Origin of the sequence: Riemerella columbipharyngis, assembly GCF_900101995.1 — a bacterium.
Classification (GTDB): Bacteria; Bacteroidota; Bacteroidia; order Flavobacteriales; family Weeksellaceae; genus Riemerella; species Riemerella columbipharyngis.
This window is the reverse complement of record NZ_FNAS01000008.1, coordinates 1-56,580: the sequence shown is the minus strand read 5'-3', so window position 1 is coordinate 56,580 and position 56,580 is coordinate 1. Positions and strand designations below refer to the sequence as shown.

Annotated in this window: 59 protein-coding genes and 1 pseudogene (1 of these 60 only partly in view); 16 read left to right on the top strand and 44 right to left on the bottom strand. The window is 37.5% G+C overall.

The features are described from left to right. The 6 genes from rmuC to BLS89_RS05735 form a co-directional block, all read right to left on the bottom strand. Positions 1–1,386 carry the 5' portion of a DNA recombination protein RmuC gene (gene rmuC, locus BLS89_RS05760; RefSeq protein WP_092736541.1) on the bottom strand. 90 nt of this gene lie to the left of the window's left edge, so the window shows 1,386 of its 1,476 coding nt (coding positions 1–1,386); the start codon lies at positions 1,384–1,386; the stop codon falls past the left edge of the window. A gap of 9 nt (positions 1,387–1,395) precedes the next feature. Then, positions 1,396–2,571, bottom strand: coding sequence for a nicotinate phosphoribosyltransferase (gene pncB / locus BLS89_RS05755; protein ID WP_092736540.1), 1,176 nt, complete (start codon positions 2,569–2,571; stop codon positions 1,396–1,398). Positions 2,572–2,744: 173 nt separating this feature from the next. Then, positions 2,745–3,344: a DUF417 family protein gene (locus BLS89_RS05750; RefSeq protein WP_092736539.1), complete on the bottom strand. Its 600-nt coding sequence runs from the start codon at positions 3,342–3,344 to the stop codon at positions 2,745–2,747. A 94-nt stretch (positions 3,345–3,438) separates the two neighbouring features. Next, the gene (locus BLS89_RS05745; protein WP_245688896.1) at positions 3,439–4,152 is read right to left on the bottom strand and encodes a helix-turn-helix domain-containing protein; all 714 of its coding nucleotides are present in this window, start codon (positions 4,150–4,152) and stop codon (positions 3,439–3,441) included. A gap of 116 nt (positions 4,153–4,268) precedes the next feature. After that, positions 4,269–5,351, bottom strand: a complete 1,083-nt coding sequence (locus BLS89_RS05740) for a putative type IX sorting system protein PorV2 (protein ID WP_176763256.1) — start codon at positions 5,349–5,351, stop codon at positions 4,269–4,271. Continuing rightward, positions 5,348–6,253 (bottom strand): DMT family transporter, encoded by a 906-nt coding sequence (locus BLS89_RS05735; protein WP_092736537.1) that lies wholly within the window; start codon positions 6,251–6,253, stop codon positions 5,348–5,350. The genes BLS89_RS05740 and BLS89_RS05735 overlap by 4 nt, the downstream gene beginning before the upstream one ends. Positions 6,254–6,524: 271 nt before the next feature. On the opposite strand from BLS89_RS05735, the gene ppk1 reads away from it, so the two are divergent. Continuing rightward, positions 6,525–8,591, top strand: coding sequence for a polyphosphate kinase 1 (ppk1, locus tag BLS89_RS05730; protein ID WP_092736536.1), 2,067 nt, complete (start codon positions 6,525–6,527; stop codon positions 8,589–8,591). After that, positions 8,588–9,469, top strand: a complete 882-nt coding sequence (locus BLS89_RS05725) for a Ppx/GppA phosphatase family protein (protein ID WP_092736535.1) — start codon at positions 8,588–8,590, stop codon at positions 9,467–9,469. Before ppk1 ends, BLS89_RS05725 begins: the two co-directional genes overlap by 4 nt. Here BLS89_RS05725 and BLS89_RS05720 read toward each other — a convergent pair whose 3' ends face one another. The 4 genes from BLS89_RS05720 to BLS89_RS05705 all read right to left on the bottom strand — a co-directional run bounded on the left by BLS89_RS05720 (position 9,470) and on the right by BLS89_RS05705 (position 12,513). Further along, complete coding sequence (locus BLS89_RS05720; protein ID WP_092736534.1) at positions 9,470–10,165, bottom strand: ABC transporter ATP-binding protein; 696 nt, start codon at positions 10,163–10,165, stop codon at positions 9,470–9,472. It lies immediately after the preceding gene. Positions 10,166–10,212: 47 nt separating this feature from the next. After that, complete coding sequence (locus tag BLS89_RS05715; protein WP_092736533.1) at positions 10,213–11,616, bottom strand: MBL fold metallo-hydrolase; 1,404 nt, start codon at positions 11,614–11,616, stop codon at positions 10,213–10,215. 20 nt (positions 11,617–11,636) lie between these two features. Then, positions 11,637–12,005, bottom strand: coding sequence for a DUF3127 domain-containing protein (locus tag BLS89_RS05710; RefSeq protein ID WP_092736532.1), 369 nt, complete (start codon positions 12,003–12,005; stop codon positions 11,637–11,639). Positions 12,006–12,162: 157 nt separating this feature from the next. Further along, positions 12,163–12,513 (bottom strand): 4Fe-4S dicluster domain-containing protein, encoded by a 351-nt coding sequence (locus BLS89_RS05705; protein WP_092736531.1) that lies wholly within the window; start codon positions 12,511–12,513, stop codon positions 12,163–12,165. Between the two features lie 59 nt (positions 12,514–12,572). On the opposite strand from BLS89_RS05705, the gene BLS89_RS05700 reads away from it, so the two are divergent. After that, complete coding sequence (locus BLS89_RS05700) at positions 12,573–13,610, top strand: acyl-CoA reductase (protein WP_092736530.1); 1,038 nt, start codon at positions 12,573–12,575, stop codon at positions 13,608–13,610. Between the two features lie 74 nt (positions 13,611–13,684). Here the strand turns inward: BLS89_RS05700 and BLS89_RS05695 are convergent, their stop codons facing one another. The 5 genes from BLS89_RS05695 to porG are packed head-to-tail and all read right to left on the bottom strand — an operon-like array spanning position 13,685 to position 18,969. Next, a complete protein-coding gene (locus BLS89_RS05695) occupies positions 13,685–14,185 on the bottom strand; it encodes an OmpH/Skp family outer membrane protein (protein WP_092736529.1) in 501 nt (166 codons plus the stop codon). 49 nt (positions 14,186–14,234) lie between these two features. Then, on the bottom strand, positions 14,235–14,759 hold the full coding sequence (locus tag BLS89_RS05690; protein WP_245688894.1) for an OmpH/Skp family outer membrane protein: 525 nt from the start codon (positions 14,757–14,759) through the stop codon (positions 14,235–14,237). Positions 14,760–14,770: 11 nt separating this feature from the next. Next, entirely contained in the window at positions 14,771–17,308 is a 2,538-nt protein-coding gene (locus tag BLS89_RS05685) for a BamA/OMP85 family outer membrane protein (protein ID WP_092736527.1), read from the bottom strand. A gap of 30 nt (positions 17,309–17,338) precedes the next feature. Then, the gene (locus tag BLS89_RS05680) at positions 17,339–18,079 is read right to left on the bottom strand and encodes an isoprenyl transferase (protein WP_092736526.1); all 741 of its coding nucleotides are present in this window, start codon (positions 18,077–18,079) and stop codon (positions 17,339–17,341) included. Further along, positions 18,079–18,969: a type IX secretion system protein PorG gene (gene porG, locus BLS89_RS05675; RefSeq protein ID WP_092736525.1), complete on the bottom strand. Its 891-nt coding sequence runs from the start codon at positions 18,967–18,969 to the stop codon at positions 18,079–18,081. Before porG ends, BLS89_RS05680 begins: the two co-directional genes overlap by 1 nt. 276 nt (positions 18,970–19,245) lie before the next feature. Between porG and BLS89_RS05670 the strand changes: the two genes are divergently transcribed. Continuing rightward, positions 19,246–20,094, top strand: a complete 849-nt coding sequence (locus BLS89_RS05670) for a beta/alpha barrel domain-containing protein (RefSeq protein WP_092736524.1) — start codon at positions 19,246–19,248, stop codon at positions 20,092–20,094. 2 nt (positions 20,095–20,096) lie between these two features. On the opposite strand, the gene BLS89_RS05665 is transcribed toward BLS89_RS05670, so the two are convergent. The 8 genes from BLS89_RS05665 to BLS89_RS05630 form a co-directional block, all read right to left on the bottom strand. After that, positions 20,097–20,423: an SUF system Fe-S cluster assembly protein gene (locus tag BLS89_RS05665; protein WP_092736523.1), complete on the bottom strand. Its 327-nt coding sequence runs from the start codon at positions 20,421–20,423 to the stop codon at positions 20,097–20,099. 229 nt (positions 20,424–20,652) lie between these two features. After that, positions 20,653–21,150, bottom strand: a complete 498-nt coding sequence (gene tpx, locus BLS89_RS05660) for a thiol peroxidase (protein ID WP_092736522.1) — start codon at positions 21,148–21,150, stop codon at positions 20,653–20,655. Positions 21,151–21,204: 54 nt separating this feature from the next. Further along, positions 21,205–22,389, bottom strand: coding sequence for a sigma-54-dependent transcriptional regulator (locus tag BLS89_RS05655; RefSeq protein WP_092736521.1), 1,185 nt, complete (start codon positions 22,387–22,389; stop codon positions 21,205–21,207). 59 nt (positions 22,390–22,448) lie between these two features. Beyond that, positions 22,449–22,652, bottom strand: coding sequence for a hypothetical protein (locus BLS89_RS05650; RefSeq protein ID WP_092736520.1), 204 nt, complete (start codon positions 22,650–22,652; stop codon positions 22,449–22,451). A gap of 28 nt (positions 22,653–22,680) precedes the next feature. Next, positions 22,681–23,052 carry a DUF1634 domain-containing protein gene (locus BLS89_RS05645; RefSeq protein ID WP_092736519.1) on the bottom strand — a complete coding sequence of 124 codons (372 nt, stop codon included), beginning with the start codon at positions 23,050–23,052 and terminating at the stop codon, positions 22,681–22,683. Between the two features lie 2 nt (positions 23,053–23,054). Continuing rightward, entirely contained in the window at positions 23,055–23,885 is an 831-nt protein-coding gene (locus BLS89_RS05640; RefSeq protein ID WP_092736518.1) for a sulfite exporter TauE/SafE family protein, read from the bottom strand. A gap of 54 nt (positions 23,886–23,939) precedes the next feature. Further along, positions 23,940–24,821 carry a mechanosensitive ion channel family protein gene (locus BLS89_RS05635; protein WP_092736517.1) on the bottom strand — a complete coding sequence of 294 codons (882 nt, stop codon included), beginning with the start codon at positions 24,819–24,821 and terminating at the stop codon, positions 23,940–23,942. A 7-nt stretch (positions 24,822–24,828) separates the two neighbouring features. After that, positions 24,829–26,952, bottom strand: a complete 2,124-nt coding sequence (locus tag BLS89_RS05630; protein ID WP_092736516.1) for a carboxy terminal-processing peptidase — start codon at positions 26,950–26,952, stop codon at positions 24,829–24,831. Positions 26,953–27,097: 145 nt separating this feature from the next. On the opposite strand from BLS89_RS05630, the gene surE reads away from it, so the two are divergent. The 3 genes from surE (at position 27,098) to BLS89_RS05615 (ending at position 29,540) form a co-directional block, all read left to right on the top strand. Further along, entirely contained in the window at positions 27,098–27,862 is a 765-nt protein-coding gene (surE, locus tag BLS89_RS05625; protein ID WP_092736515.1) for a 5'/3'-nucleotidase SurE, read from the top strand. A gap of 170 nt (positions 27,863–28,032) precedes the next feature. Then, a complete protein-coding gene (gene prfA / locus BLS89_RS05620) occupies positions 28,033–29,118 on the top strand; it encodes a peptide chain release factor 1 (RefSeq protein WP_092736514.1) in 1,086 nt (361 codons plus the stop codon). An 11-nt stretch (positions 29,119–29,129) separates the two neighbouring features. Next, complete coding sequence (locus BLS89_RS05615; RefSeq protein WP_092736513.1) at positions 29,130–29,540, top strand: RapZ C-terminal domain-containing protein; 411 nt, start codon at positions 29,130–29,132, stop codon at positions 29,538–29,540. Between the two features lie 39 nt (positions 29,541–29,579). On the opposite strand, the gene BLS89_RS05610 is transcribed toward BLS89_RS05615, so the two are convergent. Next, a complete protein-coding gene (locus BLS89_RS05610; protein ID WP_092736512.1) occupies positions 29,580–30,221 on the bottom strand; it encodes a uracil-DNA glycosylase in 642 nt (213 codons plus the stop codon). A gap of 253 nt (positions 30,222–30,474) precedes the next feature. Between BLS89_RS05610 and BLS89_RS05605 the strand changes: the two genes are divergently transcribed. Both BLS89_RS05605 and BLS89_RS05600 read left to right on the top strand, forming a co-directional pair. Then, a complete protein-coding gene (locus tag BLS89_RS05605) occupies positions 30,475–30,804 on the top strand; it encodes a hypothetical protein (protein ID WP_092736511.1) in 330 nt (109 codons plus the stop codon). A gap of 143 nt (positions 30,805–30,947) precedes the next feature. Then, positions 30,948–31,580: a trimeric intracellular cation channel family protein gene (locus BLS89_RS05600; RefSeq protein ID WP_092736510.1), complete on the top strand. Its 633-nt coding sequence runs from the start codon at positions 30,948–30,950 to the stop codon at positions 31,578–31,580. 10 nt (positions 31,581–31,590) lie between these two features. Here BLS89_RS05600 and BLS89_RS05595 read toward each other — a convergent pair whose 3' ends face one another. Genes BLS89_RS05595 through BLS89_RS05585 form a run of 3 tightly spaced genes read right to left on the bottom strand, consistent with a single transcriptional unit; the run spans position 31,591 to position 33,397 of the window. After that, positions 31,591–32,364, bottom strand: a complete 774-nt coding sequence (locus BLS89_RS05595) for a TPM domain-containing protein (protein ID WP_092736509.1) — start codon at positions 32,362–32,364, stop codon at positions 31,591–31,593. Continuing rightward, positions 32,348–32,776: a TPM domain-containing protein gene (locus BLS89_RS05590; protein WP_092736508.1), complete on the bottom strand. Its 429-nt coding sequence runs from the start codon at positions 32,774–32,776 to the stop codon at positions 32,348–32,350. Before BLS89_RS05590 ends, BLS89_RS05595 begins: the two co-directional genes overlap by 17 nt. A 15-nt stretch (positions 32,777–32,791) precedes the next feature. Then, positions 32,792–33,397 carry a LemA family protein gene (locus BLS89_RS05585; protein ID WP_092736507.1) on the bottom strand — a complete coding sequence of 202 codons (606 nt, stop codon included), beginning with the start codon at positions 33,395–33,397 and terminating at the stop codon, positions 32,792–32,794. 65 nt (positions 33,398–33,462) lie between these two features. Here BLS89_RS05585 and BLS89_RS05580 point away from each other — a divergent pair, with 65 nt between their 5' ends. Further along, the gene (locus tag BLS89_RS05580) at positions 33,463–33,951 is read left to right on the top strand and encodes a dihydrofolate reductase (RefSeq protein WP_092736506.1); all 489 of its coding nucleotides are present in this window, start codon (positions 33,463–33,465) and stop codon (positions 33,949–33,951) included. Here the strand turns inward: BLS89_RS05580 and BLS89_RS05575 are convergent. The 6 genes from BLS89_RS05575 to BLS89_RS05550 form a co-directional block, all read right to left on the bottom strand. Further along, the gene (locus tag BLS89_RS05575) at positions 33,948–34,364 is read right to left on the bottom strand and encodes an META domain-containing protein (protein ID WP_092736505.1); all 417 of its coding nucleotides are present in this window, start codon (positions 34,362–34,364) and stop codon (positions 33,948–33,950) included. The two genes, BLS89_RS05580 and BLS89_RS05575, sit on opposite strands and share 4 nt — an antisense overlap. Before the next feature lie 37 nt (positions 34,365–34,401). After that, entirely contained in the window at positions 34,402–36,801 is a 2,400-nt protein-coding gene (gene pheT, locus BLS89_RS05570) for a phenylalanine--tRNA ligase subunit beta (RefSeq protein WP_092736504.1), read from the bottom strand. A 101-nt stretch (positions 36,802–36,902) separates the two neighbouring features. Further along, positions 36,903–38,027: a DNA polymerase III subunit beta gene (gene dnaN / locus BLS89_RS05565; RefSeq protein ID WP_092736503.1), complete on the bottom strand. Its 1,125-nt coding sequence runs from the start codon at positions 38,025–38,027 to the stop codon at positions 36,903–36,905. 161 nt (positions 38,028–38,188) lie between these two features. Beyond that, positions 38,189–38,803 carry a DUF4230 domain-containing protein gene (locus tag BLS89_RS05560; protein WP_092736502.1) on the bottom strand — a complete coding sequence of 205 codons (615 nt, stop codon included), beginning with the start codon at positions 38,801–38,803 and terminating at the stop codon, positions 38,189–38,191. Between the two features lie 29 nt (positions 38,804–38,832). Then, positions 38,833–39,465, bottom strand: a complete 633-nt coding sequence (locus BLS89_RS05555; RefSeq protein WP_092736501.1) for a thioredoxin domain-containing protein — start codon at positions 39,463–39,465, stop codon at positions 38,833–38,835. A 20-nt stretch (positions 39,466–39,485) separates the two neighbouring features. After that, a complete protein-coding gene (locus BLS89_RS05550; protein ID WP_092736500.1) occupies positions 39,486–39,956 on the bottom strand; it encodes a pyrophosphohydrolase domain-containing protein in 471 nt (156 codons plus the stop codon). Between the two features lie 172 nt (positions 39,957–40,128). Between BLS89_RS05550 and BLS89_RS05545 the strand changes: the two genes are divergently transcribed. Together BLS89_RS05545 and BLS89_RS05540 are read left to right on the top strand one after the other, a co-directional pair. Continuing rightward, the gene (locus tag BLS89_RS05545; RefSeq protein ID WP_092736499.1) at positions 40,129–40,989 is read left to right on the top strand and encodes a hypothetical protein; all 861 of its coding nucleotides are present in this window, start codon (positions 40,129–40,131) and stop codon (positions 40,987–40,989) included. Between the two features lie 165 nt (positions 40,990–41,154). Continuing rightward, positions 41,155–42,087 (top strand): pseudouridine synthase, encoded by a 933-nt coding sequence (locus tag BLS89_RS05540; RefSeq protein WP_092736498.1) that lies wholly within the window; start codon positions 41,155–41,157, stop codon positions 42,085–42,087. A 17-nt stretch (positions 42,088–42,104) separates the two neighbouring features. Here the strand turns inward: BLS89_RS05540 and serC are convergent, their stop codons facing one another. From serC to rplU, 10 genes are all read right to left on the bottom strand, one after another. Then, on the bottom strand, positions 42,105–43,166 hold the full coding sequence (serC, locus tag BLS89_RS05535; RefSeq protein ID WP_092736497.1) for a 3-phosphoserine/phosphohydroxythreonine transaminase: 1,062 nt from the start codon (positions 43,164–43,166) through the stop codon (positions 42,105–42,107). Positions 43,167–43,211: 45 nt separating this feature from the next. After that, a complete protein-coding gene (locus tag BLS89_RS05530) occupies positions 43,212–44,189 on the bottom strand; it encodes a deoxyhypusine synthase family protein (protein WP_092736496.1) in 978 nt (325 codons plus the stop codon). Between the two features lie 179 nt (positions 44,190–44,368). Continuing rightward, on the bottom strand, positions 44,369–44,596 hold the full coding sequence (locus BLS89_RS05525) for a DUF3820 family protein (protein ID WP_092736495.1): 228 nt from the start codon (positions 44,594–44,596) through the stop codon (positions 44,369–44,371). A gap of 6 nt (positions 44,597–44,602) precedes the next feature. Beyond that, a complete protein-coding gene (locus BLS89_RS05520; protein ID WP_092736494.1) occupies positions 44,603–45,676 on the bottom strand; it encodes an AI-2E family transporter in 1,074 nt (357 codons plus the stop codon). Positions 45,677–45,692: 16 nt separating this feature from the next. Continuing rightward, positions 45,693–46,913: an aminotransferase class V-fold PLP-dependent enzyme gene (locus BLS89_RS05515; protein ID WP_092736493.1), complete on the bottom strand. Its 1,221-nt coding sequence runs from the start codon at positions 46,911–46,913 to the stop codon at positions 45,693–45,695. 70 nt (positions 46,914–46,983) lie between these two features. Beyond that, positions 46,984–48,525 (bottom strand): glycine--tRNA ligase, encoded by a 1,542-nt coding sequence (locus BLS89_RS05510; protein ID WP_092736492.1) that lies wholly within the window; start codon positions 48,523–48,525, stop codon positions 46,984–46,986. Positions 48,526–48,697: 172 nt separating this feature from the next. Then, positions 48,698–49,438, bottom strand: a complete 741-nt coding sequence (locus tag BLS89_RS05505; protein WP_092736491.1) for a YebC/PmpR family DNA-binding transcriptional regulator — start codon at positions 49,436–49,438, stop codon at positions 48,698–48,700. Between the two features lie 114 nt (positions 49,439–49,552). Beyond that, on the bottom strand, positions 49,553–50,692 hold the full coding sequence (locus BLS89_RS05500) for an acyl-CoA dehydrogenase family protein (protein ID WP_092736490.1): 1,140 nt from the start codon (positions 50,690–50,692) through the stop codon (positions 49,553–49,555). A gap of 162 nt (positions 50,693–50,854) precedes the next feature. After that, positions 50,855–51,112 (bottom strand): 50S ribosomal protein L27, encoded by a 258-nt coding sequence (gene rpmA / locus BLS89_RS05495; protein ID WP_092736489.1) that lies wholly within the window; start codon positions 51,110–51,112, stop codon positions 50,855–50,857. A gap of 38 nt (positions 51,113–51,150) precedes the next feature. Beyond that, positions 51,151–51,777 (bottom strand): 50S ribosomal protein L21, encoded by a 627-nt coding sequence (rplU, locus tag BLS89_RS05490; protein ID WP_092736488.1) that lies wholly within the window; start codon positions 51,775–51,777, stop codon positions 51,151–51,153. A gap of 144 nt (positions 51,778–51,921) precedes the next feature. Between rplU and BLS89_RS05485 the strand changes: the two genes are divergently transcribed. From BLS89_RS05485 to BLS89_RS05475, 3 genes are all read left to right on the top strand, one after another. Further along, positions 51,922–52,836 (top strand): ribonuclease Z, encoded by a 915-nt coding sequence (locus tag BLS89_RS05485; RefSeq protein ID WP_092736487.1) that lies wholly within the window; start codon positions 51,922–51,924, stop codon positions 52,834–52,836. Between the two features lie 2 nt (positions 52,837–52,838). Further along, positions 52,839–53,600 (top strand): TIGR02757 family protein, encoded by a 762-nt coding sequence (locus BLS89_RS05480; RefSeq protein WP_092736486.1) that lies wholly within the window; start codon positions 52,839–52,841, stop codon positions 53,598–53,600. Between the two features lie 777 nt (positions 53,601–54,377). Next, positions 54,378–55,838, top strand: coding sequence for a hypothetical protein (locus BLS89_RS05475; protein WP_092736485.1), 1,461 nt, complete (start codon positions 54,378–54,380; stop codon positions 55,836–55,838). 36 nt (positions 55,839–55,874) lie between these two features. On the opposite strand, the gene BLS89_RS05470 is transcribed toward BLS89_RS05475, so the two are convergent. Next, positions 55,875–56,273, bottom strand: coding sequence for a hypothetical protein (locus BLS89_RS05470; RefSeq protein ID WP_143017729.1), 399 nt, complete (start codon positions 56,271–56,273; stop codon positions 55,875–55,877). A gap of 32 nt (positions 56,274–56,305) precedes the next feature. Between BLS89_RS05470 and BLS89_RS05465 the strand changes: the two are divergent. After that, a pseudogene (locus BLS89_RS05465) lies at positions 56,306–56,533 on the top strand (HU family DNA-binding protein); the annotation flags it as partial. Between the last annotated feature and the right edge of the window lie 47 nt (positions 56,534–56,580).

The following is a 56,580-nucleotide window of genomic DNA, read 5'->3' as shown; positions in this document are numbered from 1 at the left end:
ATTGTCGTTCCCAGAATAGAGCTGTTTGTAGGCTTCTTCGTAGGCATTTTTGGCTTGGTCGATATTCTTGCCTACTTTTTCCAGATTTTCTACGAATCCTACGAATTTGTGGTAGAGCTTGGTTCCTCGGTCTGCTATGGCTGCGGCATTCTGATTTTGGTATTCCCGTTTCCACAGATTTACGATAAGTTTTAGAGAAGTGATGAGATTGCTTGGGTTCATCAGTAAAATCCTTTTTTCGTAAGCGTAGCTCCAAAGGTTTGGATCTGACTGCATAGCGGCAATATAAGCTGGTTCACTGGGGATAAACATCACCACGAAGTCCAGAGATTTATCATAGTCATCGTAAGCCTTCCGAGATAATTCGTCAATATGATTCTTTACCGATAATAGATGTCTGCTAAGTTTAGCGGCATAGATATCAGGATCTGCTTCGTCTATTACTTCGCTAAATGCTTTTAGCGAGACTTTGGAGTCTATGATGACGGTTCTATTTCCTGGATATTTTACGATGGCATCGGGACGCATTTTTCTACCCGAAAATTCTGATAGTAAGGCCGTATTGTCTTCATTTCTAAGTTCATACTCCATAAAGTACTCCCTGTCTTTTTGTAATCCTGATTTTTCTAAAATATTTTCCAAAATCATTTCGCCCCAGTTTCCTTGTGTTTTTGACTGTCCTTTCAGGGCTGTTGCAAGGTTGTTTGCCTCTCGGCTGATTTTGGAGGTCTGCTCCAGCATTATTTTGATAGTATCTCTTAGAGAATGTCTTTCTCTCGCCTCATTTTCATAGACTTCGTTTACTCTTTTTTTAAATTTTTCTAAATCTTCGCCCAGAGGTTTCAGGATTTGCCCTAAATTCTCTTTGTTCAGGGAAGTAAATTTTTCTGTTTTTTCTTCTAAAATTTTATTGGCAATGTTTTCAAATTGCAGCCTTGATTCCTCTTGAATTTTTCCCATTTCCTCTTTTTGCGTATCGAGCAAAATCGTGAGGTTTTCATTTTTTGCTTTAAGCTCACTGATTTGGGCAAAATAATTTTGGCTTTCTTTTGTCAATTGGGCTATGGTAACCTGAAGAGAATTGAGCGTCTCTCTGCTTTCTGCATAACGCTCTGTAATATTTTTATGCTCTGCCGAAATATTTGAAAGTTCCTGCATTAGATTCTGGCATTTTGAGCTTAGGCTATCACATTGTTCTTTGCTCTCTGCCAATATTTTTTCTTTTTCTAAGATAATGTTTTGAGCATTTTTAAGGTCAGCATCTATCTGTATTTTATTTTGCTGTACCTCATCATAGAGCTTTCTGGGAACGCTATTTGCCCTGAAAATAAAAAAGATGATAACCATTCCAGCAACTATACCAATTGATAAAAAGATAATATTCATTTTAATTAACTATGATATTCTTAAAAATTCTTTAGCCAGTTCGATCATTTTAGGCTCTCCTGTGTATTTTTTAGGTTCATCAGACAGTTTTACCGTAGGAATCCAATCTCCATTAGGAGCTTGTACGCCGATAAGTTTCATTACAATATTCATTGGTTTCAGTCCTACATCATTAGTAAGATTTGTTCCTATTCCAAAGGAAATTCCTATAGTTCCGTGTGTAGCTCGTGTAATCTCTTCTACTTTTTCTAGATTTAAACCATCAGAGAAAACGATGTATTTATACATTGGGTTTATACCAAAATTCTCATAATGCTTGATGGTTTTGTGGGCAAATTCTATTGGGTCTCCACTATCGTGGCGAACACCGTCAAAGAGTTTTGCAAATTTTTTGTCAAACTGCCTGAAAAAGACTTCTGTAGTATAAGTATCCGAGAGTGCCACCCCCAAATCTCCTCGATAGACATCTACCCAATGCTCTAATGCCAGCTGGTTTGCCATCTTAAACCCGTATTCTGCCGCGTGGAACATAAACCACTCGTGGGCGTGGGTACCTATCGGTTTTATACCAAATTTCATTGCAAAATGGACATTAGAGGTCCCTATGAATGCTCCCGAGCGGTCTGCCATTAGGGCTTCCATTACCAGCTGATGGACTCTGTAAGAGTGCCTTCTCCTTGTCCCAAATTCTGCGAAAGTAACCCCTAAAGCACTGAGTTTCTTAGATTTTTCAATGGTTTTTTCTAATACCACACGGTTGGAATTCCGCTCCATTTCATTCATCCGGTAGTGCATTTCGGAGATGAGAGCCAGCAGCGGAACTTCCCAAAGAATAGTCCTGTACCAATAGCCTTCCACACTTACTTTAAGCTCGTTTCCTTTTTGAACGATTTTCACTTCCGAAGGGTCGTAATGGTAGCCTTCCAAAAAATCCAAATAAGGTAAATCCAAATAAGGGCAAGTTTCTTTCAAATAGCGTTTTTCATCTTTAGTAAGTTTAAGCTCTGCCATAGCATCTACCGCTTTACGCAGCTCGGAAGCAAAGCCTTCCGGAAACAAGTGGGCTCCTCTATTGATGAACTCATATTTTACTTTTGCTTTTGGAAAAAGTTTCACCACAGCATTTTGCATGGTTATTTTATAGAAATCGTTGTCTAAGATGGAGTTGAGTCGAACCTCGTTCATTTTTTTTATTTTAACAAAAGTAAGTAATTATTTTTAACCGAAAGGTACAATCCTCCTCAAACCTACACTTGTTTAGTAGAAAAATATTTATGTTTTGGTAGGCCAAACTGTATTTATACAAAAAAACAGCCTCTAAATAAGACTGTTTTAAATAAAATTGCAAAACAAAAATACTATTTCAATATTCTTTTAGCACAATCCGAAGCGGCTATCAGCCCTCCTGCCATCATAATGACATCTTTCAGTACAAGCCTTCCTGCTCCTGATAGATAAGGGAAGCCAAAATTAGGTGTCGGCATATCGCCTCCCAGATTAGGGACATATACTTCGGGGGTCGTTATAAGAAATGATAGCGTAACGATAGACATCCCAAAAGTGAGCAGTCCTCCCCAAAGCCCGATTTTGGGATACCATATGCCTAATAGCATTAAAATCCCGATGCTCACGATTACCGTTCCTAAACCGTAAGAAAATGCATAAGTGCCATTTTCTTTGTGCCAAGCAATGTTCTTTGCCACCATTTTTCCCTCAGGGTTTCTATGAAGTTTGTATTGAGGAACTTCTTTTCCTTCTTCATTGATTCCCGTTTTCCCCGAATTATGGTACAAAAAGCTCATAAAAGGGCTGTTGGTCACAAATGGAACGATCCCATCTGCCTCGTATTGAAATGCTTTTAGCCCTCCTATCCAAGCCATTACGATAAAAACAGCTACTCTTATAAAATTGATAAACTGCGATTGGCTCGCGGCTAATGTTGAAAGTAATTTATTCATAACGATATTTTTTTATGTCTGCAAAATTACTACAATGAGATAGAAAGCAAAATGGATAAAAATGTCTTTGTAATGGATTATTTTGAGCAAATTACTATTCTGATACCACAATAGAAATCCCTACTTCTTTTCGGTATTGAGAGGGAGAGCACCCTACACATTTCTTAAAATACCTGCTGAAGTAATATTCGTCGTCAAAATACAGTACAGCTGCGATTTCTTTCACCGATTTTGAAGTGAGATGGAGCATTTTTTTTGCTTCCAAAATAACGCGTTCGCGAATAAGCTCCGTAGGTGTTTTCCCAAAAGATTTTTTAGATTTTCTGCTAAGACTGTGCAGTGATATAGCCAGCTTATCGGCATAGAAAGACGGACTTCTCTCCCTGCTAAAATACCTGTCTATAAGCTCTTGTAGTCTTCTCATCTGAAAGTCTAATGGGGAGAGTTTCTGTATTTTTTCTAATTCATTGGACTTCTCCCTGCTGCACAATGCCAAAACTAACTGAATATAAGTTCGGTTTATCATATCTGCAAAAGGAGAAATGTCACGCGTTTTGGCTTCTATTTTATTGAAAATAGATTTTATTTCAAGGTATTCTTCTTTTGGAATTTCAACATAAGGTTTTAAAAATATATTGTTGAATAATAATCCGTTACAAGCCACTTCCTCTTTATGGTATTCTATACAGTAGAAATCACCGTGAAATAACAATTCACTGACAATAGTATCATCATTCCACACCAGTTTTTGATACGGAGAAAGGAATAATACGGTTTGTTCTTTTGCATCATATTGTATAGAATCCACATAAAATTTACTATTTGACAATAATATAATTGCATATTTGGACGAATAAAAAGAATCTCCTTTTTCGTATTTTTTATTTTGCTCAATTGATATCAGTGCGGACATATCTTGTTTTATCAATTTCTAAATACAGCCATATCTAATTTTAGGGAAAAGAAATTAGAGAAGAAATTACTGCCGTTCACACCGGAATTGGTAAGGGCATAGTCCAATGTAAGCCCTTTGTAGCGTACGCCTACACCTGCACTCGGCTGGAAAGATAGTTTGTCTTTTCTGGTTTCTATATCAGAGATACGCTGAAATCTGTTGATCCCCGCCCTTACAAAAACTACATTTCTAAACGAAAGCTCCGCTCCGGCATAGGGGGTAATGCTTGCAAAGTCCGTAGATACTAATGCTGTTGTTTTTGCAAAATCAATATTAACGCCGGCTTCCGGCAATAGACTTAAATCTCTGGAAAGCTCAAAATTTCTACTTACCCCTGCATTGAGTTTAGGTATGGTAATTTCCATATTGTTCTTAGGGGCAGGGTTGTATTCTTTCCCATTAACCACCGAAGAAAGAGCATTCTGATTGACAGACCAAAAACTTACCGTAGTCGTGGCATCTCTCAGCATAAACCCGTAGTTCCAGCCCATATCCGAGTGGTAGATAGCCCCCAGATCAAAGCCAAAGCCAAAACCGTTTGCAAACTTTCCTACATTCCGATAGAGAACCTTGGCATTTACCCCCATATCCCACATTTGGTTGCCAAAAGGATGGAAAGCATAAGATACCAAAGCCGCATAATCCGATTGTGAAAACTTCGTTATTTTATCATAGTTAATATTCCCTTCACTGTCAATGAGCTGGGTGGTGTTTAGTATATTATCTACTCCCAGCCTTACTAATGATACGGCAAATGTGCCTTCATTCCTATCCAAAGCCTTAGCATAAGCCATGTAATCATATTTTGCAATACTTTCAAAATACTCTGCGTGCATTGCAGCCCCCTGCCAATCAGAGGAAACGCCAAGTAATCCTGCTGGATTCCACATTGGAGAATAGACGTCGTTTTGATTGGATATTACCGCTCCTCCCATAGCCAAGCTTCTCGCACCGGCACCTATGTTTAGAAATTCATTAGAGTATTTTCGTACCGTTTGAGCATCACTGAAACTTAGGATAGAAATAAAATACAGTACTATTATTTTTTTCATAATTTTGTTGCTTTTAATTCGTTTTGAGCTAAAGTTTTTCGTCTTTTGGCTTTCATTATCCCATTAATGATAATTGCCAGTAGCATCACCAACGCTGCAATATAAAACAAACTTCCCATATGCTCCGATTGTCCAAAGATAAAATATGCCAAAACAATACCATACACAGGCTCCAAATTTACGGTTAAAATAAGCGTAAATGGCGAAATATATTTCATAAGCTCCACAGAAACATACATAGGAAACGCTGTAAAAAAACTTGCTAATAATAAAACTAACGCTAAATCTTGTGAATTTATTTTAACGATCTCTGATATTTGTCCCGTACAAATATAAAAAAAACTCAAAATAAGCCAACTGCCCACTATTTCATAAAATATAATATTTCCGGCAGAGGCTTTACCATAAAGTTTTCCATTAAAAACAGAAAAGCAACTCCCCAAAAAAGCACATAGTATTCCGTAAAAAATCCCCCACATGTACTGAAATTGTGTCTGGAAAATCACTCCCATACAGCAAACGATGATAAATCCTAAAAGAACCTCCAGCCAATCTAATTTTCTTTTGTAAAAAATAGGTTCGATAAAGGACGTAAAAATAGTGGCTAAAGACATACAGCTGAGCGTGATAGATACATTGGACTTTTTAATGGATAAGAAAAATAAAAGCCAGTGAAACCCGATGAAAACACCCACGCCAAGAAATTGAAGTATTCTTTTCTGGGGAATACGAATACTTTGTTTCTTTACGAATCTAAAGTACAAGAAAAGAAAAATTGCTGCAAATCCTGTCCTATAGAATACCAGCGTAGCAGCATCTGCGGAAATAAGTTTACCTAAAATGGCAGTAAACCCCCATAGAAAAACGATAAAGTGCAATCTGAAGATAGTGTTGTTCCACATAAATCTAAATTATATGCAAATAAATAAAAATAATAGCAAAGCATCAAATTTAGAGTAAATTTGTTTGTGATTTTAATAGGTGAAGATAGTGTATGTCTATTTGGGAAAGTTACTTTTCTTATTCACTTAACATAAAATAAAATTTTACTCAAAAGAATGATGAAGCTATTGAAAAATAAAATTTAATATAGATGATTAGATTCTTGTCTCAAAACTTAGAGTATTTTTCTTAAATTTGAACTTGCTGAAAATAATGAAAAAATAAAGTAAAATGCCTCAATTCAATCCTAGAGATATCACTTGGCTTTCCTTTAATGAACGCGTACTACAAGAAGCTATGGACGGTACTGTACCACTGCACCTCAGAATAAAATTCTTAGGGATATTTTCTAATAATTTAGACGAGTTCTTTCGGGTGCGTGTTGCAGGATTGAAGCGTGCGATGGATTTCAAGCAAAAGCATATTGAAACTTCTTTTTTCGAGGAACCTCAGAAGATACTTGACAAAATCAATGAAGTAGTCATTAAACAACAAAAAAACTTTAACAAGGCTTGGGATAAAATCCAAAAAAAAATGGCTGAGCAGGGCGTTTTCATTAAAACAAGCCCGGAGCTTACAGAAAAACAGAAAAGCTTTGTAGAACAATACTTCCACGATGAGGTAGAAGCCAATGTAATTCCCATTATCCTAAGAGAAAATACGCCTATGCCTTATCTTCGGGATAAAAGCCTTTACATCGGGGTAGCGATGCGGAAAAAGAGCTGGGAGTACGAGAGCAACTACGCTATAATAGAGGTGCCTTCCAAGGTGCTGGGGCGTTTTGTGATTATTCCATCGGAAAATAATGAAAAAGATGTTATGCTCTTGGAAGATGTCATTATCCATAATCTTCCTTATATTTTTTCTTATTTTGGGTATGATGATTTTCAGGCTCATTGCTTCAAAGTGACTAAGGACGCAGAGTTTGATTTGGATAATGATATCAATACAACCCTTGCAGACAAAATAGAAAAAGGAGTGAAAAGCCGGAGGAAAGGGAAACCTACAAGGTTTGTATTTGATGAGAATATGGATAAAGCCCTTTTGGAGCTACTTATCAGGAAACTTAATCTTTCTAAAAAAGACAGCATTATACCAGGGCAGAAGATTCACAATTTCAAACACTTTATGGATTTTCCTAATGTTTTCAATAATAGTGAAAAACCTGTGGAACGAACCTCTTTCCTGCATCCTGCATTTAGTAAAGAAGGACGGGTTACCGATGTCATTATCAAGAAAGATGTATTGCTGTCATTTCCTTATCACAACTATAATCCCGTGATAGACCTCCTGAGAGAAGCCGCTATGGACCCCGATGTGAAATCTATCCAAATCACTATATACCGCCTTGCATCCAATTCCAAGATTATCAATGCACTTATCAATGCTGCAAGAAACAGGAAACAGGTCACTGTGATGATAGAGCTAAGGGCAAGGTTCGATGAAGAAGCTAATTTAGTATGGAAAGAAAAACTAGAACAAGAGGGCATAAAAGTACTCCTTGGACTATCAAATAAAAAAGTCCATGCGAAACTCTGCTCCATAAAAAAACGAAGCCATAACAAAACTATACAATACGGCTTTGTGAGTACCGGAAACTTTAATGAAAAAACGGCAAAAGTCTATGGAGACCATCTTCTAATGACGAGTAACAGAGCGGTAATGGCGGACATTAATAAAGTATTTAATCTCTTCCGAAAGCCTGATACAAACCCTGCCGTCGCTCTAAAAAGCTGTAAATCTCTGATGGTATGCCCTGTATATATGAGGGAAAGAATTTATCAGCATATTGACAGAGAAATCAGCGAAGCAAAAGCCGGCAGAAAAGCCAAAATGATTATAAAAGTAAATTCCCTAAGCGATAGAGGGATGATAAAAAAACTCTATGATGCTGCCGAAGCCGGTGTAGAGATAGATATGATTGTAAGAGGGATTTTCTGTGCGGTACAGCAGAAAAAATTCAAAAAGAAAATAAATGCTATCAGTATCGTAGATGAATACTTGGAACACGCCCGCGTGATGTACTTCTACAACAAAGGAAACGAAGATATTTATATTTCTTCTGCAGACTGGATGACCCGAAACTTAGACTATCGCGTGGAAGCTGCTATCAAAATTGTCCAAAAAGATATAAAATCCGAAATATTAGATATCCTGAAAATCCAGCTCCGAGACAATGTAAAAGCAAGAATTTTGGACAATGGAATGAAAAATAAATACAAACACCAAAATGGAAATGCAATACGATCTCAGATAGAAACTTATCATTATCTTAAAAACAAAATCGACAAACTATGAAATTAGCCGCCATAGATATAGGCAGCAATGCCGCTCGACTCCTCATCAACGAGGTAAAAACCATTGACGGACAAACAGAATTCACAAAACTCAACCTCCTAAGAATTCCTCTAAGGCTGGGAATGGATGTATTTACGAAAGGTATCATAGGTCCAGAAAGAGAAAAAATGACAGTAGATGCGATGAAAATTTTTAGCGAACTGATGAAAATTTATAATGTAGAACACTACCGTGCTTGTGCTACTTCTGCAATGAGAGATGCCAAAAACGGGCTTGACATCATAAAAAAAATAAAAGAAACTTCCGGCATAGAGATAGAAATCATCTCCGGAGACGAAGAGGCTACCCTCATCTACGAAAACCATGTGGCAGAGGGAATGGATAAAGATTTTGCCTACCTCTATATAGATGTAGGGGGCGGCTCTACGGAACTTACTTTCTATGAAAATGATAAGATGAAGTACGAGCGTTCTTTCAATATAGGAACGATAAGGCTCCTTAATAATTTGGTGAAAGAAGAGCAATGGCAGGAGATGCGGGACGAGATATGCAAGAACATTGTCAGCAAGAAAACCATTGTAGCCATAGGCTCTGGTGGAAACATCAATAAAGTGGCTTCTATGAATAAAATAAAAGACGGCAAACCGATGGCAGCCTCTACCATTAAAAAAAATCTCAAAGAATTTTCCAAACTCAGTGTAGAAGAGAGGATACGGAAATATAAACTAAGAGAAGACCGAGCAGATGTTTTAGTTCCTGCCCTTAAGATTTTTAGCAATGTACTGCAATGGGCGGATATTAGTAAAGTATTCGTGCCAAAAATATCCGTAGCAGATGGGCTTATCCACAGTCTCTACGATAAAATAAAGGAAAAATAATTATTTTGTATAGTGGACAAAAGCATCCTCTACATTTCGGTATTTCCCTCGGAAGTCTTCTATAGGGGCATCTTGAACCACTTGCCCTTTGTGGATAAGAATGACCCTGCTGCATAGGGTTTCTACTTCTTGCATAATGTGTGTGGATAGTAGAACGGTTTTAGACTCGCCTATAGCTTTGATAATTTGCCTTATTTCAATGATTTGATTGGGATCTAATCCGTTGGTAGGTTCATCTAAAATCAATAAATCCGGCTGATGAAGAATGGCTTGGGCCAAGCCTATACGCTGCTTGTATCCCTTTGAAAGCTGATGGATTTTTTTAGTTTTTTCAGAGGTAATACCTACTAAATCAATGACCTTTTCTATTCTTTCGTCAGAAACATTATGCAGCGATGCTACAAAATTTAGATACTCCCGCACATACATTTCTTGGTAAAGCGGATTGTGTTCCGGCAGGTATCCAATTCTATTTTTAGTACGAATTTCATTAGCCTTAATGCTCTCATTGTCCAATAGAATTTCGCCTTGCTCTATATCCAGAACACCAGCAATAGATTTCATTAGTGTAGATTTCCCCGCACCATTAGGCCCGAGCAAACCTATAATCTCATTTTTCTCTATTTGGATATTAATATCCGAAAGCGCCAATTGAGCACCATAGCTTTTAGAAAGGTTTTTAATCTGTAAAGACATTCTGTGTAATTTATACCACGAGAGAGGCAGATATTAGTTTTGAGTGTTTATAATTTGCTCGGACAAACGAAATCGGTAGTCGGAACCTTTGTTTTTTTAATTTGCCCAAAGCCGCCATCTACTTCCTTGAAGTCAGTTATTCCATTATATTTGAGAATACTTGCCGCAATCATACTTCGGTAGCCGCCTGCACAATGGATATAGAATGGCTTGTCCTTATCTACTGTTTTTACCCATTCTTCAAAGTCGGATAGAGGCTTGAGATAAGCGCCTTCTACATGTTCCGTAGCGTACTCCGACGGCTTTCGGACATCTACGACCACAGCATCAGGAGTAAACTCTTCCGCAAACTCTTCTGCGGTGATTCTATTGATTTTGTCTAAGTCCTTTCCTGCCTCTTTCCAGCTTTGGATACCGTCTTCCAAAAATCCCCAAACATTGTCGAAGCCCACTCTGCTAAGCCTTGTGATAGCTTCTCGTTCGGTATCTTTATCACAGACCAAAAGTATAGGCGTTTGCACATTTACCAATATGCTTCCTACCCAAGGTGCAAAGCTACCCTTCAAACCAATGTTGATAGAATTAGGAATAAATCCATCTTTGAAAACATTTGCCTCCCGGGTATCCAATATGACTATGCTTTCTGTAGTTGCTAAGTTCTCAAATTGCTCAGGAGATAATGCACGATAGCTCTCTTTAATGACTTCGTGGAAACTTTTGTAACCTTTTTTATTCATCGATACATTCATCCCAAAGTATTTTGGCGGTGGAGTAAGACCATCTAAAACAGCTACTACGAAATGTTCTTTATCAGGTTGATTAAGTGCATAATTTGTTCTTTTCTGGTTTCCCAGTGTGTCTATCGTTTCTTTTTGCATATTTTTACCACAAGCAGATCCTGCACCGTGAGCCGGATAGACGGTGATGTCATCAGGAAGAGGTATAATCTTATTATAAAGACTGTCGTAGAGCATACCTGCCAGTTCCTCTTGTGTAAGGTTGGTTGCCTTTTGGGCTAAGTCGGGGCGTCCTACATCGCCTAAAAATAGTGTGTCTCCGCTAAATATGGCAGACTCCTTCCCATTCTCGTCTATTAAAAGATAAGTGGCACTCTCCAAGGTATGCCCGGGCGTATGCAGTACTTTTATTTTTATTTTGCCTATTTCAAAGATTTGATTATCCTCTGCAATGATAGCTTCAAAATCCGGCTGAGCAGTAGGTCCATATATAATAGAAGCTCCTGTTTTTTCACTTAAATCCAAATGCCCGGAAACAAAATCGGCATGAAAATGTGTCTCAAAAATATATTTGAGCTTCGCACGATCTTGCTCCAATTTTTCTATATAAGGCTGAGTCTCTCGCAGCGGGTCAATGATTGCTGCTTCGCCCTCCGAAAAGATATAATAAGCCCCCTGTGCTAAACATTTAGTATAAATCTGCTCTACTTTCATTTGAATTATTTGCTGTGTTTTTAGAACGGTAGATCGTCCTCTTCTTCTTGGAATGGATTTTCGGTAGTTTCTGTAGTAGAAGAGGTTGGCTGAGCTTGGGTAGGCTCATTGGCAGAGTCTAATTTCTCTAATCTCCAGCCTGTAATAGAGTTGAAATACTTTACTTCGCCTTGTGGGCTGGTCCATTCTCTCCCACGGATATTGATGCTTATTTTCACATGATCCCCTTCGGAAACATTATCCAAAATACTTATTCTATCTTGCAAAAATTCTATGCTGATAGGCTGCGGATACTGCTCCTCTGTAAGGAGGATAATTTCTCTTTTTTGAAATCCGCTACTGAATGTTTGGGTGTCGAACATCTTTTTTACCGAACCTTGTAATTCCATATTCTATAGTTTTAATAGTGTTAAAAAATATTGCGGGGTAAAGGTAGCAAATTTAATTGAATTTACACATCCACTGAAAGCGAAATTCACCAAAAATCTTACATTTTTGGGATTCAATTATATGACTTCTAACACTTTAATTTATTTTGGATGAAGTCTATTCTCCATGCAAAAAGACTTTTTTAGACAAAAGCTGTTCTTCTGTTTCTATATTATTGTCATCAGGAATACAGCAGTCTACAGGGCATACGGCGGCACATTGAGGCTCTTCGTGGAAACCTTTGCATTCCGTACATTTATCAGCGACAATAAAGTAATAATCGTCGCTTACCGGCTCTTGCGGGGCGTTGGCATCTATGGAGAGTCCCGACGGCAGTACTACCATCCCGGACAGGGTAGTCCCATCTGATGCTTTCCAATCTACAGCACCTTCGTATATTGCATTATTAGGGCATTCTGGCTCGCAAGCTCCGCAATTAATACAATCATCTGTTATAACAATAGCCATACCTATTAAATTATTTGATAAATTTGCTGCAAAGTTATTACATTCTGAATAAATGACCAATGAAGAAAGATACTAAAATTTCTGCCTTAGTGCAATTAGGATTGTTTCTAAACAAGTTTTTAAATCAGCCGGAAGAAGAATATTCTTCTGATGAGCAAGAATTGAAAACTCTTATGAGCAAAAGTGAAATAGAGAACCCTTGGTTTACCCAAGAGAGTCTTAGATTTGCTCTCGGAAAGTGGGCAGATCTCCTAAAGGAAGATAAAATTTTACAATGGCTAAGCACATATAGACTTCCTGAAAATCAAAAAAAAGTAGGGTTGATTCTTGCTGGTAATATTCCTTTGGTAGGACTTCACGATATTATCTCTGTTATTTTAAGCCAGCATTTTGCTGTCATAAAGTTATCATCAAAAGATAAATGCCTTATCCCGTTTCTGATGAAAAAGTGGGAAGAATTTCTGGGGGGAAAACTTCCGTTTGCTTTTGTGGATAAACTGGAAAACTACGATGCTGTGATTGCGACGGGAAGTAATAATACCGCAAGATACTTGGAATATTATTTTGGGAAAGTAAAACATATCATCAGAAAAAACAGAACTTCTGTAGCCGTTTTAGACGGTACCGAATCCGATGAGGAGCTTCAACTATTGGCAGAGGATATTTTCAGATACTACGGACTAGGCTGTAGGAATGTAACACGCTTATTCATACCGGAATCATTCAAGATTAACTGCCTTTTTGAAAATTTTCTAAACTTCAAAGATATCATAAATCACCATAAATACGCCAATAACTACGATTATAATAGGGCTGTTTATCTGCTTAATCAAGAGAAGTTTTGGGATAATAATTTTGTAATGCTTAAAGAAGACACTCAGCTTTTCTCACCTCTATCGGTAATTAACTTTTCTAGATACAAAGATTTGGAAGAAGTTAAGGAATTCTTAGCCCTCCACAGAGAGGATATTCAATGTATAGTCGCTAAAACAGACATAGAGATAGATAATACCATACCATTGGGACAAGCACAAAACCCGTCTCTTGATACTTATGCAGACAATGTAGATACAATGGTGTTTCTATGTGAGATATAATGCTTTAATTTACAACACAAAAAAGCCACCCAAGATTTTGAGTGGCTTTTATTCTTCTTAGATTGATAATTATCTTAAAGTCCTAATTCTTTTTTGATGGCAGCAGTAGCGTCTGGTCCTGCTTTGTAGATGAGTCCTATAGTATTACTGTCGAAAATATAATCCCATCCGTTAGCTTTAGCAGCTTTTTCTACTGCATCATTGAATTTTTTGTCAATTGGTGCGTAGGCATCTTGCTGTCTTTGTTGATAATCTCTTTGAGCAGCATCGGACAATTGCTGGATGTTCTGCTGTTTTTTCTGAAGTTCTTGCTCTTTAGCCTGTCTTTGTGCAATCGTAAGTTTTGCTCCTGTTTTTTGATATTCCTCTACTTCTTTTTGGAAAGCCTGAGCTTGTTTCTGGATATCGGCTTGTTTCGCTTTGAAAAAAGACATTAGTTGTTCGTCTGCTTTTTTCTTATCCGGCATCATTTCCAAGATAGAATTTACATCAGCTGTTGCGATTTTCTGAGCCTTTGCCACTCCGTAAGACATTAGCATCATCACTGCGGCGAATAGTACACTTAATTTTTTCATAATGTTGATATAATAATTTTTGTTTAAATTTTTCTGAGTGCAATAATAATCATTTTCCTTGATTTTTCAATAAAATATTTAATACATTATCTGTATAATCGTATGCTTTATCAAGAAACAATACACTCGTAGAGTTCTTATCAATAACTATGCCTAAATGTTCTTTCTTAGACATGGTATTGATGACATTCCATATACGGTCTTGGAATGGACGTACTAAACTCACTCTAAGTTTGTTCACTTCTCCGTCTGTTCCAAATTTTTTACTGATTAGATCTTGCAGTTTTGTTTGCAGGTCTTTTACCTTTTGCTCGCGTTGTTTCAGTTGGTCTCCTACCAAGAGTACTTTTTCGTTTTCGAATGCCGTTTTTTGGGCATCGTACTCATTTTGCAGTTTCACTGCCTCGTCCTGCCAAGTTTTCACCTGTGAGTTCAGGCGTTTTTCTGCCTGCTGGTATTCCGGCAATTTTCCCAAGATATAGTTGGTATCTACAACGCCTATTTTTTGAGCTTTTAGGAATATTATAGTCAGCAGAAGAGTTGAAATTGTCAATATGCTTTTGAGAGATTTCATTATTTATATATTTACAAAGGTTGGTTCATAATAAAGTGGGTTTTCCATCCGGAAGGTACTGTACCGCCGATAGATTTATCAAAGCCATAAGCAAAATCAAATCCTATTAGCCCAAACATTCCCATATATACCCTTATACCAAAACCTACCGAGCGTTTTAGCTGGAAGGGATTATAGCTGGACCAAGTGTTCCAAGTATTTCCCCCTTCTGCAAAGGTAAGAGCGTAGATTTTTGCCGTCTGGCTCATTGAGATAGGGTATCTCAGCTCTAATGCAAAGCGATTGTAAATAGTCCCCCCACCAAGCGGTGTAATATCATCCGGCTGCCCTCCATAGGTGGAAGCATTTTCATAACCACGAAGAGGGATAAGCTCTCTACCGTCGTATCGTCCATTAAATAATCCTGTACCTCCCATATAGAAACGCTCGAACGGCGGTGCACCAAGACTTTTTTTGTATCCTGCCAAGAAGCCCATCTCTGCAGTAGAACGAAGGACCAATTTGCCAACAATGCTGTTATATGTTTCTCCTTTTAGCTTTACTTTATAAAACTCCAGCCACTTGTATTTCTCTGCTGTGGATAGCTTAGAATAATCTTTGCCATTCCAAAGAGAATATGGCGGCGTAAATTTCACAGAAGCCTCAAAATTAGATCCCATAGTAGGAAATATCGGGTCGTATCCTGCAGAGTTTCGGCTCAATGAAACATCGAAACTAAAATTATTAGCCGAACCTTTATCCAGCTGTTCTGTGCCGAACATAAAAGGGTAATTATCAAAATTATAGCCTTGATAAGAAAGTCCTGTGTAAAGAGAAAAATACTGATCCGGCCATAGCAATCTCCTATTTAACCCTACGCTGGCAGAGAATATATTAAGCCTTTGAGGACCTCCCAAGTAATCTCTATAATTAACCCTTGAATTATTCAAGCTGATAGATAAGGCTGTAGGGCGGCTTCCAAATAACCATGGCTCCGTAAATCCGAGACTATAATTTTGGAAATACTGCCCTGCCTGAGCTTGCAGCGAAAGAACTTGACCATCTCCCTGAGGAACAGGTTTAAAGTCTTTGCCCCTCAAGAAATTTCTTAATGAAAAATTATTGAAAGTAAGTCCTAATGTTCCAATGAAAGAGCCTCCTCCGTAGCCCGCTTGCAATTGAACTTGGGAAGAACCTTTCTCTACCAGAGACCAATTCACATCTACGGTATTATCCTGCGGATGAGGATTAAAATTATATTTAACCTGCTGCGGATCAAAATACTGCATTCCAGCTAAATCAAAATAAGTCGCTTTGATATCTCTCTTTGAGAACAAATCTCCCGGACGCGTCTGCAAGGAACGGAGGATTACATGGTCGTGGGTAGTCGTATTACCATCCCAAGTTACTCGGTTCCAAGAGGCTTTTTCTCCTTCGTGGATACGCACTTCCAAGTCTATGGAATCGCCCTTCACAGATTTCTCCACCGGCTCTACTTGAGAGAATAAATATCCATTGTTCAAATAAAGAGATTTGATATCGCTGTCATCTTCTTTACCTCCGTCTTCTCCTACTTTTTTGTTAAAACCTACGGCATCATATACATCACCCGTTTTGTAGCCTAATATTTTTTCTAAAAACGGAGTGCTGTACTCGGTATTTCCTACGAAGCTGATTTTACCGATATAATATTTTTTACCTTCGTTAAGGTTTACTTTGATGTCGTAATTGTTGTTTTTATTCCTCCATACAGAGTCTGATGCGATTTTGGCATCTCTATATCCTAAAGAGTTATAGTAACTAATCAGATTTTTCTTGTCCTCTTCGTATTTCGATTTAATAAACCTCGATGGCTTAAAAATACCTATGATAAATCTTTTAGTTTTAGTTTCTTTGAACCCCTTTTTGCGAAGTTTGGCAGAAGAAATATGTTCATTTCCTTCAAAGGTTATGTGGTCTATTTTCACTCGTTTGCCTCTTTCCACTTCTATTTCCCAATTCATCATATCGGGATTTTTTGCGTTCGGGGTTTGTTTAATGTTTACTTTTGAATCTGCAAAACCTTTATCTACATTCGTTTTTACGATATTGTTTTTTACGGAATTTATCAAATCCTGAGTGATTTTCAATCCTGGTTTTAGATGGTTGTCTTTTATGACTTTCTCACCTTTGGATTTTCCTATTCTTTTGTCAATGCCTACTACTTTTACCTCTCCCAGTTCTTTAAGTCCTTGCAAAGAAAATCTAAGCACAACATTGTCTCCATCAATGCTTTTTACGGTTACTTCTACTTCAGAGAAGTTTTCTGTTTTCCATAATTTTTTTATGGATTCGGCTATTTTAGTTCCTGGTATTTCTACCTTGTCTCCTTTCCTTAGACCGGTGAATCTTAGGATTTGGTCTGCCGAATATTTTTTCACGCCATCTATTACGATTCCCTCCAGTGTATATGTACCTTGTGTCACCTGAGCTTGCACTGAATTGGGCTCGGTATGGGGCTCTGGGGTAACCTGTCCGTAAAAATGGGCTGCTGCCACAAACATTAGTACGGGTAAGAATTTATATCTCATAAATTAGTTTATCTTCGTTTTAATTCTTTTTTATAATTGTTCGCTTATTTTTCCGTATCGTCTTTCTTTATTTTGATAATTTACAATACATTGGAAAAAATTATCTTTTGTAAAATCCGGCCAGAGGATATCTAAAAATTGTAATTCTGCATAAGCAATCTGCCAAAGCAAGAAGTTACTGATTCTCACTTCTCCGCTGGTCCTAATGAGTAAATCTACATCAGGAAAATCTTTGGTAAACAAATGGCTGCTTACGACATCATCATTGATTTCATCTGTTTTTAGAGTACCTTCTTTTACCTCTTTTGATATATTTTTTATTGCTTGTACAATCTCGTTTCTGGAACCGTAGCTAAGAGCGAGAATAAGGTTTCCTTTTTTGTTGTTTTGGGTAAGCTCTATTACATTAACGAGCTGTTCTCTCACTAAGACCGGTAGTTTTTCTATTTGTCCTATTACATGCAACCTTAGTCCTTTGGTAAAGATTTCTTCTGCTTCTTCCAGCAGAGTTTCGGAGAGTAAGGTCATCAGGGTATCTACTTCTTCTGCAGGGCGTTTCCAGTTTTCGGTAGAAAAAGTATAAAGCGTGAGATAAGGTATGCCTATCTCGTTACAAGCATTGATGACATCTCGTACTGCTTTTATTGCACTGCGATGCCCAAAGGTTCTCTGTTCTCCTTTGGACTTTGCCCACCGCCCGTTACCATCCATAATGATAGCAACATGCTGAGGCAGCTTTTCTCTATTTATCAATTCTTTTATCTCTGACATTACTTTTCACAATAACAAGGTGGTCGTCCAAATGAATAAGAAACTCCCACTGAAATATTATTAACCCAATCTTTGGATTTAAGATTTCCTATTTTGTAACTATCTATATAGGGCTGGATAATTTGGTGGATTTCGTCACTGCTCAGCCCATTTTTATTTCCTCTTATTCTTTTTACTTCATCTTTGTCATAAAGTACTCTCACATTTTTATCACTGATGACACTATAATCTATCTCGTCTGTAAATGTAGGTCTGAATAGTACTTCTGCAAACAATGCCCAGTTGTAGTTGAATTTATATTTTACTCCCACACCAAAAGGGATAGATAGAGTCATATTGTTTCCGGATTCTCTTATAGGCTTACGATAGGCATCGTCTGATCCGGAGGGTTGTACAAAGTTTCCGACGGTATCTATCAGGTTTTTATTTCTAAAATCTAACGACATATTCCAAGAGTTATAAACCAAAGCACCCACTCCACCGAATATATAAGGGCTAAGCATTGCTCTCTGTTCATCATTTACAGGAAGAAAATAATACTCAAATATAGCGTCCAAATTATAAAGAGTATTGGATTCTGAGTTGTATCTCTGTTTTCTGTAATTTTCATCAGAGGCTTCATCAATAAATTTTACATTGGAATACCCAAGATCAAATCTCAACGTCTGGTAGGGATTAAAATTCATCCGGTAAAGAATCCCCAACGTGATAGGAAGCCCAAGACGAGTCCCTTGTTTGACAGTAGTAGTCCCTTGCAATACATAATTAGTTTCGCCAATATCTCCTACAATATTGATGTTTCCGGCAAACATACCTATCTCATGCCTTTGTGCTTTAGACAAAAACAAGCCTAAAAGACATAAAACAGAAACTAAATTTTTTTTTCTCATTGATACAAATATAATGCTGTATCATTAGAGCAATGATACAACCAATGTGCAAATATAATATATTTTTGAAATAACAGCCATTATACTAATGCGTTAAAAAACACATAAAAATCATAAATAGTAGCTAAAAGGCTATAGAGATTTGGGCGTATGCAAGATTGTAAAAAACTTATTTTGAGAATATCAATATTTAATCTTGATGAAAAACAGATTAAAATAAAATATTATCAATAAAAAAATACTATATTTGGCAAGAACCAAAAACAACATATTATTATGCTGCTTACGGAATGCCCAAGAGACGCTATGCAAGGCTGGGGAGAGTTTATCCCCACAAAAAAAAAGGTTAATTATATCAATGCTTTGATGGGTGTAAATTTTGATATTTTAGACTGTGGAAGCTTTGTTTCATCCAAAGCTATTCCACAGATGGTGGATACATACGAGGTTTTAGAACATATTGATAAAGGTATTTCGGACACGAAGCTTTCTGTTATTGTTGCCAATCTTAAAGGTGCGGAGGCTGCCATTAAACATAAAAATGTGGACATCTTAGGATTTCCGTTTTCCATATCGGAAACTTTCCAATACAGAAACACCAATAAAAGCCAAGAGAAAGCCTTTTCCCAGATTCAGGAAATATTAAATATGATAGAGGGAGAGTCTAAGAGTCTTAATGTGTACTTTTCTATGGCTTTTGGCAACCCTTACGGTGAAGTTTGGAGATGGGAAGAGGTCGATTTTTGGGCAAAAAGATTTTCGGAAATAGGTGTGAAAAGCATTATGCTGTCCGATACGACTGGAGTCGCCACACCGGAAACCATAGCTTTGTTATTCGACAAAATACCCACTGCCTACCCCAATATAGAATTTGGTGCCCATTTCCACAATCGATATGCAGATTCTTATAAAAAACTTAAAGCAGCTTATGATAAGGGGTGTAGAAAATTTGATTCTGCTATAAAAGGCTTGGGAGGATGCCCTATGGCTAAAGATTATTTAGTGGGAAATATGCCTACGGAGCAAGTTTTCAATTTTATGAATACGGAAAACCTCGCCATCAAACAAGATATGCTAAACTTTGAGAGTGCTTGGAATATTGCAAAAGATATTTTTCATTTCTAAGGTTAAAGCATTCCCAGCTCAAATTTTGCCTCTTCGCTCATCATATCCTTGTTCCAAGTAGGCTCGAAGGTTAGTTCCAAATCGACATCTTTCACACCTTCTATATCAGATATTTTTTCTTTCACTTCCTGAGGAAGCGTTTCTGCAACGGGGCAATTGGGTGTAGTAAGCGTCATTACGATTTTTACGCTGCCCTCATCAGAGATTTGAACATCGTATACCAGCCCAAGCTCATAAATATCCACCGGTATCTCTGGATCATAGACTGTCTTGAGTGTTTTGATGATATTTTCGCCAATATTTGCAATTTGGTCGTCCGTATATTTCATAGATTAGATTTCAATTTATTATAAATAAAAGACAAAAATAAGAAAAAATATTTTTCGTGTATTTTTATTTATTCCAGTCTCTGCTTAAACGATGTCAAACAAATCTTGATTCTATCGTTATATTCTTTTATTTGATTAGTGTTATAACGATTTTTCTTGGATAATTATAAATAAAAACTGCTTTAATTTAATCATAAAGCAGTTTTTATTTATACGAGGAATTAGACTCTTATTTCAGAGCGGCAAGTGCAGACTGATAATCCGGCTCTTGACCAATTTCAGGAACTTGTTCTGTATAAACTACTTTTCCGCTTTCGTCTAAAACCACCACAGCTCTACTAAGCAAGCCTTTTAGAGGAGTGTCCGTTAGAGTTACGCCATAGTCTTCTCCGAATGTTCCTCGGAAATCGGATAGATTTTCCACATTATTAAGACCTTCTGCAGCACAGAAACGCCCTAAGGCAAATGGCAAATCCTTAGAGACATTTACCACAACAGTATTTTCTAAAGAAGAAGCCTCTTCATTAAACTTTCTTGCAGATGCAGCACAAATGCCCGTATCTACGCTTGGGAAAATGTTTAGTACAACTTTTTTACCTTTGAAGTCCGATAATGTTTTTTCACTTAAGTCTCCGCTTACGAGCGTAAACTCTCGGGCAGCATCTCCTACTTTTGGAAGCTCTCCTACGGTATGCGCAGGGGTTCCTTTTAATGTAATTGTAGCCATAAAATTAGGTTTAATAAAAATTATATTTTTTAGTTCAATAGATTGTGAGAAAGGTTATTTTCTCACAAAATTCTCTACATCTTTTTCCGAAACGGGATTTTCTCCTAAAATAATCAGCCGTTCTACCACATTTCTCAGCTCTCGGATATTCCCTGTCCAATCGAGTTTTTCCAATGCTTTTATCGCTTTTGCATCAAACTCTTTTACAGGACTGCCTTGTTCATTAGCAATCACTTTGGTAAAATGTTCTACCAATAGAGAGATATCCTCCTTTCTCTCGTTAAGAGATGGAACATGGATTTCTATCACGGATATTCTGTGGTATAAATCTTCGCGGAATTTTCCTTCTTCTATTTCTTTTTGAAGATTTTTATTGGTTGCAGTGATCACTCTCACATCTACTTTAATCTCCTTGTCGCTGCCGACCGGAGAGATTTTATTCTCTTGCAAAGCTCTCAAAACCTTAGCTTGAGCAGCTAAACTCATATCGCCTATTTCATCTAAAAATAAGGTGCCGCCATTGGCTTGTTCAAATTTTCCGGATTTATCCTTTACAGCTCCGGTGAAGGAACCTTTTGTATGTCCGAAAAGTTCACTTTCTATCAATTCAGAAGGTATGGCTGCACAATTTACTTCTACTATAGGCTGGTTGCTTCTATTGCTTTTCTCGTGAAGAGAATGTGCTACCAATTCTTTCCCTACGCCATTAGGACCGGTGATAAGCACTCTTGCCTCTGAAACAGCCACTTTATTAATTATATTTTTGATTTTTTTTAGGGCTTCGGATTCACCTATCATTTCATATTTTTTACTCACTTTTTTCTTAAGCTGTGAGTTTTCTTTTTTCAGGTTTTGATTGGCTTGTTGCAGTTTATTTCTATCTAAAGCATTCCTTACGCTTGTGATAAGCCTGTTGAGATCTATGGGTTTTTCTATAAAATCATAAGCTCCTTTTTTTATGCTATCTACAGCCGTATGGATATCACCATGAGCCGATATCATAATGAAAGCAGTATCAGGTTTTAATGCTAATGATTTTTCTAAAAGCTCTGTTCCGGAAAGTTTAGGCATTTTGATATCCGAAATAACCAAAGAAAAATCTTCATTTTCTATAAGTTTATACCCTTCCAGACCATCATCGGCAATTTGTATATCGTAGTCTGCCATTTCCTCGGAAAGAATATTTTTCAGTAATCCCGAGATGTTTTTTTCGTCTTCTACTATTAATATTTTTTGCATATCACAAAGATACAAAGTATTTCTTAATTAGACCTCTTACGGCAGCTTTACTGCTCGGCTTAGTCAAAATCCTGATGTGTATTGTCGTGCTTGTTGCGGTTCCAAATGAAAAGCCCCACAATAATTCCAACTACCCCTCCCAAGCCGTTAAGGGCAGCGTCTTGAAGTTTATTCGGAGAGTCATTGCCAATGTAATTCATCAAGAAAACAATGACGAATGTTAGTACAATGATGATTATGGTTTTAGGATTTTTGAAATTCATTTTTTATTTTAGTTAAGTTTTTACCAATCTATCCTTTACCCAAAGAGAAACTTAGGATAATAACCGCCAATACGACCAACGAAAGGAATGTGTACAGCTTGTCTTTCTCCTTGTAGAAGGCTATTGCGGCAAAGACAATCCTCATAATGGGCGTAAAGAGCATAAGCAAAACGCCGGTTTCTATAATGGCATGGGTTTCGCCAAGCATTAAATCTTTATAATAAGTGATAAAAGTATTTTCTGTGGGAGTGGCTTCCGGTATATTTATCACCAAATCTCCTCTAAATACCCCAATGATAATACCTATAAAAACGACAATTACAGAAGTCAAAACCCCTATTCTTAATAGATTTCCAACAAGGTTGTTCAACCGGGCTTCTTTATGTGCTAAATCATTCATTCTTAATGGAATTTACCGGTTAATCCTTTATAAATCATATAGACAGATAATGCTGCTGCTACGAGGCTGAAAATAACTTTCAGACTATGAGTTTTTATCTTCATAAATATTTTAGAACCAATGAAAGAACCTGCTACAACACCAATGAGAACCGGTGCTGCAATTTCTGGAATAATTTCTCCTCTTTGGAAGTAGATGAATGCACTTGCTGCTGCCGTTACCCCTATCATAAAATTACTTGTAGTAGTGGAAACCTTGAAAGGAAGTTTCATAATATTGTCCATTGCCAAAACTTTAAGTACTCCTCCTCCGATACCCAATAGTCCAGACATCATTCCTGCAAATCCCATCATGGCAAATCCTTCGAAAATATTAGTTGAAGAATACTGGGCTATTTTGCCGTTTTTGGGAAAACTACCATATAGTTTCAGTTTTCGGGCCCAAGAGTCTTCTATTATATCCAGTTGGTGGTCAGGTTTTTTTCGTATTCCAAGTACTGCCGTCAGCATTAGTATTAGCCCAAAAATAATTCCAATAGTATTGGAATCTAATATACCGGCCGCTAATGCTCCCAAAATCGCTCCGAAAGTAGTAGCAATTTCCAAGAAAATTCCTATTCTCATATTAGTGTAGCCTTCCTTAACGAAAGCCGATGCAGAGCCTGAAGAAGTTCCTATTACAGAGATGAGGGAAGCTCCTACAGCATAAGGAACAGGAATATGAAATCCTAAAGTAAGTATAGGGATAATCACCACTCCGCCACCCAACCCCGTAAGAGAACCGAGTAAACCTGCCGAAATGGCTCCTACAAATAATATCCAAAATTCTAACATAACCGATGAGATACAAAATTAGCGTTGAATAAATATAATCACCTCTTTTCTTTCCTATGGATTTTGCCTGATATTCAATGTCTGATTTGGGATATCCAAAGTCCTGATAGGATACGGAATGTTGATACCGTTTGCTTTAAACTTCTTCAGAATTTCCCTTCTGATTTCGTTTTTGGTCTGCGGCGCACGGAATAAATGTGTTGAAAAATAGAAGAGCTTTAAATCTAAGGAGCTGTCTCCGAAGTCTTCCAGCCTTACTATAGGCTCTTCGTTTTTCAAGACAAAGTTGTTTTCTAATGCCGCTTCGATTAGTAGTTTTGAGGCCAGATCTATGTCTGTGTTGTAGTGTACGCCTACAGAAATTTCGAATCTTACGATATTGTCTGCATGAGAATAATTGATGAATTTCTCTTTAGTTAGAATAGAATTCGGAAAAATTAAGCTTTTGTTGTCTCTGGTACGAATTGCCGTGGAACGCATATGGATCTGCTGAACACGTCCTACGATACCTTCTATTTCTATGATATCTCCTACTTTTATGGTTCTATCTAATAGGATAATGACTCCGGATATAAAATCCAAAAATAGATTCTGAAGTCCTAATCCCAACCCTACTAATAGAGCTCCAGAACCGAATAACAGGGGGGAAATATTGATGCCGATAGCCCTCATTGCAATAAAGAATACGAAGATGAGTATGAGATAATGAATAATCTGGGAAAAGGCAAATTTTTTACCTAAATCTAAACGCTCAGACCTGTAGATAATCTTCCGAATGAGTTTAGATGCGATAACTCCAAGTATGATAATCAGCAGTGCAATAGCTATTTCATAAACACTAAGAGAGTAGCCTCCAATGGAAAAAACTTTGTATTCCAAAATTTGTTTCAGGGTGAGGCTTACATCGTTAGTCAGATGGTTTACATTATCATTCATTGTCTGTTTATTTTATTTCGGTTACTACTTTGGTTCCTTCTTTTAAGAATAAATCTCTACTAAGATTTTTGATCCAAGATTTTTCTTTTTTGGCAAAAACAGTGTCTTTTTTAGCTCTCATCTGCTCATCGGAATTCATTGTAAACTTGAGCCCGTTGTTATATTTTCCTAAAGATTTGAAACGCTCGAGTTCTTTTTTTCTTTTAATCATCAGTGCTTCAAATTGGTTTATATTTAGGGGTAGTTTTTTTACTTTGTCGAGTTTCTCTTTCCATTTAATGGATTCTAATAATAATTGATAATCCTTGCTGGTTGCCATTCTTGCCTCACTATTTTTGATAATATTCTCTATATTGGGAATATAGAGCTTTGTGTATTCAGTAGGCTGTATTTTATCCCAAGGCAAGGCATTGTCTGCATATTTTTCACCAATCTCGGAGTACGAGAAACCGTCTTTCAGCGGAATGTCAGACGGGACACCTTTTAGTTGGTTAGATTCCCCGTTGATACCGTAGAATTTTTGTATCGTCATTTTCAAATCTCCAAAATCTTCGTTGGTATTAAGGAAGCGATTGAGTCCTATAAAAGTCTGTACCGTACCTTTACCGAAGGAAGTAGGAGAGCCAAGAATGATAGCTCTTTGATAATCTCTCATTGCCTGTGCTAATATCTCTGATGCCGATGCCGACAGCTCGTTTTGAAGCAATAGTAAAGGTCCTGTCCATATAGGGTTATTACTTTTGTTTCGGTGGGCTTGTGTATTTCCATTATTGTCTTTCACTTGTACTACAGGTCCTTGTTTAGTAAAGAGTCCCATCATATCCACTACCTCGGACAGAGAGCCACCTCCGTTGCTTCGGATATCTAAAATCATATATTGGGCTCCTTCTTTTTTGAGTTTTTCAAGCTCTGTTTTCACATCATCAGAAGCATTCCGGCCTTCTTTGTCGTCTTTGAAATCGGCATAAAATCCAGGTAGGTAGATGTATCCTATTTTCTTTTTGTCGGGGGTTTCAATCATAATACTCTTGGCAAAGGTATCTTCTATTTTTACTTTATCCCGTACTAAGGTGATTTCTTTTATGGTACCATCTTTTTTCATTATGGTGAGGGTTACTTTGGTTCCTTTTTTGCCTCTTATGTTTTTCACGACTTCCTCTATCAGCATTCCGCTTACATTGATGGCAGGTTCGTTGGGCAAAGGTTTTACTTTAAGAATTTTATCTCCTTCTGATAGCTCTTTGGATTTCCAAGCAGGAGCTCCTACGGTGAGTGGACCAAAATAAAAAGATCCTTTTTTCTCTTGTATCACTGCACCTATGCCTACGAACACTCCTGAAAATTGCACATCAAAATCTTCCTTATCTTTTGGGGAGTAGTAATTGGAGTGAGGGTCAAAAGCTTCTGTGTAAGCGTTCATATACATAGAGAATACATCCATTTCTTTGCGTTTTTGTATCCTTTTGAACATATTATTCATCAGGTTTTTTATTTCTTCGGTAGCCTTTTGTATTTTTTGTTCTTGGGTATAATGTTTTAGGGTAATGGTATCTTTTAGATGGTTTTTGTTTAAAGAATCTTTAAGTTTTTGTTTTGCTTCTTCCCGACTGTTCATTGTTTCCACTTCCTGCAAGATGTTGTATTTGATGAATCTTTTCCATTCATTATACAACTCTTTTTTGTCTGCAGGATAGTCTTTTATTTTAGGATCCAAAATCAAAGAATCATTCTCGTGAAGGTCGATAGGTTTGCTCAATATTTCTTTGCTAATGGACTTGATATACTCCACTCTTTTGGCAAGGGTATCTGTGGTTACCTTGAAGAAAGTCAAATCTCCTATCTCGAAATAGTTGTCCAGTTTATCTTTGAACAAGCTGAATTTATCCATATCAGACTTTAAGAAGTACTGTTTCATGGGGTCTATCTTGTCAAAGTATTTTTTATAGACATCTCTGGAGTAGGCGTCGTTTATTGGTCTCGGGTTGTAATGAAGATAGCTCAGAGTATTTTTTATGGCTACCATTATAGTCATCATTTTTTCATCATCGTTCTTTGGTGAGTTGAAGCAGAACATCATCGAAGTCAGCGGTATAAAAAGCAACAGCTTATTTAATCTGAATTTTTTAAACATAATTTTAAACCTTATCTATATCTATTGTAATTAAATCTTTAAGTTTGTATCTAAGTTACATTAGCACAAACAAACCTCAAAAATACTATTTATTTTTAATCTCTTATAATTTTTTGCCTAAATTTGCTCTAAATTTTTTAGAAAGATGGCTAAACCACTTATCTTAGTAACGAATGATGACGGCATCGCGGCACCGGGAATCCGGAATTTGGTAGAGTTTATGAACGAAATAGGTGAGGTGGTAGTGGTAGCTCCTAACTCTCCGCAGAGTGGTAAAGGACATGCGATTACGATTAACTCTACCCTTACCTTTGAAGAAATCAATATGCCGGGACCTCAGAGAGATTTTGCATTGAGCGGTACTCCTGTGGATTGTGTAAAATTTGCCTTAGATAAAATTCTTAACAGGACTCCGGATTTGGTAGTGTCCGGCATCAATCACGGATCCAATTCCTCTATCAATATTATCTATTCCGGAACTATGTCTGCAGCGGTAGAGGCAGGGGTAGAGGGGATTAGTGCAATTGGTTTCTCGTTGTTGGATTTCAGCTGGGATGCAGATTTTACCCAAGCCAAGGATTATATTCAGAAGATTGTGAAAACCACACTGGAAAATCCCTTGCCAAAAGGCATAGTGTTAAATGTTAATATTCCGAAACTCATCAAAGAAGAACTGAAAGGTATAAAAATATGCCGCCAAGCCAATGCTAAATGGGAAGAAAATTTTGATGAAAGAACCAATCCTCATGGTAAAAAATACTACTGGCTCACAGGCTACTTCAACAATATGGATGATGGAGACGATGCAGATGAAACCGCTCTATCCGAAGGGTATATAAGTATCGTTCCCGTGAAGTTTGACCTTACGGCTCACGAGCATATTACCCATTTGAAGGCTATTTTGGAGTAATGTTTTTGTTGTTCAATGAACTTCGTAAGGTTGGCAGAATGCTTGTATTGGGTGCGTTTTATCGGTAGAGTTTCGGAATGTTAATAAATTAGCTATAAGTGTCTTATTTTTTATCTAAAAGAAATCATCTGAAAATTCCTTATCTTTGTCGCTATTATTAAATATAGAATATGTCTAAAAGTTTAATACCAAAATTAGAAGCTATAAAACAACGCTACAATGAAGTAGCCGATCTTATTATACAGCCCGATGTAATCTCTGACCAAAAACGCTATTCCTCGCTCAATAAGGAATATAGTGATTTGGGCAAAATCGTTAAAGTTTTTGATGAGTATATGGGAGCTCTTCAAGCAATAGAGGAAGCCGATGAGATTATTTCAGATGGCTTTGATAAAGAACTTGCAGACCTTGCTAAAATAGAACGGCAAGAGGCACAAGAACGAATTCCCAAAATAGAAGAAGAACTAAAATATCTTCTAATCCCTAAAGACCCCGCAGACGATAAAAATGTAATGGTAGAGCTGCGAGCCGGAACAGGAGGCGATGAGTCCGCTATCTTTGTAGAAGATATTTACAGAATGTACGCTATGTACTTCAAGTCTCAAGGCTGGAAACACGAAATTACCGATGCCAACGAGGCTTCCAAAGGCTACAAAGAACTCATTATGAAAGTAGAGGGCAGTGGTGTCTATGGTATTATGAAATTTGAATCCGGTGTGCACCGCGTACAGCGTGTGCCGGAAACAGAATCTCAAGGAAGGGTACATACTTCTGCCATTACGGTAGCGGTACTCCCGGAAGCAGAAGAGGTAGATGTGGAAATCAATCCTGCGGATATAGAAATGCAAACTTCGCGTTCCGGTGGTGCCGGAGGGCAGAATGTAAATAAGGTAGAAACAAAAGTACAGCTTACCCACAAGCCTACGGGAATAGTAGTCGTCTGCCAGCAGGCACGCTCCCAATTGGCAAACAGAGAGCTGGCAATGGAAATGCTAAGGACAAAGCTCTATGATATAGAACTTCAGAAAGTGCAAGGAGACATCGCCGCACAGAGAAAAACAATGGTTTCTACCGGTGACCGTTCTGCGAAAATTAGAACTTATAACTATCCCCAAGGCAGGGTAACGGACCACCGTATTAATAAATCTATTTATAACCTTGACAACTTTATGAACGGGGATATTCAAGAAATGTTGGACGCTCTAATAATGGCAGAAAATGCCGAGAAAATGAAAGGCGAAGAGGAAAATATGTAACTCATCATCTAATGGAAAAACAAATGACAATAAAGGTTTATAGTTTCTCGTACAAAAAAGGAGGAATCCCCAGAGACACTACCGATAACGGCGGTGGGTTTGTATTTGATTGCAGAGGGATTCTCAATCCGGGGCGGTTAGAGGAATACAAATCAAAAACCGGAGCGGAACAAGGGGTACAACAGTTCTTGGAAGAGAAAACCCAGATGCCGAAATTCATCCAATTGGCGGAGCAAATTGTATCCATCAGTATTGAGAATTATTTATCCCGAGATTTCAAAAACCTGCAAATTTCATTTGGCTGCACTGGCGGACAGCATCGCTCTGTCTATGCCGCCATAAAAATGTCTGAGTATATACGAAAGCATTATCCGGAGGTAAAAGTAGAACTACAGCACAACGAACAGCCTCAGCTAAACTAAGAGCCTGTTTAAATTTTAATCAAATCTTTTTCTAAACAGCTACCACTCTATCGGCGTTTGTCCCTTAGAAACAAGGTAGTTGTTGATTTTAGAGAAAGGTTTACTTCCAAAAAAACCACGGTGTGCAGAGAGCGGAGACGGATGAACGGATTTAAGGACAAAGTGCTTGTGCGTATCTATCATCGCTTTTTTCTTCTGAGCAAACGAGCCCCATAAAACAAAAACAATATTTTCTTTTTCCTCGGATATTTTCTTGATGATAAAATCTGTGAATTGCTCCCAGCCTAAATCCTTATGAGAGTTTGCCTTGTGCCCCCTTACAGTAAGTGTTGCATTGAGAAGCAACACCCCTTGTTCTGCCCAGCATTCCAATTCATTAGAATGTTTTACAACCCCTAAATCGTCTTTTAGTTCGGCGAAAATATTTCGTAGAGATGGTGGTGCAGGAACTTGGTCTGATACCGAGAAGCAAAGTCCATTAGCCTGAAAATCTCCGTGATAAGGGTCTTGCCCGATGATAACCACCTTTATATCATCAAAAGGCGTAAGCTCTATGGCACGAAATATTTGCTTTTTTGGAGGAAAGCATTGGTGGGTCTGATATTCAAGTTTTACTTTTTTCCAAAGTGTATCAAAATAATTCGAATTTTTTATCGGAGCTAAAACTTCTTTCCAAGTCATAAAATTCATTTTGTATTTCAAAAGTACATAATTCAGTTTATTTTTTTTGAATATTTGTAAATAATAATTTTATGCATCCAATTTTAGAATTGTTTTTAATTTTGTATTTTTGATATATTTTTGTTTATTTGTAAACAATGTGCCTTATTAGAGTTTAAATTTTTATTTTAAAAAGTTTTTTGTGAATAGTATTATGTTTTTAATCCAAAAGAGTTCCTTATTTTTTTATTAACTTCGTTGTACAATATAGATTATGAAAAAAGCTGTTTTATATGGGAGTTTCGTAATGCTGGCAAGCATTTTTTTTAATTATTTTTCAGGGGAAAAAGATTGGGGTGTTAATGCGTATTATGGTGTTGCGTTCGGTTTAGCTTGGGGGCTTGCTTATTATTTGGATAGACCGGATTTTTTTCTTGCCAAAAAATTGATTCTCTCTTTATTGGGAATGATAGTGCTGTTGATTGCGGGTCTGATGTTTTTCAATACTATGATTGCGGTTCCTTCGTTGATAAGATTCTCTGCAGTATTCGTTGCCTATTATCTTTTAGCGAGTTTTAGAAGTTCTAAGAGCCTTAAAAAATAAGAATCAAGGATATGGTTTTTTATCAAAAAATCACTTACGACATCATGTTTCAGATTTTGCGAATGAAATCTAAGGTACCGTCTGTATTTTATTTTTACTTTTGCAAAATAAATTTTGAATTCCTCTAAAAACGATACCTCTATATGGAGCATAATATCAACTTTCTTATAGAGTTTCTCGGAACTATTGCCTTTGCGATGTCCGGTAGTTTTGCCGCTATGCAGAAGCGTTTAGATCCTTTCGGGGTTCTTATTATTGCTTTTGTTACATCTGTAGGCGGTGGTACGGTGAGGGACTTGCTCTTAGATGTTCCTGTGTTTTGGATGCACGATATGTGGAGCTGTTTTGTTATATTCATCACTTGTGTTATTTCTATGATTTTCAAGTCTATAGAGCATAATTTCAAAGTTACTTTATTTATATTTGACAGCTTCGGACTGGGGCTGTTTACCATCATAGGTATTCAAAAAGGGCTTACAGCAGGGCTCAATCCCACAATATGCATTACGCTGGGAACGATTACGGGTTGTTTTGGAGGGATTATCCGTGACATACTCTTGAATAAAATTCCTCTTATTTTCCGAAAAGAAATTTATGCAACGGCGTGTATCATTGGAGGGACCATATTTTTTCTAATGGATAAGTATTCTGATTTTTCTCTTGCATTTACACAAATTTTTACTATTCTTCTTATTGTTGTGATAAGAACATTAGCGGTAAAATACCAATGGCAATTCCCCAAATTTTATGATAATGCCAACAAACATTTAGGTTAAGAATAAATCTTTACCAGCCTCCGCTGGCTCCACCTCCTCCGAAGCTTCCGCCACCGCCAAAGCCTCCGAAGCCTCCTCCACCAAAGCCTCCTCCTCTGGAACCACCGCCGAATCCTCCCGGAAAAAATATTCCTCCGGGGTACATTCTTCTGCCACGGCTAGAAATAGTGGTTCCGCCATCATTATTTTGATTGGATAAAATAATCAAAATAACGACAACAATGATGAAAATCAAGATATACTGTGCGATATCCCCCTCAGAGTTGCTGTCATCTTGCTTTTTAATAGGTTTGTATTTGCCTTGCAGGGCTTCCATAATGGCATTGGTACCATTATCAATTCCTTGATAAAATTTCCCCTTGCGGAAGTAAGGCGTTACCATATAATCAAGGATTTCTCCTGCGGTAGATGCGGTGAGATATTGTTCTACCGAACGCCCTTGCTGTATAGACATCGTGTGGTCGTCCTTTGCAATTAAGAAAACCACGCCATTATCTACGCCTTTCTGCCCTATTCCCCATTTTTCGCCTATCATCGTCGCCAAAAAATTCACATCTTCTCCTTTTGTAGAAGGAATAATGACCACCTCTATTTCGGTGGAAGTAGAATCCGCATAGGCAATCAGTTTGTCATTAAGCTTTTTCTGCTCTTGTTTGGTGAGCATCTGTGCTTCATCAAAAACAGGATAGAGTACCTTTGGCTTTTCTGGAATCTGGTACCGGGCAAAAGCTAAGGCATATACGGCTAAGCATATACTTAAAAAGAATTTACGAAAAAGTGACATCGTCCGATAGTTCATTTATCTTATTTTCATAAGTGGGAAAATGCCGTTTCAGCTCTATACCGGCTTCGCGTACGGCATTTTCTAATGCTTTGGTATAAATCCCTTTGGCAAACAAAGCTGTAGTCTTATCGTACAAACGGTCCCAAAACTCTTGTTTCACTTTGTGGTGGATACCTTCATCCCCGATAATGGTGAGGTATTTAAGTTCAAAATTGATATGGAATAGTACGGCATTTCGTTCTTTAGTTTTGTGCATTTCCAAAATTTGAAACACTTCCCATGCCCGTTCAGCCGGATTTCCTTCTTTATTCGTATCTATATGGATGCGTATTTCTCCCGAAGTGCTGTGCTCGGCTTCACGAATGGCTTCTACCAAACAATTGATATCTTGTTTTTTGAGGTATGTTTCCATTAGTCAAATGGTTATTTACTTAAAAACTTCCGGTGCTTTTTCAGCCCCTGCTTCTGCTTGGAAATAAGGTTTTGGCATAAAGTGAAACAATCCCGCAAGAATATTACTCGGGAACTGCTGTATTGTTACATTATACTGTTTTGCAGCATCATTGAAATAAACAGTCTCCGTACGGATACTATTTTCAATAGCCGTATATTCTCTTTGGAAATTAATGTATTGCTGGTCGGCTTTTAGGTTCGGATAGCTTTCTACTACAGCCATTAATCGGCTAAGAGCACCGCTAAGTTGACCTTGGGTCGCCTGGAATTTTGCCATATCGGCTTCCGTCATATTGGTAGGGTCAATATTTATAGATGTGGCTTTGGATCGTGCTTCAATAATATCGGTAAGTGTAGATTTTTCAAAATTAGAGTAGCTTTTTACGGCTCTCTCAAGATTAGGAATCAAATTAGCTCTTTTCTGATAAACCGTTTCTACATTAGACCATTTAGAAGATACATTCTGCTGCAAGTTTACAAAATTATTGTAAGCGTTTTTCATCCACAGACCTACGCCTAACAATACGATTAATAGGAATACACCTATTCCTCCTGCGATAACACATCCTTTATTTTTCATAACTAAATTTTTATTTGGGGGTAAATTTACAAATAATATGCTAAATTTGCTCAAAACAAAGATAAATGATTACTATCATCGTCGCTATGGACAAGAAAAATGGCATTGGGAACAATAATCAGCTCCTATGGCATCTTCCAAAAGACTTGAAACACTTTAAGGATATTACTTCAGGACATCCGGTTATTATGGGAAGAAGAACTTATGAAAGCATAGGGAAGCCGCTGCCCAACCGTACAAATATCGTCATTAGTTCTCGCAACGATTGGTTTCAGGAGGGGATTCTCATCGTCGGCAGTATAAAGGAAGCCATTAAATACGCCCAAAAAATAGATGAAGACATTTTCATTATTGGCGGAGGAAATATTTATCAGCAGACCATAGATCTGGCAGATAGATTGGAGGTAACCCTCGTGGATACCGAGCTGAGGGCAGATACTTATTTCCCGAATATCAATCCCGCTGAATGGAAAAAAACAAAGGATTCTTTTTACGCTAAAGATGAAAAAAATCCTTTTAATCTACACTTTATAACTTACGAAAAGACTTCCTAAGAGTCTCCGTCTTTTTTAGTAAATTTCATTAGTAGAATATTTCCTTTGTAAATATTCAGCGTATTGCCGTCGCTTACATATTTGTCAGCTTGAGAAAGCATATTGAGGAAAGCCTGCTCCACTTGAGTATTCTTACAAGCCATACGCGTAGTAGCTATGTTTTTTACTGAGAAAGTTCCGTTGTTTTTGTCTACTATAGCATAGCCAAAATAGGTATTGCAACCCGCCGTACCGGATATTTTATCTTGGTCAATATGTATGGTAGGAATCTCAGAATTTTTGAGGGTTTCACCTGTCATTATCCAAGTGATGCCGTGGATATTGTTTTGCATTTTACCTAATTTCAAATTTGCGACACTGCTGCAAGCTATTGTTACAAGGCTTAAAATTATCCCTAAAATTACTTTTTTCATATTTTTAATTTTGTTAAAACTCTTTGTTTTTCAATTTCTATCTTCTCAATTCTGCCTTAAAAACTTTTTCAAATTTTCCAATCAAAGATTGCATAATCTGAGAAATTTCTTTTTCCTCTAATGTCTTTTCTTCATTTAAAAGTTCAAAGCTTAGTGCATAAGATTTTTTACCTTTCGGTAAATTTTCACCTTCATAAACATCAAACAGATTAATTTTTTTCAGATATTTAGACTTATCTTTCAGGACTTCGTTTAAGAGGTCTGTGTAAGAAATACTTTTGTCTAAAAGTAAAGCTAAATCTCTGCGAACAGTATTAAACTTCGGAACATCTTGGAATTTTAATCGGTTTTTGCTTCTAACTTCTTGGCAGTATTCTGTTTCTATTTCTGCATAGTAAGTTTCTTGTTCTATATCATACTCTTTTAGCAGCTCATTGGATACTTTGCCTAACCTTGCCAATACCTTTCCATCGGAAACAAACTCCAAAGCTTCGGAAAAACGAGAGTTGTTAAGAGGTTTTTCTTCAATGCCGATATTCAGCTTTTGCATCAAAATATTTATATAAGCTTTCAGATGATAGAAATTTGTGGCGGATTTTGGGACAAGCCAATTTTCAGCTTGGTCTCTTCCGGATACCAATATTGCTAATTGTTTTCTCTCTTCGTATGTCTCAAACTTATGATAAATTTTCCCCAATTCGAAGAATTTTATATCCGCATTTTTACGGTTGATGTTATAAGCTGCATTCTGAAGCAATCCTCCTAAAAGCGATTTTCTCATAAACGCCAAATCGTTGCTCAGCGGGTTGAGAAGTTTCACCGCATCGGTTTCGTCTTTCACAGAGGTAAGGGAATTGTTCATTACTTCGTGGAAGCCATTGGACTGAAGCGTTCTTGCCCAAGAGTTTTCTAAGTCGTCTTGGTCCTCAAAGCTCAATTTTACAGGAGTAAATGAGATTTTTTCTGGAGATTCTATTTTATTATAGCCATAGATTCTTAGGATTTCTTCTATTACGTCTATCTCTCTCGTAACATCAGCACGATAGTTCGGTACGGAAAGCTCTAATCCGTCCGGTATTTCGTTAAGGATATCTATTTCTAAAGATTTCAAAATCTTTTTGATATTTTCTCTATGAAGTTTGATGCCTAATACTTGGTCTATTTTAGAATACCTCAATACTACATAATGGGGTTTAATTTTTTCAGGATAAAATTCTATTAAATCTCCCACCAGCTCGGCTCCTGCAATATCTATCAATAGTCTTATTGCTTTTGTGATGCTGGTTCTCACATTATTCACATCGATCCCTCTTTCAAATCGGAATGAAGCATCAGTATTTAGCCCGTGGGCTTTTGCGGCTTTTCTTACCGCCACAGGATTGAAATAGGCACTTTCTAAAAATACCGTTGTTGTTTGCTCGGTCACGCCCGAGTTTTCTCCTCCGAATACTCCGGCGATACACATAGGGGTATGTTGTGCATCTTTAATGATGATTTCAGAACCGTTCAATATTCTTTCTACACCATCTAAAGTTTTCATTTTGGTTCCCTCCGGGCAAGTTCCTACAATGACTTTTTGTCCGGAAATTTTATCGGCATCAAAGGCGTGTAGCGGCTGTCCCAGTCCGTGTAGAACATAGTTGGTAATATCCACTACATTGTTTATTGGCGATAGGCCTATTGCTTTTAGTCTATTTTTAAGCCATTCCGGAGATTCTGCTACTTTTATATTTTTGAGAATAGCCCCTATATATCTTGGACAAAGGTTTTGGTCCTCTACTTCTATTTCAAACAGATGCTCTCCCTCCGGCTGGAAAACCTCTGATTTTACATTTTCAAACTCGGAAGTAAAAACATTAGATGCGTAGAGGAATGCGTGCAAGTCTCTGGCTACGCCATAGTGAGACATTGCGTCTGTTCGGTTTGGGGTGAGGCCTATCTCATAAACTTCATCATTGACCAAATCAAAATAATCAGCAAAAGGTTTTCCTACCTCATAACTTTCATCTAATACCATTATGCCCTCGTGATTGTCGCTTAGCCCTAATTCATCTTCCGCACAAATCATTCCTTCGGAAACTTCGCCTCTTATTTTGGCTTTTTTGATTTCAAAGGAATTACCGTTCTTATCGTACAGAACAGTTCCTACTACGGCTACCGGCACCGTTTGTCCGGCTTCTACATTAGGTGCCCCACAAACGATATCAAGTACCTTCCCGCCTATGTCTACGGTAGTTTTTTTCAGTTTATCCGCATTAGGGTGTTTTTCGCATGTAAGAACTTTTCCCACCATGATGCCTTTAAGGCTTCCTTTCACAGATTCGTAATTCTCTATGCCTTCTACTTCCAGCCCTATGTCTGTAAGGTATTGTCCTATTTTTTCAGCACTTAAATCTGTTTTGATATAATCTTTAAGCCAATTTCCGGAAATTTTCATTGCTTATTTTTCTAATTAGTTGTTTTGTTTTATTCTTATAAATAAAATTTGAGACCTGAAGCCTTCCAAATCTCAAATTTAATTTTTTTGGATAATGCTTCCTAAAGACCTACAACAGGCATAGATAGCATCAAAATATGCTCGTTTTCATCAAGCCCATCCACAGGCTCTATGATACCAGGCCTGCTAGGCTGGGACATTTTCACGGTAATATCTTCTGAATTAAGTACAGAAAGCATCTCTGCAAAAAATTTGGAGCTAAATCCTATATTGATGTCTTCCCCTTGATAATTACAAGGTACCTGCATATCTGCTTTATTTGAATATTCGGTGTCTTCTGCGTGCAGATGAAGAATGTTTCCGGATAGTCTAAACCTTACCTGATTGGTAGATTTGTTGGAAAGTACAGCTGCAGTCCGTATAGAAGAGAGAAGCAAATCTCTGTTTACGGTCAGTACATTTGGGTTGTCTTGTGGGATTACAGCACTATAGTTAGGGTATTTGCCATCTATCAATCTACAAATCCAAGTATGGTTGCTGAATGTGAACTTAGCCATATTTTCATTAAACTCTATCACTACTTCTTCATCAGAATTGGAAAGAATATTTTTGAAAATAGACAATGCTTTTTTAGGCAATATAAACTCTGCCGGCTCTTCTGTTTTGATGTCATTTCTGCTGTAAACAACGAGTCTGTGGGAGTCTGTTGCTACAAAGTTGGCTTTGTCTTCACCAAATTGAAAGAATACCCCCGTCATTACAGGACGAAGAGAGTCATTACTTGTTGCAAAAAGTGTATTTACGAGAGCTTCTGCCAAAACTCCGGACTGTAACTTCACGCTACGTGCAGCACTGAATTCCGGAATTTCAGGATAATCCTCTTCATTGTCAAGAGCCACCGCAAAGGTATCTCTGTCATTGAGTATTTCTAAACTTTTGCCATTTTCCACTTCTTTAACGATGAAAGTAAGTGGCTGGTCCCCGAAGTTTTTAATCAAATCCTGAAAAGTTCTTGCTAATACGGCTATTTTACCATCGGAATCGGATTTCACGGGAACGGTAGTCATAAGGGTAGTTTCCCCGTCAGAAGCTGTAATTCTAAGGGTTTCGCCTTCTGTTTCCAGTAAATAGTTTTCTAATATAGGGCGAGACTGTGAGCTGCTAATAACACCACTCACTTTTTGTAAAGCCTTTTGAAGCTCGCCACTCGATATAATGAATTTCATAAATCAAATATATTTAGGATACAAATATAAAATTTTTAATCGAAAAAAGAGTGTTCCGTTAAGATTTTCTCTTGAGAATTTTTACACATTGTTCCTCTTACCAAACCTTAATGGCTTTATCTGTCTAAGTATTCTTTTGTTCATTAATCAAAAAACTTATGTTAGTAGAGGTCTAACGGGATTTCATTGGTATTATCTACAACCTTATAATTCAGTGCTTTTGCTAAGACGAAAATCTCTTTAAGATTACTTATCAATTGTTTCTTGCCGGCTTCTTTTAGTTTTTCTTGATCTACCATTTTGTACGCGGCATCTTTAGCTTTTTGCGTGATGTGTTTGATGTCTTTCTGTGAAAAACGATTGTAAAAAGAGTCGTCCATAGACTGAATTTCCACACTTGGGATAATGGTTATTTTCGGCTGCGGCAGCGTTTCAATGATGAGTTTCTTATTGAGGCTGTCCACCTTTATTTTCATCTTGGATAAGTCGTAGGACACCTGTACATTCGTCTTTGTAAAAGTGATGATATGCTTATCCGAAGATGGTAAATAAGAGCTCCCGAATAGTTCGTGAGAAATAGTGGTTTTTTGCATCATAGAAAGATTTTGTTCCATCACTACCATTTTATTCATTTTAGAAATTTGGTTGGTAATGATGTAGTAATCGCTCACGGATTTGTCTTCATTTTTCTTGGTAAATCCTTTCCACGCAAAGAATACCAACAGAGACAATAATATCCCTGCCAAAAATCCTATTCCTATTTTTAATTTTGACAAAATATCACAATTTTATAGTTAAGCTGCCGTTACTCTTGTTGTAAAGCTTCTTTTGTTGCCTTTCTTCTTGATTTTTTCTTATGCTTTTTCTTAGGTGCAGTTACTTTCTTGGCAGGAGAATATTTTTCCACAGCCACCAAAAGTTGTTTTTCTATATTCGCAATGTCAGAAGGCATCGGTGTAATACGCTCTACCTCTTGCCCGTACTGTTCCAGAATAATAGTAGGAACAGAGGAAACATGGTATTTGATTTCTTCACTTTCAGGTGAATCCATTCTTCTGCTCAGAGCGATGATATCTAATTTTTGTAAAGGATAATCAGCGCCTTTTATCACTTTTATAAACTTAGGAAATACCTCTTGGCTCTGTCCGTCCCAAGTTGCTAAAAAGAACTTGATTTTGTATTTGTTGAGTTTGTGTCCTTTTTTTAGGGCTTCCACTGTTTGTGCGTCAGGGGTATAATTGGCGTATTGGAAGTCATACCAAGTTTTGAAAGGCTCTTTGTTGAACTGGCTCAGCGTTTGTTTTCCGAGCAATATTTTGCCGTATTCTTGGGATGCCGCTTCTCTATTGACCACTACTTTTTGAATGGTAGAGCAAGAATAAGCAGATATAGCTCCTAATAAGGAAATGCTTAATATTTTGAAGAGTTTATTTTTCATAAATTTATAGTTATAAGATTTTACTTTTCTAATATATTTTTTAAATTTGCCGGTGAGTAATATTTGTTTTTCAGAACCTTGTTGTCTGATATACGATGGACATTATATTTGTCTCCGGATTTTACATAATGGGCTTCTTCGCCTTTGGTGGTTTTGTAATGTTCTATGGTTTCTTTAGCTTGTTGTTCATTGTCACAAGCTTTGGACATATTAGAACGCTGGACTTCGTTGAACAATTCTACAAATTTATTCCCCAAGCCAAATTCCAATACTGCACCGCTCAGTACATACTGCAAATCACATAGAGCATCTGCCACCTCTACCAAATCATGGTTTTCAATGGCTTTTTTTAGTTCGTCTAATTCCTCTTGTAGAAGTTTCACTCTTAGTTCGCATCTTTCCTTAGAGGGGATTTGCGGTGTTTCTAAAATAGGCGCGCGGAATGTCTTGTGAAATTCTGCCACCTGATTGAGGCTGTCTATTTTGTCCATTATAATATTTTTCTAAATTTTCAACAAAGATAAAAAAAAGCACCGAAATACATTACCCCTATTTATAAAGGCTATTTCTAAGTGATTTTTATTCTGTTTACGAAAAAAAACTTTTGTAATTTTGCTCATAGTTCATAAAATGCATATCTTAGCAGTTAAATAACTAATTATTATGAAAAAAATATTTTTTGCATTTTTCGCAGCTACGGCATTGGTAGCATGCAAAAGAGGAAGTGATAACGTTGATACCCCTACTATTCCTGATGATAACATTTTACCTAAGAGCTTCACAACGATGAGTTATGAGGAAGATAAACATATTGACACGACAATTTTGACATTCAACTACAATGGTAACAAAGTCTCGAATCTGGAAAGAGTTTCGGGCGACGAAAAAGAAAAAATAACATTTAGTTATAATGGTGATTTTATAATTTCTGTGCAGGATAAAGAGGATGAATATGAATTTGAATATGATTCTAATGGAAATTTAGCGAAAGAAATACATACGAAAAAACATAACGGTAATAAAAATATATTTGAGATAACATATACCATTAATGGAGATATAGTAAATGCTATAAATGAAGTAAAAGACATGGAAAATAATGGTGTAGTTAATCATTCATCTCAAGAAAGTCTCACATATACTTTAGACAACCATAAGCAAATCATTAAATCAATAAGTAACTTAAAACGAAGTTCTGTAATACGAAATACAGAAGACACTTACACTTATGACAACAAAAATTCTGTTTTCAAAAATATAGCAGGATTTAAATATCTATCTTACTCTAATTTTCTTAGAAATTTTATAATACCTTCTAGTTTTAATAATGTTACATATACATATAGCAAAGAGACAATAACTGTTCTTAATGATTCTAATACAGAAATACATGGAAAATACGAAAACAAATATACCTATAGATATAATAACAAGGGGTATCCGTCGGAAATAAGTAGTTCATATAGTTCAGATGATAGTACTTTTGAAAAAGACTTTGATACTAAGATAGAATACAACAAGTAATAATGACAAAACCCACTCTTAGTAGTGGATTTTTTTTGTTCTGTTAATAGACTAAAATTGAGTTAAAGATTTTTTGGAGGGAATGATGTGTTCAATGTAAGGGCTATTTTCCTTATGTGAGGTTTATTTTATATTTCGTAATTTTGCCGCTGTTATATATAAGTGATGAGCAGAGAACAAAAACAATTTTCAGACAAAAGAAATTCTAATAAAAGAGGATTCGATAGGAATACTAATTCTAAAAGAAGCGGCAAAACTTTTGACGCTCGAGAAAAATATGTAAAAGGAGACCGAAAAAACGGTCCTTCTTTTAGAAACAATAACGAGGAAGACAGAGCCCGTTCTTTTGTTCAGAAGAGAAGAATCAATAAGCTCATACAGCAACCTAAAGAAACCATAAGGCTCAACAAATATGTTGCTAATTCCGGAGTGTGCAGCAGAAGAGAGGCAGACGAACTTATCAAGCAAGGGCTCGTGGAAGTGAATGGTAAAATCATCACAGAAATGGGCTATCAAGTGCAGAAAACAGACAAAGTAGTTTTTGACGGGCAAAGCATTACACCTGAAAAACCAGTTTATGTCCTCCTTAATAAACCGAAAGGCTATATTTCTACTACCAAAGACGAGAAAGCAAGAAAAACAGTAATGGACTTAACGGCAAATTCATCTCCGTATCGTATTTTTCCGGTGGGCAGATTAGATAGACAGACCACAGGGGTTATCCTCCTTACTAATGACGGACATCTGACTAAAAAACTGACGCATCCGTCTTTTAACATAAAGAAAATATACCATGTTACCCTTGACAGGAAATTGTCCAAAGAAGATATGCACGCCATCTCGGAAGGGATACGCTTAGAAGAGGGTATCGCCGAGGTAGACAGCATTTCTTACATTGAGGGAAAACCTAAAAACGAAATAGGAATAGAAATCCATATCGGCTGGAACAGGGTAATCCGCCGTATTTTTCAAAGACTAGGCTATGAAGTAGAAGGGCTGGATAGAGTAATGTTTGCTGGTCTTACCAAGAAAAACATAAAGCGAGGACACTGGCGTATCCTCACTGAATTGGAAGTTAATAATCTTAAAATGCTTTAATCTGCAAAGTTCTTCTTTTATAGAGCTTTCATTACATCTACTAATACTTGTACGCTCTCTATCGGAAGGGCATTGTAGAGACTTGCACGGTATCCGCCTACGCTTCTGTGTCCGTTCAAGCCGTTTATACCTGCATCTTTCCACATTTGGTCAAATTTCTCTTTCTTACTTTTATCGGTTAGGCGGAAAGAGACATTCATCACAGAGCGGTCTTCTTTCTTAGCAAATCCTTCGAAGTTAGGATTGTAGTCTATTTCATCGTAGAGTAATTTTGCTTTGGCATTGTTTCTCTCCTCTGCAGCCGCAATACCTCCGTTTTTCTCAAGGTGCTGAAGCGTAAGAAGCGAAGCATAAACTGCAAAAACCGGCGGCGTATTGAACATTGACTCTTTCTTAATGTGCAATGCATAATCCAAATATGCCGGAATATCTCTATTGGTTTTACCCAAAATATCTTTTTTAACCACCACTAAAACAGTTCCCGCAGGGCCCATATTTTTCTGAGCTCCGGCATAGATAAGATCAAATTTTGAGAAATCTAATTGACGGCTGAAAATATCAGAGCTCATATCACAAACCTTTAAGGTATCTACCTCTGGGAAAGACTTCATCTGCGTACCGTAGATTGTGTTATTGGAAGTACAATGGAAGTAGTCGTAGCTGCTGTCTACCGAATAATCTTTTGGTATGTAAGAATATTTTTCATCAGCCGAAGAGCCTACTACATCTATATTCCCCCATCTTTTTGCCTCTTTTATGGCATTAGACGCCCATGTACCGGTATCCAGATAAGCTGCTTTTCCTGTTTTTGTAAGTAAGTTAAATGGCACCATTATAAACTGAAGGCTCGCCCCTCCTTGTAGATAAAGCACCTCGTAGCTGTCGTCAAGGTTCATTAGTCTTTTTACGATAGCTCTGGCTTCATCCATTACCGGAACGAAATCTTTGCTCCTATGTGAAATTTCCAAAAGCGAAAGCCCTATGCCATTGAAATCCAATATGGCTTCTGATGCTTTCTGAAAAACCTCTTGAGGTAAGATACAAGGTCCTGCACTGAAATTATGCTTTTTTGTTCCCATTTTACTTTTTATTTTTAGATTTATATTAATGCTTTGTAAATAGTTTTAAGAATTTTCCAAAATATACTGGAACATCAGCGGTGCACAGATTGTGGCGTCACTCTCCACGATATATTTAGGCGTATCTATGTCCAATTTACCCCAAGTGATTTTTTCATTCGGTACGGCACCGGAATAAGAGCCGTATGAGGTAGTAGAGTCAGAGATTTGGCAGAAATAGCTCCAGAAAGGAATATCGTGCATTTCCAAATCTTGATAAAGCATAGGCACCACACAGATAGGGAAGTCACCGGCAATCCCGCCTCCTATTTGGAAGAATCCTACTCCTTTGCCTCCGCAATTTTTGGTGTACCAGTCCGCAAGGAATGTCATATATTCTATCCCCGATTTTACGGTAGAAGGTTTTAGTTCTCCTTTGATGCAATAGCTCGCAAAGATATTTCCCATTGTGGAATCTTCCCAGCCCGGAACTACGATAGGCAGGTTTTTCTCTGCCGCCGCCAGCATCCAAGAGTTTTCTTTCGGAATTTCATAATACTGCTCTAAAACACCAGAAAGAAGCATTTTGTACATATATTCGTGAGGGAAATAGCGTTCGCCTTTTACTTCTGTATCTTTCCAAATGTCAAAAATGTGTTTTTGCAATCTACGGAAAGCCTCTTCTTCCGGGATACAAGTGTCCGTTACACGATTCAACCCTCTCTCTAATAAATCCCACTCTTCTTTTGGGGTTAAATCTCTGTAATGCGGCACTCTCTCGTAGTGAGAATGGGCGACAAGGTTCATCAAATCTTCCTCCAAGTTCGCACCTGTACAAGAAATAATCTGGACTTTGTCTTGTCTAATCATTTCTGCTAAAATTTTCCCTAATTCTGCAGTGGACATTGCTCCGGCAAGGGTAATCATCATTTTGCCGCCGTCTTTTAGATGGGCTACATAGCCTTTGGAAGCATCTACTAAAGTAGCTGCATTGAAATGTAAATAATATTTTTCAATAAATTCTGAAATCGGTTTATTACTCATAACAATTAAAAATTTTCACAAATATAAGCATTTTACAGCTATTAAATTTAATAATGATGATATAATAATTTCCGAATGTTTTTTTAGAGTTCCAAAATTACACCTTTCAGAAAATGGAATAAATTTTTGAATAATAAGATTAAAACGAGCTCTGAGTGTTTGGCTTGTATTACTAGCTCTTAATTATCTAAAAACTCTTTTTTAATTCGTTCCAAAATAGCTTCTAAACCGTTGATTTTTATTTCGTAAACTGTGGAAAGAAGCATCCCTAATCGTCCTTTTGGAAAGCCTCCATTTCTAAGAAACCATTCCAAATAAGAAATAGGCAAATCGCATAGTAGCCTGTCTTTGTATTTGCCAAAAGGGATTCTGAATTTGCATATTTCTATGAGAATTTCCTTGTCCAAAACTTTTTATTCTGATTGGGTACTATCGTTGGGCTCAATGATTTCAGGCTCGTCATCATCGGTAAATTCATCTCTGTAAACCTCTATCAACAGCACCGCCACAGATACTAAAATTGGCCCAAATATCAGACCCATAAAGCCAAAGAGGTTAATCCCCATTATAATTCCAAAAACCGTATTGAGAGGGTGTATATTTTCCAATCTTTTCAGTAAAGTAAATCTAAGAATATTGTCGGTAACGCCACCTATACATAAGCAAAATAAAGCCAATCCTACGCCCGAGTATACATCTCCTTCTGCTGCCAAAAACAAAGAAACAGGAACGACAATCACTGCACTTCCCACTACAGGAATCATCGCTGTAAGGGCAGTAAGAACAAATAGCAAAAACGGACTGGGTGCTCCGAAAATCAAATAACCTATCAACGATACCAATGCCTGTCCTACTGATACTACCGGAATACCTATTGCATTGGCAATGACCATTTTGCTTATTTTGTCGCCTATCATTTTTACATTTCCTTTTTTCAGAGGTGCGGCTTTTATCATCATATACTCAAACCTCCTCGGGTTGGAAAGTAAAAAGTAGAGTAGAAAATACATTGCAGCTACTATGGTAAGAATGTTTACCGTACTGCTGAGCGCAATGGTGGAAACATGCCCTGCAAGCTCTTTTAGTTTGTCGATATTTTCTACACTTAGGATATCAATATGCGTTTCTTTCTGGATATAGACCTGAATTTTATCCAAGAAATCAGAGAATTTATCCATATAAGACTGGGCATTGGCTATTTTGTCGTAGAGCATATGCCCCGTGAAATAGAGAGGAATTACAATTAAAACAATCGTTCCCAAGATTATAAGCAATGCCGAAATCCAAGGCTTCCATTTTAGTTTTTCAATCAAATAAAAATTGTACCTCCGCGTAACGATATACAAGGTAATAGCACCTAATAAAGAAGGGATAAAGGTAGCAAGGTTGTATGCGATAAGCAAAAACAAAATTACAATGATGAAAAGAAGTGCGATTTGTTTTAGCTTAATATTGCTGATGGGTTGGTCGTTATTATCTTGTTTCATATAAAATAATTATTCGTTAGGCTAACATTTTTTGAGCTTTTCTAATCCCTTCTGCCAAAATATCTATTTCATCTAAAGTATTATACACTGCGAAACTTGCTCTGATAGTTCCGGCAATATTGAAAAAATCCATTATGGGCTGGGCACAGTGGTGTCCTGTTCTTACCGCTATCCCGAGTTTGTCTAAAATCATTCCTGCATCAGAGGCTATGCCTACGCCCTCCAAATTGAAAGAAACTGCTCCGGAATGAGGCGCCTTTTCACCATAAATTCTTATCCCGTCTATTGCGCTAAGCTGTGCTATGGTGTAGTTTATCAACTCTGTTTCGTGTTTTTTTATGGAGTTTTTTCCTAAAGCATTGATGAAATCTACAGCCGCTCCCAAAGCAATATTTCCGCCTACATTAGGTGTCCCGGCTTCGAATTTGAAAGGTAATCCTGCATAAGTGGTTTTCTCAAAAGAGCAAGTCGCTATCATCTCGCCACCTCCGTGGAAAGGATTTATTTTTTCTAAAATATTTTCTTTACCGTATAGTATTCCGGTTCCCATAGGGGAGTACATCTTGTGTCCCGAGAATACAAAGAAATCACAATCCATTTTTTGCACATCGATATCAAAATGAGGTGCAGACTGGGCGCCATCTATCAATACCCAAGCAGAAGAAAGTGCGCGTGTTTTAGCAATAATTTCATTTATGGGATTGACAATTCCTAAGGCGTTAGAAACTTGATTGACGGAAACCAATTTCGTCTTTTCGGAAAACCATTTATCCAAGACATCGAGCTGAAGGATACCTTGTTCATCTATGGGAATTACACGAAGTACCGCTCCCGTTCGTTCGCAAAGCATCTGCCAAGGCACAATATTAGAGTGGTGCTCCAAATGAGAAATAATAATCTCGTCTCCTTCTTTGATTATCGAAGAAAGGGCGTATGCCACGAGGTTGATACCCTCCGTCGTTCCTTTGGTGAAAATTACTTCATAGTCGTGGCGTGCATTGATGAATTTTTGAATTTTCCTTCTGGAAAGCTCCATTTCCTCTGTCGCTATCTGGCTCAAAGTATGGATTCCACGGTGGACATTAGCATTGATCTCCGTATAGTATTTATGGCAAACTTCTAATACGGATAGCGGTTTTTGGGTCGTTGCGGCATTATCCAGATATATTAAAGGCTTACCATTTACTTTTTGGTCAAGGATTGGAAATTGCTGTCTAATATTCAATAGGTTTGTCATCTCTTTAAAATTTCGGTTGATGCAAAAAAAATCAATAAAATGCCCCGCTCAATCTGCGAGGCATATTTTTTTATATTTTAGAAAGTAAATTTCGGAAACTTACTTTTTTGTCAATAATCTGCCTCAAATTTTCCACCGGCACGCGTTCTTGTTTCATCGTATCCCTTTCTCTCAGCGTAACTGTGAAATCTTTGAGAGAATCGTGGTCCACCGTGATGCAGAAAGGCGTACCTATGGCATCTTGGCGGCGGTATCTCTTGCCGATGCTGTCTTTTTCTTCAAAAATAATATTGAAGTCATATTTAAGGTCGTTGAAAATTCTCTCAGCAAACTCTGGTAGTCCGTCTTTCTTTACCAATGGAAGTATGGCAGCTTTTACCGGTGCTAAAGCCGGCGGCAATGAAAGTACCGTACGCGATGAACCGTCTTCTAAAACTTCATCTTTGAGGCAATGAGAGAACAGTGCCAAAAACATTCGGTCTAAACCGATGGAAGTTTCTACCACATAAGGTACATAGCTTTCGTTTCTTTCCGGATCAAAATATTGAATTTTTCGTCCTGAGAATTTTTCGTGAGCACTAAGGTCAAAATCTGTTCTAGAATGAATGCCTTCTAATTCCTTGAAACCAAAAGGAAATTTGAACTCAATGTCTGCTGCCGCATTTGCATAATGGGCTAATTTTTCGTGGTCGTGAAATTTGTAGTTTTCTTCTCCAAGTCCCAGAGCTAAGTGCCATTTGTAGCGTTTTTCTTTCCACATTTCGTAGAACTGAAGCTCGGTTCCCGGAGGTACAAAAAACTGCATTTCCATTTGCTCAAATTCACGCATACGGAAGATGAATTGTCTCGCAACAATTTCGTTTCTAAATGCTTTCCCTATTTGTGCTATCCCAAACGGCAATTTATGCCGAGAGGTTTTTTGGACATTAAGAAAATTTACAAAAATTCCTTGTGCCGTTTCGGGTCTTAGGTAGAGGTCGGTTGCGTTTTCTGCCGAAGCCCCCAGCTTAGTTCCAAACATAAGATTAAATTGTCTTACATCGGTCCAATTTTTAGAGCCTGTATCCGGATCGGCTATTTCCAATTCTTCTATAAGAGCTTTTACATCAGCCAAATCATTATTGTCTAATGATTTAGCCATTCGCTGCAAAATTTCTTTTTGTTTTTCTCTGTATCCTAATACTTTAGGATTGGTACTCACGAACTGTGCCTCGTCAAATGCCTCACCAAATCTTTTTTTCGCTTTGGCAATTTCTTTTAGTGCTTTATCTTCTAATTTTGCACAATAGTCTTCTATTAAGACATCTGCCCTGAATCTTTTTTTTGAATCTTTGTTGTCGATTAAAGGGTCGTTGAATGCATCTACATGTCCGGAAGCTTTCCAAGTGGTAGGGTGCATCAGGATAGCAGCATCTATCCCCACGATATTCTCGTTGAGCTGAGTCATCGCTTTCCACCAGTATTGCTTAATGTTATTTTTAAGCTCTGCACCGTTTTGTCCATAATCATACACAGCAGAAAGTCCGTCATAAATCTCACTAGACGGGAAAATAAACCCATATTCTTTAGCGTGAGAAATTACTTTTTTGAAATCATCTTCTTGTTTAGCCATAAAATAAAAAGTATATACTGCAAAAGTAATCTTTAATTTGTTTATTCAAAAGTTTTTGTTTTCAAAATATGCAGGCATACAAAAAAAGACACCCTTGTACCATGTCGGTAAAAGCAGTGTCTTAGTGCCTTTCAAGTTTTGAGCTTGGTGAAATTTAGATAAGCTCTTAGATTTATAAAGTTTTCATCATCTCGTCGTCTATCTCCATATTGTGATAGACATTCTGAACATCATCATCTTCCTCAAAGCGTTCCAACATTTTCATATTAGCCTGAAACTGCTCTTGGCTGACGGACTTGTAGTTGTTGGGTATTCTTTGCAATTCGGAACTCTTAGCCTCTATTCCCAATTCCTCTAATTTGTGAGAAAGTGAGCCGAAATCTTCGAAAGCTGTCGTTACCATTACTTCTTGGTCGTCAAAGTCGATGTCTTCCGCACCGCCGTCTATCATTTCCATTTCAAAGTCTTCCCAATCCATAGTGATTAAGGATTTGTCAATGGTAAAAATGCCTTTTCTGTCAAAAAGGAATGAAAGTTCACCGTTTTTACCCAAGTTTCCGTCAAATTTATTAAAAATAGCTCTTACATTGGCTACTGTTCTGGTGGTGTTGTTCGTAGTACATTCCACAAAGAACGCTACGCCGCCTTGCCCATAGCCTTCGTAAGTAACCTCTTCGTAGTTTTCTGCATCTGTACCGCTGGCTTTTTTTATGGCTCTTTCTACATTGTCCTTTGGCATATTGGCACCTTTGGCATTTTGTATGCACCTGCGTAATGCCGGATTAGAATCTGGATCAGGTCCTCCTGCTTTCACCGCAAGAGCAATGTCTTTTCCTATTTTGGAGAACGTTTTAGCCATTTTATCCCATCTGGCTAATTTAGATGCTTTTCTATATTCAAATGCGCGTCCCATAGATTATTTTAATTTTCGGCAAAATTAGTGAATAGTTCTTTTTTTATAAAATATATTGAGAAATTAATGTTTAATAGTATACCAATATTCTTTTGATAAGCCCAGAGCATCGTGCTACTTAATGATATCTCTTCCGATAACGAGTCTCTGTATTTCGGAAGTACCTTCTCCTATTGTACAGAGTTTAGAATCTCTATAATATTTTTCGGCAGGGAAATCTTTAGTATAGCCGTATCCTCCAAAAATCTGTAGGGCATTGTTAGAAATTCTCACACAAGCTTCAGATGCGTAGAGCTTTGCCATAGCACCTTCTCTGGTCATTTTTTGTTTGGCATTTTTCAGGTCTGCGGCTCTTTTTATCAGAAGCTCTGCGGCATCTATCTCCGTTGCCATATCGGCAAGCATAAAGTTAATCGCTTGGAAATTAGCAATCGCTTGTCCGAACTGATGTCTTTCTTTGGCGTATTTTAGAGCAGCTTTGTAGGCTCCTCTGGCAATACCCAAACTAAGTGCGGCAATGGAGATCCTGCCTCCGTCCAAAATTTTCATTGCTTGTTTGAAGCCCGAGCTAACTTCTCCAAGTCTGTGGGAATCGGGTACGCGAACATTGTCGAAAATCAATTCTGCAGTTTCCGAAGCACGCATCCCCAATTTATTTTCTTTTTTTCCTGATGAGAAACCGGGCATCCCTTTTTCCAGAACAAATGCTGTTGAGTTATTAGAGGTGTTTTTGTCTCCCGTTCTGGTCATTACTACTGCGATATCTCCAGATATAGCGTGTGTAATGAAGTTCTTAGCACCATTGATTATCCATTCATCACCATCTTTTACGGCAGTCGTATTCATTCCTCCTGCATCAGAGCCTGTATTATGCTCGGTGAGTCCCCACGCTCCAATTACCTTTCCGGAAGCCAGCTTCGGTAGCCATTTCTTTCTTTGTTCTTCATTTCCAAACTCATAGATATGATTGGTACATAGTGAGTTATGTGCCGCTACAGAAAGTCCTATGGAAGGATCTACTTGAGAAATTTCATCTATAATAACAACATATTCGTTGTAAGATAGTCCAGCTCCTCCGTACTCTTCGGGAATGATGATTCCCATAAATCCCATTTCACCCAGCTTGTGGAATAAATCTATAGGGAATGTTTGGCTTTCATCCCACTCCATAATGTAAGGACGAATATTTTTTTCTGCAAAATCACGAGCTGTATTGGCTATCATTTTTAGATGCTCTGTATGTTCGGTTTTCATAAATCTATTATTGTTTTTCAAATATAAGTAAAATAAATAAACTTACATTTGTTTTTTACTGTTTATATAATCTATCACAAAAAAGACTGCCTGAATAAAGGCAGTCTTTTTTATGAAAACAATATTCGTTATAGGTTTAAGCACCCTTAATGAATATTAAGCTTATGCGTTCGGCTCTATAGATACAAAAGATCTATCATTTCCTTTTTTAGTGAAAACTACCTTTCCGTCAGTCAAGGCAAATAATGTATGATCTTTACCCATTCCCACATTTTCACCTGGGTGGTGTTTTGTACCTCTCTGTCTCACGATAATATTACCCGCGATAGCCTCTTGACCTCCGAAAATCTTAACGCCTAATCTTTTAGAGTGAGATTCTCTACCATTTTTGGAACTACCAACACCTTTCTTGTGTGCCATTTTTTTTAGGTTTTTTTAGTTAACATTAAATTTAATTATTATGCTTTTCCGCCTTTAAGTTTACCTTTAAGGGCGTCAAGCTCATCGAACTTACCATCGGCAGCCAACTGTGCTTGCTGAGGCCAAGTTGTAGGATCCATAGCTGCATATACAGCTCCTTTAGGATTAAGTATTGCCTCTAACTCCTCTTTTGTTTTTTTCGCTAAATCTGCAAAAGATTTAATCCCTGCTTCAAAGAATATTTCAGCTACTTTAGGACCTATTCCTTCTATTAGAGTAAGGTCGTCTCCTTTTTTAGGAGTCTTTTTTGCCAGTTTTGTTGTTTCTTCTTTTTTAGCAGATTTTTTAGCACCTTCAAATCCTGTGATAGAAACGATTTGAATTTGAGTTAAAGACTGTCTGTGACCATTTTTCTTAGCGTATCCTTTTCTTCTTTTTTTCTTGAAAACGATAACCTTATCAGCTTTCACATGGTCGATAATTTCCGCTTCTACAGCGATTCCTTTTACAGCCGGGGCGCCCACAGTTGTTGCTCCATTTACGGTAAGAAGAACTTTGTCAAAAGTTACTCTGTCTCCTTTCTCACCACTCAAACGGTTTACAAACAATTTTTGGTCTTGCTCAACTTTGTATTGAAGCCCTGCTATCTCTACGATTGCAAACATTGTTATATTGTTTTTTAATTATTTCAGTCCGCAAATATAAGTTTTTTTTTTGAATTACCAACTATTTGATATTGCTATCTCATTGTAATTATTTTTTATTAAAAATTTAAAGTTCTTATATTTGCATCTATAAAAAATAGAAAAGTGTCGGCACATCTTACGATTCTTGGCTTTAATTCTGCGATTCCTACAGTGAACTCATCTCCTACAGCTCAGCTTTTGGAAATGCAGGAGCGTCATTTTCTTATAGATTGCGGCGAGGGAACTCAGGTACAATTAAGAAAAGCTAAAGCTAAATTTTCAAAAATAAATCACATTTTTGTTTCTCATCTTCACGGCGATCATTGTTTTGGGCTGCCGGGGTTGGTGGCTTCATTTAGGCTCTTAGGAAGAGAGACGCCTCTTTATATCTATGGTCCGAAAGGTATTAAGGAAATGCTGGAAACTATTTTTAGAATTACCGAAACACAGAGAGGTTTTGAGGTGGTGTATCGTGAAATAGAGGGGAATGCATCAGAGAAAATTTTTGAAGATGATAAAGTGGAAGTTTATACTATTCCTCTGGATCATAGAATATATTGCAATGGTTATCTTTTTAGAGAAAAACCAAAGGAACGCCATCTGAATATGGAAGAGATTGCTAAATATCCCGAAATAGAAATCTGTGATTATCATCTTCTTAAAAAAGGAAAAGATTTTACATTATCTGATGGATATGTGCTAAAGAATGAAATTCTTACAAAACCGGCTGAATCGCCTGTTTCCTATGCATTTTGCAGTGATACACGCTTTCTTGAATCTGTGGTGCCTATTGTGAAAGGGGTAGATTTGCTTTATCATGAATCTACTTTTTTGCACGAGCTTAAAGAAATGGCAGACTATACGGGGCATTCTACGGCTTTGGAAGCGGCTTTGGTTGCTAAAAAAGCGGAAGTCAAAAAACTGATTTTAGGACATTTTTCTAACCGCTATCAGGACTTGTCTGTATTTACAGATGAGGCAAGGACTGTGTTCCCGAATACTTTTTTGCCGAAGACATTGGAAGTTATAGAAATTTAGTTATGACTTTGACGGAATTAAAAAACTTTCTTGACGAGAAAGCCGACCAATACAATAATGTTGAATTTATAGCCGATGATCCCGTCCAGATTCCACATAGTTTCTCTATTCGGCAGGATATAGAGATTTCGGCGTTTTTTGCAGCTACTATTGCATGGGGAAACAGAAAGTCTATTATCAAAAATGCGAAATCTATAGTGTCCATAATGGAAAATTCGCCATATGATTTTGTGATGAATTATTCTTCCAGAGACTTGGATTTAGGGGCAAAGGCATTGCATAGGACATTTAATACCGATGATTTTGTGTTTTTTATAAAAAACCTTAGAAGGGTATATTGTGAGTATTCTTCTATGGAAGATTTATTTTTATTGGATCCTGAAGAACAAAACTTTTATCATGCATTAGAGCGGTTTAGGAGTTATTTTGTCAATAATGAAGTACATAGGTCGGTAAAGCATATTAGCTCTACATACAAGAATTCTGCAGCTAAACGGTTGATGATGTTTCTTAGATGGATGGTTCGCAGAGATTCGCGGGGAGTAGACTTTGGCTTGTGGGACAGGATATCACCGGCATATCTTTCTATTCCTCTTGATGTTCATACAGGGAACATAGCCCGAAAACTAAAGCTCGTCACTCGGAAACAGAATGATTGGAAAACGGTAGAGGAATTGGATAAAAAAATCCGAAAAATGAATCCGAAAGACCCAGCCCTATACGATTATGCCTTGTTTGGACTGGGTGTATCGGAGGGGTTTTGATTGGGGAGATTTAGAAATTTAGTGTTCTTCCATATATAAGAAATTATTATTAACACTATTATGGCTAAAACAAAGTATCAAAAGTTATTTCTCCGAAAAAATTATTCATATGGTTATTAGATTCAAAATGATTTATGAGGGGTATTTTGTGTCAGCTTATATGAGTAAAAGTATAGATTTTTATATGTGTCTATACCAGAAAAAATAAAAAACTTTTTTATATGGTATTATGGTAGTTTTTAATTTTTCTTTATACCTTTGTGGTGTACTATGATACGGATGACAAACAACATATGAGAAATGAAAAAGTTTTTACATAGTTGTTTGGCTATTCCGTATATTTGTGTAAACATATATGAGAGCGACCATTAAATGCAGTAAGTGATTTCTTAGTGGATATGCAGGAAGCCTTGAGCAATGGGCAAATTGTGTGTATGGGGGAGCAGGGCAGTATGCGTGCAAGGAGGATGAAGCCAAAGAAGAGAGAGTAATGACGGCAGCCATTAAAGTCTGCAAAGATTATTTTAACTTTAGGCATAGACATTAAAAACCGATAAAAACCTTAAAAACGAAAAGGTATAGCCAGCAAATGAAAATTTCTTGCCGTGAAAAAAAAATTCCCACGCTAGGAAAAAAATTTTTCTAAGCAGGAAAATTCCAACGGAACGCTTGAGAATTTTGCCTCTCTCTATTCCATAATTTTTTGGAAAAATGAAAATAAGCTCTGAGGGAAGTATCAGAGCTGAATAAATATAGTGTAACTAATACAAAGATTGAATGAAAAAGAAACTAATTAATGTAAGTATTTTCTGTGCTTTGTGTGCAGGAACAGTAGTTTACGCCCAACAGGGAAGCGTAGGCATTAACACTGACGAGCCCAAGGCAACTTTACATATAAAGCCTTATGATGCGAAAGAAACTGCCACCAACAATGAGGGAATTATCGTTCCTATTTTAAGCAAAAAAAGAGTGGCAAATATTGCAGAACCGCAAGAGGGAACTTTGATTTATGTGAATAACTCCGAGTATGACACTAATGCATATAATGCTACCCAAAACCACAGGGTATCCAGAGTGGGTTCTTCGGGGTATTATTGGTACAACGGCGACCAATGGGTGAATGTACTTTATACCGCAGGGCAGGGAATGCATCTGGGTGCAAACGAAGAAAGAACCGGCGTAGAACCCACAGAGTTTTGGCGTTGGGGCTTGGATAGGCTTACCCAAGAAAACAAAACAGGTTTGGCGATTATTGGTAGGCCGGCAGCCAACTTCGGAAACATTGGTGACAACGCCGTGGATGTAAGTTACAGCCAATACACCGTTGCAGAAGCAACCGACCCCGCCCATGATGCAAACGATGTCGTGGGTAAACAACAAGGTGAAACGCCTGAAGCCAAAGGTGCCACAGGAAACTACGCCTTTGCCGCAGGTTGGAACACCGTTGCCTCAGGAGAGGCCTCCTTTGCCGCAGGAAAAGGAAGTTTTGCCAAAGGAAGGCGTGCGGTTGCCATAGGAGCCGATACCTATGCCATTGGAGACCGCTCCGTTGCCATGGGAAATGAAAGCTATGCCAAAGGATCAAATTCTGTTGCCATGGGAAGTAGAACAATAGCCAAAGGATCAAATTCTGTTGCCATGGGAAGTAGAACAATAGCCACGGAATTTGCTACGGTTGCTATGGGATCTAATAACCAAGCATTGGGTCAATACGCTACTGTCATGGGAATTAATAACATTGCAAAAACCTATGCAGAAACCATTATGGGATCTAACACCACACCGGTTTCCGAGGAATTAGATACTGATGGCAATCCTCTATATCATACCTATCCAATAACAGGGAGTAGAGTGTTTACCCCTATTGGAGCACGATTATTTACTGTGGGTAACGGTAGTACGGCGGAAAAAACTTATTCAGATGCTTTTATGATACTGCGAAACGGACGTACCGGCATCAATATCGATAATTTTGAAAAACATAATAGTGGAGCCATGCTGGTGGTCAATGGAGCCATACAAATTTATAAAGGAGGAAACACCAGTATAATTGGGAAAAGCAAGGAAGGCGGCGGTACATATACTAAAGATGATGCAGATGATACTACAATCGGTTGCAATGAGAGTAACGAGGGTTCTTTCCGCTATAACCGAAGCAGTGATGGTAATACAGGCTTTTTTGAAGGCTGTGTAAAAACAGGGGCTAACTCCTATACTTGGAAAAGAATGACCAACTAATCGGTATTTCCCCATAGAATTTTAAGAATTTAAGGTTTAGAAGGTAAAAAACGGCAAACTCGTATGAGTTTGCCGTTTTTTCATCTTTTTATCCTGAGAATTACATTTTCTATGTAGGGTTTCAATTCCTACGAGGCATTTTTCAATTCCTACGAGGCATTTTTCAATTCCTACGAGGCGTTTTTCAATTCCTACGAGGCATTTTTCAATTCCTACGAGGCGTTTTTCAATTCCTACGAGGCATTTTTCAATTCCTACGAGGCATTTTTCAATTCCTACGAGGCATTTTTCAATTCCTACGAGGCATTTTTCAATTCCTACGAGGCGTTTTTCAATTCCTACGAGGCGTTTTTCAATTCCTACGAGACATTTTTCAATTCCTACGAGGCATTTTTCAATACAGAGAAAAGTGTAAACACACACACACACACACACACACACACACAATTTGGTTAAACATATTATGTGTAGGTGGGGTTATTTGTGCCTTGATAGATTCAGTGCAAGGCAACCTAAGCGATGGGCAGATTGTGCGGCTGGGCGAGCTGGGCAGTATGCGTGCAAGCCTAAGCAGTGAGGGAAAAGCCAAAGAAGAGGAAGTAACGGCAGCAGCCATAAAGTCTGCAAAGGTGATTTTCACCCCTGGTACAGGCATTAAAAATAGATTGAAAACCTTGAAGTATGAAAAGGCATAGCCAGCCGATGAAAATTTCCTGCCGTGAAAAAAAAATTTCCACACTAG

What these genes read in the sequence shown, in the direction of transcription:
- pncB (WP_092736540.1), bottom strand. Translation starts at nt 2,571, where the DNA reads ATGAACGAGGTTCGACTCAACTCCATCTTAGACAACGATTTCTATAAA.
- BLS89_RS05750 (WP_092736539.1), bottom strand. Translation starts at nt 3,344, where the DNA reads ATGAATAAATTACTTTCAACATTAGCCGCGAGCCAATCGCAGTTTATC.
- BLS89_RS05740 (WP_176763256.1), bottom strand. Translation starts at nt 5,351, where the DNA reads ATGAAAAAAATAATAGTACTGTATTTTATTTCTATCCTAAGTTTCAGT.
- BLS89_RS05735 (WP_092736537.1), bottom strand. Translation starts at nt 6,253, where the DNA reads ATGTGGAACAACACTATCTTCAGATTGCACTTTATCGTTTTTCTATGG.
- ppk1 (WP_092736536.1), top strand. Translation starts at nt 6,525, where the DNA reads ATGCCTCAATTCAATCCTAGAGATATCACTTGGCTTTCCTTTAATGAA.
- BLS89_RS05725 (WP_092736535.1), top strand. Translation starts at nt 8,588, where the DNA reads ATGAAATTAGCCGCCATAGATATAGGCAGCAATGCCGCTCGACTCCTC.
- BLS89_RS05720 (WP_092736534.1), bottom strand. Translation starts at nt 10,165, where the DNA reads ATGTCTTTACAGATTAAAAACCTTTCTAAAAGCTATGGTGCTCAATTG.
- BLS89_RS05715 (WP_092736533.1), bottom strand. Translation starts at nt 11,616, where the DNA reads ATGAAAGTAGAGCAGATTTATACTAAATGTTTAGCACAGGGGGCTTAT.
- BLS89_RS05710 (WP_092736532.1), bottom strand. Translation starts at nt 12,005, where the DNA reads ATGGAATTACAAGGTTCGGTAAAAAAGATGTTCGACACCCAAACATTC.
- BLS89_RS05705 (WP_092736531.1), bottom strand. Translation starts at nt 12,513, where the DNA reads ATGGCTATTGTTATAACAGATGATTGTATTAATTGCGGAGCTTGCGAG.
- BLS89_RS05700 (WP_092736530.1), top strand. Translation starts at nt 12,573, where the DNA reads ATGAAGAAAGATACTAAAATTTCTGCCTTAGTGCAATTAGGATTGTTT.
- BLS89_RS05695 (WP_092736529.1), bottom strand. Translation starts at nt 14,185, where the DNA reads ATGAAAAAATTAAGTGTACTATTCGCCGCAGTGATGATGCTAATGTCT.
- BLS89_RS05690 (WP_245688894.1), bottom strand. Translation starts at nt 14,759, where the DNA reads ATGAAATCTCTCAAAAGCATATTGACAATTTCAACTCTTCTGCTGACT.
- BLS89_RS05685 (WP_092736527.1), bottom strand. Translation starts at nt 17,308, where the DNA reads ATGAGATATAAATTCTTACCCGTACTAATGTTTGTGGCAGCAGCCCAT.
- BLS89_RS05680 (WP_092736526.1), bottom strand. Translation starts at nt 18,079, where the DNA reads ATGTCAGAGATAAAAGAATTGATAAATAGAGAAAAGCTGCCTCAGCAT.
- porG (WP_092736525.1), bottom strand. Translation starts at nt 18,969, where the DNA reads ATGAGAAAAAAAAATTTAGTTTCTGTTTTATGTCTTTTAGGCTTGTTT.
- BLS89_RS05670 (WP_092736524.1), top strand. Translation starts at nt 19,246, where the DNA reads ATGCTGCTTACGGAATGCCCAAGAGACGCTATGCAAGGCTGGGGAGAG.
- BLS89_RS05665 (WP_092736523.1), bottom strand. Translation starts at nt 20,423, where the DNA reads ATGAAATATACGGACGACCAAATTGCAAATATTGGCGAAAATATCATC.
- tpx (WP_092736522.1), bottom strand. Translation starts at nt 21,150, where the DNA reads ATGGCTACAATTACATTAAAAGGAACCCCTGCGCATACCGTAGGAGAG.
- BLS89_RS05655 (WP_092736521.1), bottom strand. Translation starts at nt 22,389, where the DNA reads ATGCAAAAAATATTAATAGTAGAAGACGAAAAAAACATCTCGGGATTA.
- BLS89_RS05650 (WP_092736520.1), bottom strand. Translation starts at nt 22,652, where the DNA reads ATGAATTTCAAAAATCCTAAAACCATAATCATCATTGTACTAACATTC.
- BLS89_RS05645 (WP_092736519.1), bottom strand. Translation starts at nt 23,052, where the DNA reads ATGAATGATTTAGCACATAAAGAAGCCCGGTTGAACAACCTTGTTGGA.
- BLS89_RS05640 (WP_092736518.1), bottom strand. Translation starts at nt 23,885, where the DNA reads ATGTTAGAATTTTGGATATTATTTGTAGGAGCCATTTCGGCAGGTTTA.
- BLS89_RS05635 (WP_092736517.1), bottom strand. Translation starts at nt 24,821, where the DNA reads ATGAATGATAATGTAAACCATCTGACTAACGATGTAAGCCTCACCCTG.
- BLS89_RS05630 (WP_092736516.1), bottom strand. Translation starts at nt 26,952, where the DNA reads ATGTTTAAAAAATTCAGATTAAATAAGCTGTTGCTTTTTATACCGCTG.
- surE (WP_092736515.1), top strand. Translation starts at nt 27,098, where the DNA reads ATGGCTAAACCACTTATCTTAGTAACGAATGATGACGGCATCGCGGCA.
- prfA (WP_092736514.1), top strand. Translation starts at nt 28,033, where the DNA reads ATGTCTAAAAGTTTAATACCAAAATTAGAAGCTATAAAACAACGCTAC.
- BLS89_RS05615 (WP_092736513.1), top strand. Translation starts at nt 29,130, where the DNA reads ATGGAAAAACAAATGACAATAAAGGTTTATAGTTTCTCGTACAAAAAA.
- BLS89_RS05610 (WP_092736512.1), bottom strand. Translation starts at nt 30,221, where the DNA reads ATGACTTGGAAAGAAGTTTTAGCTCCGATAAAAAATTCGAATTATTTT.
- BLS89_RS05605 (WP_092736511.1), top strand. Translation starts at nt 30,475, where the DNA reads ATGAAAAAAGCTGTTTTATATGGGAGTTTCGTAATGCTGGCAAGCATT.
- BLS89_RS05600 (WP_092736510.1), top strand. Translation starts at nt 30,948, where the DNA reads ATGGAGCATAATATCAACTTTCTTATAGAGTTTCTCGGAACTATTGCC.
- BLS89_RS05595 (WP_092736509.1), bottom strand. Translation starts at nt 32,364, where the DNA reads ATGTCACTTTTTCGTAAATTCTTTTTAAGTATATGCTTAGCCGTATAT.
- BLS89_RS05590 (WP_092736508.1), bottom strand. Translation starts at nt 32,776, where the DNA reads ATGGAAACATACCTCAAAAAACAAGATATCAATTGTTTGGTAGAAGCC.
- BLS89_RS05585 (WP_092736507.1), bottom strand. Translation starts at nt 33,397, where the DNA reads ATGAAAAATAAAGGATGTGTTATCGCAGGAGGAATAGGTGTATTCCTA.
- BLS89_RS05580 (WP_092736506.1), top strand. Translation starts at nt 33,463, where the DNA reads ATGATTACTATCATCGTCGCTATGGACAAGAAAAATGGCATTGGGAAC.
- BLS89_RS05575 (WP_092736505.1), bottom strand. Translation starts at nt 34,364, where the DNA reads ATGAAAAAAGTAATTTTAGGGATAATTTTAAGCCTTGTAACAATAGCT.
- pheT (WP_092736504.1), bottom strand. Translation starts at nt 36,801, where the DNA reads ATGAAAATTTCCGGAAATTGGCTTAAAGATTATATCAAAACAGATTTA.
- dnaN (WP_092736503.1), bottom strand. Translation starts at nt 38,027, where the DNA reads ATGAAATTCATTATATCGAGTGGCGAGCTTCAAAAGGCTTTACAAAAA.
- BLS89_RS05555 (WP_092736501.1), bottom strand. Translation starts at nt 39,465, where the DNA reads ATGAAAAATAAACTCTTCAAAATATTAAGCATTTCCTTATTAGGAGCT.
- BLS89_RS05550 (WP_092736500.1), bottom strand. Translation starts at nt 39,956, where the DNA reads ATGGACAAAATAGACAGCCTCAATCAGGTGGCAGAATTTCACAAGACA.
- BLS89_RS05545 (WP_092736499.1), top strand. Translation starts at nt 40,129, where the DNA reads ATGAAAAAAATATTTTTTGCATTTTTCGCAGCTACGGCATTGGTAGCA.
- BLS89_RS05540 (WP_092736498.1), top strand. Translation starts at nt 41,155, where the DNA reads ATGAGCAGAGAACAAAAACAATTTTCAGACAAAAGAAATTCTAATAAA.
- serC (WP_092736497.1), bottom strand. Translation starts at nt 43,166, where the DNA reads ATGGGAACAAAAAAGCATAATTTCAGTGCAGGACCTTGTATCTTACCT.
- BLS89_RS05530 (WP_092736496.1), bottom strand. Translation starts at nt 44,189, where the DNA reads ATGAGTAATAAACCGATTTCAGAATTTATTGAAAAATATTATTTACAT.
- BLS89_RS05520 (WP_092736494.1), bottom strand. Translation starts at nt 45,676, where the DNA reads ATGAAACAAGATAATAACGACCAACCCATCAGCAATATTAAGCTAAAA.
- BLS89_RS05515 (WP_092736493.1), bottom strand. Translation starts at nt 46,913, where the DNA reads ATGACAAACCTATTGAATATTAGACAGCAATTTCCAATCCTTGACCAA.
- BLS89_RS05510 (WP_092736492.1), bottom strand. Translation starts at nt 48,525, where the DNA reads ATGGCTAAACAAGAAGATGATTTCAAAAAAGTAATTTCTCACGCTAAA.
- BLS89_RS05505 (WP_092736491.1), bottom strand. Translation starts at nt 49,438, where the DNA reads ATGGGACGCGCATTTGAATATAGAAAAGCATCTAAATTAGCCAGATGG.
- BLS89_RS05500 (WP_092736490.1), bottom strand. Translation starts at nt 50,692, where the DNA reads ATGAAAACCGAACATACAGAGCATCTAAAAATGATAGCCAATACAGCT.
- rpmA (WP_092736489.1), bottom strand. Translation starts at nt 51,112, where the DNA reads ATGGCACACAAGAAAGGTGTTGGTAGTTCCAAAAATGGTAGAGAATCT.
- rplU (WP_092736488.1), bottom strand. Translation starts at nt 51,777, where the DNA reads ATGTTTGCAATCGTAGAGATAGCAGGGCTTCAATACAAAGTTGAGCAA.
- BLS89_RS05480 (WP_092736486.1), top strand. Translation starts at nt 52,839, where the DNA reads ATGACTTTGACGGAATTAAAAAACTTTCTTGACGAGAAAGCCGACCAA.
- BLS89_RS05475 (WP_092736485.1), top strand. Translation starts at nt 54,378, where the DNA reads ATGAAAAAGAAACTAATTAATGTAAGTATTTTCTGTGCTTTGTGTGCA.